At 64.4% G+C, this 57,671-nt stretch carries 48 protein-coding genes, 2 tRNA genes and 2 pseudogenes (1 of these 52 running past the window's edge); 38 read left to right on the top strand and 14 right to left on the bottom strand.

The window, feature by feature from the left end; all coding sequences use genetic code 11:
* Together E3T41_RS16625 and E3T41_RS16620 are read right to left on the bottom strand one after the other, a co-directional pair.
* On the bottom strand, window positions 1–558 hold the 5' portion of the coding sequence (locus E3T41_RS16625) for an acyl-CoA desaturase (RefSeq protein ID WP_134479425.1). Its footprint begins 543 nt before the window's first position; the window shows 558 of its 1,101 coding nt (coding positions 1–558); it begins with the start codon at window positions 556–558; the stop codon falls past the left edge of the window.
* 155 nt (window positions 559–713) lie between these two features.
* Window positions 714–2,348: a dolichyl-phosphate-mannose--protein mannosyltransferase gene (locus E3T41_RS16620; RefSeq protein WP_241991220.1), complete on the bottom strand. Its 1,635-nt coding sequence runs from the start codon at window positions 2,346–2,348 to the stop codon at window positions 714–716.
* On the opposite strand from E3T41_RS16620, the gene rsmI reads away from it, so the two are divergent.
* The 22 genes from rsmI to E3T41_RS16510 all read left to right on the top strand — a co-directional run bounded on the left by rsmI (window position 2,347) and on the right by E3T41_RS16510 (window position 29,460).
* A complete protein-coding gene (gene rsmI / locus E3T41_RS16615; protein ID WP_104131668.1) occupies window positions 2,347–3,219 on the top strand; it encodes a 16S rRNA (cytidine(1402)-2'-O)-methyltransferase in 873 nt (290 codons plus the stop codon). The genes E3T41_RS16620 and rsmI overlap by 2 nt on opposite strands.
* Window positions 3,220–3,268: 49 nt before the next feature.
* A complete protein-coding gene (locus tag E3T41_RS16610; protein ID WP_104131667.1) occupies window positions 3,269–4,276 on the top strand; it encodes an NADP-dependent oxidoreductase in 1,008 nt (335 codons plus the stop codon).
* Between the two features lie 39 nt (window positions 4,277–4,315).
* Window positions 4,316–5,887 carry a methionine--tRNA ligase gene (gene metG / locus E3T41_RS16605; protein ID WP_092451596.1) on the top strand — a complete coding sequence of 524 codons (1,572 nt, stop codon included), beginning with the start codon at window positions 4,316–4,318 and terminating at the stop codon, window positions 5,885–5,887.
* Window positions 5,880–6,884 carry a TatD family hydrolase gene (locus E3T41_RS16600; RefSeq protein ID WP_134479423.1) on the top strand — a complete coding sequence of 335 codons (1,005 nt, stop codon included), beginning with the start codon at window positions 5,880–5,882 and terminating at the stop codon, window positions 6,882–6,884. Before metG ends, E3T41_RS16600 begins: the two co-directional genes overlap by 8 nt.
* 101 nt (window positions 6,885–6,985) lie before the next feature.
* A complete protein-coding gene (gene rsmA / locus E3T41_RS16595) occupies window positions 6,986–7,783 on the top strand; it encodes a 16S rRNA (adenine(1518)-N(6)/adenine(1519)-N(6))-dimethyltransferase RsmA (RefSeq protein WP_233194940.1) in 798 nt (265 codons plus the stop codon).
* 52 nt (window positions 7,784–7,835) lie between these two features.
* Complete coding sequence (locus E3T41_RS16590; RefSeq protein WP_092451693.1) at window positions 7,836–8,768, top strand: 4-(cytidine 5'-diphospho)-2-C-methyl-D-erythritol kinase; 933 nt, start codon at window positions 7,836–7,838, stop codon at window positions 8,766–8,768.
* Between the two features lie 41 nt (window positions 8,769–8,809).
* Entirely contained in the window at window positions 8,810–10,603 is a 1,794-nt protein-coding gene (locus E3T41_RS16585; RefSeq protein ID WP_134479422.1) for an ABC-F family ATP-binding cassette domain-containing protein, read from the top strand.
* Between the two features lie 249 nt (window positions 10,604–10,852).
* Complete coding sequence (locus E3T41_RS16580; RefSeq protein WP_241991225.1) at window positions 10,853–11,749, top strand: MetQ/NlpA family ABC transporter substrate-binding protein; 897 nt, start codon at window positions 10,853–10,855, stop codon at window positions 11,747–11,749.
* 95 nt (window positions 11,750–11,844) lie between these two features.
* Window positions 11,845–12,873, top strand: coding sequence for a methionine ABC transporter ATP-binding protein (locus E3T41_RS16575; protein WP_092451603.1), 1,029 nt, complete (start codon window positions 11,845–11,847; stop codon window positions 12,871–12,873).
* Complete coding sequence (locus E3T41_RS16570; RefSeq protein ID WP_134479421.1) at window positions 12,873–13,532, top strand: methionine ABC transporter permease; 660 nt, start codon at window positions 12,873–12,875, stop codon at window positions 13,530–13,532. The genes E3T41_RS16575 and E3T41_RS16570 overlap by 1 nt, the downstream gene beginning before the upstream one ends.
* Before the next feature lie 159 nt (window positions 13,533–13,691).
* On the top strand, window positions 13,692–14,234 hold the full coding sequence (locus E3T41_RS16565; RefSeq protein WP_134479420.1) for a hypothetical protein: 543 nt from the start codon (window positions 13,692–13,694) through the stop codon (window positions 14,232–14,234).
* 28 nt (window positions 14,235–14,262) lie between these two features.
* Complete coding sequence (locus E3T41_RS16560; RefSeq protein ID WP_134479419.1) at window positions 14,263–16,068, top strand: PASTA domain-containing protein; 1,806 nt, start codon at window positions 14,263–14,265, stop codon at window positions 16,066–16,068.
* A gap of 170 nt (window positions 16,069–16,238) precedes the next feature.
* Window positions 16,239–17,285, top strand: coding sequence for a phosphate ABC transporter permease subunit PstC (pstC, locus tag E3T41_RS16555; RefSeq protein WP_134479418.1), 1,047 nt, complete (start codon window positions 16,239–16,241; stop codon window positions 17,283–17,285).
* A gap of 2 nt (window positions 17,286–17,287) precedes the next feature.
* On the top strand, window positions 17,288–18,580 hold the full coding sequence (gene pstA / locus E3T41_RS16550) for a phosphate ABC transporter permease PstA (RefSeq protein ID WP_092451613.1): 1,293 nt from the start codon (window positions 17,288–17,290) through the stop codon (window positions 18,578–18,580).
* The gene (gene pstS, locus E3T41_RS16545) at window positions 18,577–20,208 is read left to right on the top strand and encodes a phosphate ABC transporter substrate-binding protein PstS (protein WP_233194926.1); all 1,632 of its coding nucleotides are present in this window, start codon (window positions 18,577–18,579) and stop codon (window positions 20,206–20,208) included. The genes pstA and pstS overlap by 4 nt, the downstream gene beginning before the upstream one ends.
* Window positions 20,209–20,213: 5 nt before the next feature.
* On the top strand, window positions 20,214–22,823 hold the full coding sequence (locus E3T41_RS16540; RefSeq protein ID WP_134479417.1) for a hypothetical protein: 2,610 nt from the start codon (window positions 20,214–20,216) through the stop codon (window positions 22,821–22,823).
* A 108-nt stretch (window positions 22,824–22,931) separates the two neighbouring features.
* The gene (locus E3T41_RS16535; protein ID WP_092451617.1) at window positions 22,932–24,038 is read left to right on the top strand and encodes a hypothetical protein; all 1,107 of its coding nucleotides are present in this window, start codon (window positions 22,932–22,934) and stop codon (window positions 24,036–24,038) included.
* 37 nt (window positions 24,039–24,075) lie between these two features.
* Window positions 24,076–25,128, top strand: coding sequence for a hypothetical protein (locus tag E3T41_RS16530; RefSeq protein ID WP_134479416.1), 1,053 nt, complete (start codon window positions 24,076–24,078; stop codon window positions 25,126–25,128).
* Window positions 25,129–25,328: 200 nt separating this feature from the next.
* Window positions 25,329–26,288: a WxL protein peptidoglycan domain-containing protein gene (locus E3T41_RS16525; RefSeq protein ID WP_166787622.1), complete on the top strand. Its 960-nt coding sequence runs from the start codon at window positions 25,329–25,331 to the stop codon at window positions 26,286–26,288.
* A 1-nt stretch (window position 26,289) separates the two neighbouring features.
* Window positions 26,290–27,384: a hypothetical protein gene (locus E3T41_RS16520; protein ID WP_134479414.1), complete on the top strand. Its 1,095-nt coding sequence runs from the start codon at window positions 26,290–26,292 to the stop codon at window positions 27,382–27,384.
* 143 nt (window positions 27,385–27,527) lie between these two features.
* A complete protein-coding gene (locus E3T41_RS16515; protein ID WP_233194925.1) occupies window positions 27,528–28,397 on the top strand; it encodes a sortase in 870 nt (289 codons plus the stop codon).
* Between the two features lie 289 nt (window positions 28,398–28,686).
* Entirely contained in the window at window positions 28,687–29,460 is a 774-nt protein-coding gene (locus tag E3T41_RS16510; RefSeq protein ID WP_241991224.1) for a phosphate ABC transporter ATP-binding protein, read from the top strand.
* A 90-nt stretch (window positions 29,461–29,550) separates the two neighbouring features.
* Here E3T41_RS16510 and E3T41_RS16505 read toward each other — a convergent pair whose 3' ends face one another.
* The gene (locus E3T41_RS16505) at window positions 29,551–30,042 is read right to left on the bottom strand and encodes a MarR family winged helix-turn-helix transcriptional regulator (protein ID WP_092451627.1); all 492 of its coding nucleotides are present in this window, start codon (window positions 30,040–30,042) and stop codon (window positions 29,551–29,553) included.
* 122 nt (window positions 30,043–30,164) lie between these two features.
* Here E3T41_RS16505 and E3T41_RS16500 point away from each other — a divergent pair.
* From E3T41_RS16500 to E3T41_RS16490, 3 genes are all read left to right on the top strand, one after another.
* Window positions 30,165–30,236: transfer RNA gene (locus E3T41_RS16500), tRNA-Gln, on the top strand.
* 35 nt (window positions 30,237–30,271) lie between these two features.
* Window positions 30,272–31,711 carry a bifunctional UDP-N-acetylglucosamine diphosphorylase/glucosamine-1-phosphate N-acetyltransferase GlmU gene (glmU, locus tag E3T41_RS16495; protein WP_134441626.1) on the top strand — a complete coding sequence of 480 codons (1,440 nt, stop codon included), beginning with the start codon at window positions 30,272–30,274 and terminating at the stop codon, window positions 31,709–31,711.
* Window positions 31,712–32,689: a ribose-phosphate diphosphokinase gene (locus tag E3T41_RS16490; RefSeq protein ID WP_092340644.1), complete on the top strand. Its 978-nt coding sequence runs from the start codon at window positions 31,712–31,714 to the stop codon at window positions 32,687–32,689.
* A gap of 389 nt (window positions 32,690–33,078) precedes the next feature.
* Here the strand turns inward: E3T41_RS16490 and E3T41_RS16485 are convergent, their stop codons facing one another.
* Window positions 33,079–33,444, bottom strand: coding sequence for a hypothetical protein (locus E3T41_RS16485; RefSeq protein WP_092451631.1), 366 nt, complete (start codon window positions 33,442–33,444; stop codon window positions 33,079–33,081).
* A gap of 107 nt (window positions 33,445–33,551) precedes the next feature.
* Entirely contained in the window at window positions 33,552–35,009 is a 1,458-nt protein-coding gene (gene gndA / locus E3T41_RS16480; RefSeq protein ID WP_092451633.1) for an NADP-dependent phosphogluconate dehydrogenase, read from the bottom strand.
* 196 nt (window positions 35,010–35,205) lie between these two features.
* On the opposite strand from gndA, the gene E3T41_RS16475 reads away from it, so the two are divergent.
* Both E3T41_RS16475 and E3T41_RS16470 read left to right on the top strand, forming a co-directional pair.
* Window positions 35,206–35,769, top strand: coding sequence for a gluconokinase (locus E3T41_RS16475; RefSeq protein WP_233194827.1), 564 nt, complete (start codon window positions 35,206–35,208; stop codon window positions 35,767–35,769).
* A complete protein-coding gene (locus tag E3T41_RS16470) occupies window positions 35,769–37,169 on the top strand; it encodes a GntP family permease (RefSeq protein ID WP_174775308.1) in 1,401 nt (466 codons plus the stop codon). The genes E3T41_RS16475 and E3T41_RS16470 overlap by 1 nt, the downstream gene beginning before the upstream one ends.
* Window positions 37,170–37,174: 5 nt before the next feature.
* Here the strand turns inward: E3T41_RS16470 and E3T41_RS16465 are convergent, their stop codons facing one another.
* A complete protein-coding gene (locus E3T41_RS16465) occupies window positions 37,175–37,900 on the bottom strand; it encodes a FadR/GntR family transcriptional regulator (RefSeq protein WP_104131448.1) in 726 nt (241 codons plus the stop codon).
* Between the two features lie 273 nt (window positions 37,901–38,173).
* On the opposite strand from E3T41_RS16465, the gene E3T41_RS16460 reads away from it, so the two are divergent.
* The 3 genes from E3T41_RS16460 to mfd are packed head-to-tail and all read left to right on the top strand — an operon-like array spanning window position 38,174 to window position 43,063.
* Entirely contained in the window at window positions 38,174–38,788 is a 615-nt protein-coding gene (locus E3T41_RS16460; RefSeq protein WP_092451655.1) for a 50S ribosomal protein L25/general stress protein Ctc, read from the top strand.
* 56 nt (window positions 38,789–38,844) lie between these two features.
* The gene (gene pth, locus E3T41_RS16455; RefSeq protein WP_092451657.1) at window positions 38,845–39,429 is read left to right on the top strand and encodes an aminoacyl-tRNA hydrolase; all 585 of its coding nucleotides are present in this window, start codon (window positions 38,845–38,847) and stop codon (window positions 39,427–39,429) included.
* A 13-nt stretch (window positions 39,430–39,442) separates the two neighbouring features.
* Complete coding sequence (gene mfd / locus E3T41_RS16450; protein ID WP_134479413.1) at window positions 39,443–43,063, top strand: transcription-repair coupling factor; 3,621 nt, start codon at window positions 39,443–39,445, stop codon at window positions 43,061–43,063.
* 61 nt (window positions 43,064–43,124) lie between these two features.
* On the opposite strand, the gene nhaA is transcribed toward mfd, so the two are convergent.
* The gene (gene nhaA, locus E3T41_RS16445; protein ID WP_134479412.1) at window positions 43,125–44,495 is read right to left on the bottom strand and encodes a Na+/H+ antiporter NhaA; all 1,371 of its coding nucleotides are present in this window, start codon (window positions 44,493–44,495) and stop codon (window positions 43,125–43,127) included.
* A 150-nt stretch (window positions 44,496–44,645) separates the two neighbouring features.
* Between nhaA and E3T41_RS16440 the strand changes: the two genes are divergently transcribed.
* A complete protein-coding gene (locus tag E3T41_RS16440; RefSeq protein ID WP_370257931.1) occupies window positions 44,646–45,473 on the top strand; it encodes a MazG family protein in 828 nt (275 codons plus the stop codon).
* 19 nt (window positions 45,474–45,492) lie between these two features.
* Here E3T41_RS16440 and E3T41_RS16435 read toward each other — a convergent pair whose 3' ends face one another.
* Both E3T41_RS16435 and E3T41_RS16430 read right to left on the bottom strand, forming a co-directional pair.
* Window positions 45,493–46,602 (bottom strand): ABC transporter permease, encoded by a 1,110-nt coding sequence (locus E3T41_RS16435; RefSeq protein ID WP_241991219.1) that lies wholly within the window; start codon window positions 46,600–46,602, stop codon window positions 45,493–45,495.
* Window positions 46,599–47,579 carry an ABC transporter ATP-binding protein gene (locus E3T41_RS16430; RefSeq protein ID WP_174775307.1) on the bottom strand — a complete coding sequence of 327 codons (981 nt, stop codon included), beginning with the start codon at window positions 47,577–47,579 and terminating at the stop codon, window positions 46,599–46,601. The genes E3T41_RS16435 and E3T41_RS16430 overlap by 4 nt, the downstream gene beginning before the upstream one ends.
* A gap of 93 nt (window positions 47,580–47,672) precedes the next feature.
* Between E3T41_RS16430 and hisS the strand changes: the two genes are divergently transcribed.
* The 7 genes from hisS (at window position 47,673) to E3T41_RS16395 (ending at window position 54,686) form a co-directional block, all read left to right on the top strand.
* Entirely contained in the window at window positions 47,673–48,941 is a 1,269-nt protein-coding gene (gene hisS / locus E3T41_RS16425; RefSeq protein ID WP_134479411.1) for a histidine--tRNA ligase, read from the top strand.
* A gap of 178 nt (window positions 48,942–49,119) precedes the next feature.
* The gene (gene eno, locus E3T41_RS16420; protein ID WP_092451665.1) at window positions 49,120–50,400 is read left to right on the top strand and encodes a phosphopyruvate hydratase; all 1,281 of its coding nucleotides are present in this window, start codon (window positions 49,120–49,122) and stop codon (window positions 50,398–50,400) included.
* Window positions 50,401–50,663: 263 nt separating this feature from the next.
* Complete coding sequence (locus tag E3T41_RS16415; protein ID WP_092451667.1) at window positions 50,664–51,149, top strand: septum formation initiator family protein; 486 nt, start codon at window positions 50,664–50,666, stop codon at window positions 51,147–51,149.
* A complete protein-coding gene (locus E3T41_RS16410) occupies window positions 51,146–51,691 on the top strand; it encodes a DUF501 domain-containing protein (RefSeq protein ID WP_092451669.1) in 546 nt (181 codons plus the stop codon). The genes E3T41_RS16415 and E3T41_RS16410 overlap by 4 nt, the downstream gene beginning before the upstream one ends.
* Window positions 51,688–53,019: a S8 family serine peptidase gene (locus E3T41_RS16405; protein WP_233194821.1), complete on the top strand. Its 1,332-nt coding sequence runs from the start codon at window positions 51,688–51,690 to the stop codon at window positions 53,017–53,019. Before E3T41_RS16410 ends, E3T41_RS16405 begins: the two co-directional genes overlap by 4 nt.
* 22 nt (window positions 53,020–53,041) lie before the next feature.
* On the top strand, window positions 53,042–54,535 hold the full coding sequence (locus E3T41_RS16400) for an NAD(P)/FAD-dependent oxidoreductase (RefSeq protein WP_092451671.1): 1,494 nt from the start codon (window positions 53,042–53,044) through the stop codon (window positions 54,533–54,535).
* 74 nt (window positions 54,536–54,609) lie between these two features.
* Window positions 54,610–54,686: transfer RNA gene (locus E3T41_RS16395), tRNA-Leu, on the top strand.
* 46 nt (window positions 54,687–54,732) lie between these two features.
* Here E3T41_RS16395 and E3T41_RS18065 read toward each other — a convergent pair.
* From E3T41_RS18065 to E3T41_RS18060, 5 genes and pseudogenes are all read right to left on the bottom strand, one after another.
* Window positions 54,733–55,086, bottom strand: coding sequence for a tyrosine-type recombinase/integrase (locus E3T41_RS18065; protein ID WP_134479410.1), 354 nt, complete (start codon window positions 55,084–55,086; stop codon window positions 54,733–54,735).
* Between the two features lie 175 nt (window positions 55,087–55,261).
* Window positions 55,262–55,540: a hypothetical protein gene (locus E3T41_RS16385; RefSeq protein WP_134479409.1), complete on the bottom strand. Its 279-nt coding sequence runs from the start codon at window positions 55,538–55,540 to the stop codon at window positions 55,262–55,264.
* Window positions 55,541–55,755: 215 nt separating this feature from the next.
* Window positions 55,756–56,190 (bottom strand): hypothetical protein, encoded by a 435-nt coding sequence (locus E3T41_RS16380; protein WP_134479408.1) that lies wholly within the window; start codon window positions 56,188–56,190, stop codon window positions 55,756–55,758.
* A gap of 119 nt (window positions 56,191–56,309) precedes the next feature.
* Window positions 56,310–56,601, bottom strand: a pseudogene (locus E3T41_RS18685) (IS3 family transposase); the annotation flags it as partial.
* 612 nt (window positions 56,602–57,213) lie between these two features.
* A pseudogene (locus E3T41_RS18060) lies at window positions 57,214–57,671 on the bottom strand (FUSC family protein); the annotation flags it as partial.

The following is a 57,671-nucleotide window of genomic DNA, read 5'->3' as shown; positions in this document are numbered from 1 at the left end:
GATGCCTTCGAACATCAATAGCGGAAAGAAGAAGTAGCCCTGCTTGCGGGTGACGAGTGCGCCGAGGCGGCTGACCTTCTTGGCGTCTTCCTCGCGGAACACGATGAAGTCGGGCTCGATGTCGGGGTCCTTGCCGATGACGTTCGGGTTGGCGTGGTGCCGGCTGTGCTTGGTCATCCACCAGGCGTAGCTGATGCCGACGAACAGGTTGGCCAGGATGCGACCGGCTCGGTCGTTGGCTTTGCCGGAGGTGAACACGGCACGGTGTGAAGCTTCGTGCGCCAAGAAAGCGAACTGGGTGAAGATGAGGCCGAGGGCTGCGGCGATGATCAGCTGATACCAGGTGTCACCGAGCAGAACGAAACCGGCAATAGCGCCGCCCGTAGCGACGACGAGGATGGAGAACACCATCCAGTAGAAACCGGTGCGACGGCCGAGCAGGCCCAGATTGCGCACGGTGTGCAGGAGTGCGGAGTATTCGGTTGTGGGGTTCTTGGTGTCTCCACCCGGGCGGGTCCTGATGATGCGGACCGAGGGTGCGGCTAGTGCTTCCGACATGAGGCCTTAGTGGATCGGGACTTCTCAGTCGGGACGTGAGCGATTACTCGTCGTGCAGATAGTCGTCAGTCTACGGTCGTCCGACCGCGATTCGTGCCTCATTCACACAGCATTCCCAGTCATTATATGCCAAAAATGGAATGTATTCGACCGTTCTATCGCCAACTTGGCATCCATATATGCAGTTGCCAAAACGAGAATGATGTCTGCATTCCGGTCCATACCGGTAAGAAAAACGCCGTGAGCAGCAGGGCGACGCCGAGTCCGACGATGACCGCCCGAAGAGCCCCAGGCTGCGGTTGGGGGTCGTATTCCGGTACCTGCGAATGTGCTGAATGCTTGCGTTTGGGCTGCGCCTGGTCGGGAATTTGCTTCAGTACCAGGCCAATGACGAAGGTGAGTCCGAGCAGCAGGTACGGTTCGAAGGCGATCGTATAAAACTGAAAAACCGTGCGGTTGAGATACATCAACCACGGTAGGTAGCCGGCGACCATGCCCATCAATATGAAACCGACCCGCCATTCCCGATACCGAGCCAGCCGGTAGACGAGGTAGAACAGCGCTGCCGTCGCCGCCCACCAGATGAGGGGGTTACCGACCGATGTGATGGCCTCAGAGCAGCTCTGCAGCTGGCAGCCGGGTTCACCCGAGCTGGAACCGCGGTAGTACATGCTGGTCGGTCGGGTCATGAACAGCCAGATCAACGGGTTTGCCTGGTACGGATGCGGTGTCGCGAGCCCCACGTGATAGGTGTACGCAGCCGCCTGGTAGTGCCAGAAGCTCTGCAGGGTATGCGGAACCCAGGCGAGCGGACCGGTCCAGGCGGCCCCTGCCCCGTCGGCCCCGGTCGAATCGGCCCATTGGCGGTAGTACCCACCGCGCGTGACAAACCACCCGGTCCAGGAAACCAGGAACGTCATGACGGCAATCGGAACCAGCAGCAGAAACGTGACCGGGGCCTGTTTGAGGATGGCGGCGCTGAGCCAGAATGACACGCCATTACGGCGCCGGGCCAGCGCATCCACGACGACGAGGTAGATGCCGAACGCGGCGAGAAAATAGACGCCGGACCATTTCACCGAGCTGGCCAGACCGAAGGCGAGGCCGGCGGCGAGCAGCCAGGGCCGCCACCACAGCGCCGGACCCCAGCCCTGCTCGCGGAGCCCGGCCAGTCGGCTGGCCAGTCGAGTCGCGTGCCACTCGCGGTCCAGCAAGATTGCCCCGAAACCGAGCAAGGCGAAGAACATCACGAAGTTGTCGAGCAGCGCCACGCGGCTCATGACGATGGCGTGACCGTCGATCGCGAGCAGAAAACCGGTGATCAGGGCGAGCAAGCGGGACTGAAACAGCTTCTGCGCCACGAGCATGATGAGCACGACCGCGAGCACCCCCACCACGACCGTCGCCAGCCGCCAGCCCCACGGGTTGCCGGGGCCGAGCAAATTCATGCCGAGCCCGATGAGCCATTTTCCGAGCGGTGGATGCACGACAAAGGACGGGTCGGTTGTGAATATGTCGGTGTGGCCCGCCTCGAACTGAACGTTGGCGTCTGCCGGCCAGGTGGACTCGTAGCCGTTATTGAACAGGCTCCAGGCGTCCTTGACATAGAACGTCTCGTCGAAGACGAGCGCGTGCGGCACACCGAGGTTCCACAGCCGTAGCACCGCGGCCAGGAGGACCACTGCGAGGGGAGCGCCCCAGCGAACCCATCGACTAGTAGCGAGCACGTGACCATCGTACAGAGGGACCGAAGAACGGATGCTCGGCTGGTGCTGCGAGAATTGCAGCATGATCATTCTTGCTGCCACCCCGATCGGAAACCTCGGCGACGCCTCCCGGCGCCTGATCGAGACCCTGAGCACCATCACCATCGTGGCGGCCGAAGACACCCGCGTCACCGTTCACCTGCTCAAGGCCCTCGGCATCGAGAATCGGCCCAGACTCATTGCCCTGCACGATCACAACGAACGCGGCAAGGCCGCCGAACTGGTCGAACTGGCTCGCGACACGGACATTCTCGTACTCAGCGACGCCGGCATGCCCACCGTCTCTGATCCCGGCTTTCATTTAGTGGATGCCGCGGTCGCCGCCGGCGTGCAGGTCACCGCCCTGCCCGGCCCGTCCGCCGTGCTGACCGCCCTCGCCGTGTCCGGGCTGCCGACCGACCGGTTCACGTTCGAGGGGTTCCTGCCGCGCAAACACGGCGAGCGGGTCAAACTGCTGCGCGATCTCAGCGCTGAACGCCGCACTATGGTCTTCTTCGAATCGCCCAATCGCCTGGCGGACTCGCTGCTCGACCTCGCCGCAACGCTCGGCCCTGACCGCCGCGTCGTGGTCTGTCGCGAGCTGACCAAATTTTTTGAGGAGGTCAAGCGCGGCACGGCAAGCGAACTGGCCGATTGGGCGGCAGCGGGGGTGCGTGGCGAGATCTGTGTCGTCGTTGCCGGTGCGGAAGTGCGGGTGCTGGACCTGGCCATGGGCGTGGCCGAGGTGCTGGATTTGGTGGCTGGCGGCATCCGCTTGAAAGAAGCTGCGGCCGACGTGTCCGCGGCCAGCGGACTTGGCAAGCGTGAACTGTACGAGCACGCGCTGCAGGCCAAGGCCGGCCCGGGAAAACCTGCCGTAAAAAAACCGGAATACCCGAGTCCTCTTCAGCGTTAGGTTCGATAAGTGTGAGTCGCACGGTCGCGACCAACCTCGGGAGGTTCTCGTGTGGCGCTCGGTGCAATTCTCCCGCTATGGGGGGCCGGAAGTTCTCGATCTGGTCGAGATGACCGCGCCGGTTCCTGGTGTCGGTGAGGTGGTCGTTGAGGTCATGGCGGCAGGCCTGAACCCTGGCGAATCCAGTATTCGGGAAGGGCGACTCGACAACGAGTGGCCTGCGCACTTCCCGGCAGGACAGGGCAGCGACTTCGCCGGCTTTATCGCGGGCGCCGGAGCGGGCGTCACCGGGTGGAAAATCGGCGACGCGGTGCTCGGTCACACGGTGCGCGGTTCCCAGGCGAATTTTGTCACAGTCCCGGTAGGGAACATCATTCACAAGCCCGAGCGGTTGCCGTGGGAGATCGCCGGCAGCCTTTACGTTGCTGCAGCGACCGCGTGGCAGGCGGTCTCCGGCGCGAGCCCCGGCCCGGGTCGCACGGTGCTCGTGCACGCCGCACACGGTGGTGTCGGCGTGATCGCGGCACAGTTGGCCAAACGACGCGGAGCCCGAGTTATCGGCACCGCCAGCCCGAACAGTTTTGACTACCTGCGCCAAATCGGCGTGATACCGGTGGAATACGGTCCAGGATTCGACGAGCGGTTGCGGCGGATTGCGCCCGATGGTGTTGATACCGAGCTGAATCGCCTGGGCGACAACGGACTGATGAATGTTGACTCGACCGACACCGTCGTGCTTGAGAAGATTGCGCGCCTGATCGCCGACCATCAGATCGTGATTCCGGTTGCCGCCATTTACCCATTCGAACGGGTGCGGGACGCCTATCGGGAGCTGGAAGCTGGGCATGCCCACGGCAAGATCGTGCTGTGCATGATGCCAGTCGAGTATGCGCACCAGAAGGTACGTGGCATCGACGTGCGCGAGAGCGAGGTAACGAAGGATGTCCCGAACCGCCCGCCGGTTCCGCCCATCCACGAGGCGCTCCCGCCGGTCTTCGGCCACCGACACCACCTGGCAGCCGCCGGCCCAGCGGCGGAGAGCTCCCACAGCGAGTAACAAAACGTCAGGTCCGCACGCTGCGCATAAGATGAACGCATGTCCGCAGGCTCTTTTTACATCACCACGCCCATTTTCTACGTGAATGATGTGCCGCACATCGGGCACGCCTACACCGAGGTCGCCGCCGATGTGCTCGCGCGCTGGCACCGGCAGTCGGGCGATGACGCCTGGCTGCTCACCGGCACCGACGAACACGGCCAGAAGATTCTGCGCACCGCCACCGCCAACGGCGTCACGCCGAAGGAATGGGCCGACCGGCTGGTCGAGACCGCGTGGAAGCCGCTGCTGGAGACCGTCAATATTGCCAACGACGACTTCATCCGCACCACCGACGAACGCCACGAGGTGAACGCGCAGAAGTTTCTGCAGCACCTGCACGACGAGGGCCACATCTACACCGGCGAGTATGAGGGCTACTACTGCGTCGGCTGCGAGGAATACAAGCAGACCACCGACCTCGTCGACGGCACCGGCGAATACGCCGGCCAACCGGTCTGCGCGATCCACTCCAAGCCGGTCGAACTGCTGCACGAGAAGAACTACTTCTTCAAGATGAGCGCCTTCGCCGACCGTCTGCTCGCGCTCTACGAAGAAAACCCTGACTTCGTGCAGCCGGAAGCGGCCCGCAACGAGGTCATGTCCTTCGTCAAGCGCGGCCTGAGTGACCTGTCGATCTCCCGCTCGAGCTTCGACTGGGGCATCAAAGTGCCGTGGGACGAATCGCACGTCGTCTACGTCTGGTTCGACGCGCTGCTCAACTACATCACCGCGGCCGGCTACGGCCAGAACGACGAGGAATTCGCGAGCCGCTGGCCCGCGACCCACATCGTCGGCAAGGATATTCTGCGTTTTCACGCCGTCATCTGGCCGGCCATGCTCATGGCCGCCGGTATCGAGGTACCCAAGCAGGTCTTCGGCCACGGCTGGCTGCTGGTCGGCGGCGAGAAGATGAGCAAGTCCAAGCTCACCGGTATCGCCCCGAGCCAGATCACCGACACTTTCGGCTCCGATGCCTTTCGTTACTACTTCATGCGTGCCATCAGCTTCGGCCAAGACGGTTCGTTCAGCTGGGAAGACCTCTCGGCCCGCTACCAGTCCGAACTCGCCAACGGCTTCGGCAACCTCGCCTCCCGCGTGATCGCCATGGTCGTGCGCTACTGCGTCGGCGTTGTGCCGGCCGCCGGCGAGCTCACAGCCGATGACCTCGCGATTGCTGCCACCGAACAGCGGGTGACGGATGCCGCGGCGCAAGCCATCGAGACCCTCGCCATCCACGACGCCCTCACCAGCGTGTGGGAACTCGTCGACGAACTCAACGGCTACATCACCCTGCAGGAACCGTGGGCCCTGGCCAAGAACCCGGAAACCCGGGCGCGCCTGGAGACCGTGCTGCACACGGCCGTGCGCGGCCTCGGCACCCTCACCGTGCTGCTCTCTCCGGTCATTCCCATTGCCACCGCCAAGCTGTGGACCGCCCTCGGCGGCGACGGCGCCCTCACCGACCAGCGCGTCGACCGGGCCTGGGAGTGGACCGGCGGCGCCCAGGTCAGCCCGCTCGAACCGCTGTTCCCGCGCATCGAATCGATCGTGGAGCCAGCCGATGCCTAATGACGCGGTGGCTAATGACGGGCCTGGTCCTGACGGCATCGACGGCTACGGCAGTGCCATTCGCCGCCGCGACAATACCGCGGGCCGCGACCTGAGCTACCCACCGCTACCGGAGCCACTCACGGTTCCCGTCTACGACAACCACACCCATCTCGAAATCGCCGATGGGGAGCATCCGCTCAGCTATCGGGAACAGCTCGACCGCGCCTCGAGCGTTGGCGTGCGTGGTGTGATCCAGGTCGGCGGAGACGTCGAAACCTCACGTTGGTCGGCTGCTGCTGCCCGGATCGAGCCGCGCATGCTGGCCGCCGTCGCGATCCATCCCAACGAGGCACCCGATCTCGAGGAAGCCGGAACTCTCGACGACGCCCTCGCCGTGATCAACGAACTCGCCGGCCAGCCGCGCGTGGTCGCGGTCGGGGAGACCGGCCTCGACTTCTTTCGTACGGGTCACGACGGTCGCGCCGCCCAGTTCCGCTCCTTCGAAGCGCATATCCGCATCGCCAAGGAGCACAACCTTGCACTTCAAATTCACGACCGCGACGCCCACGAGGCCGTGATCGAAACTCTGCTTCGGGTTGGCGCCCCCGAACGTACGGTCTTTCACTGCTTCTCCGGCGACGCCGACATGGCTCGGCTGTGCGCCGAGCACGGCTGGTATATGTCCTTCGCCGGCAATGTCACGTTCAAGAACGCCGGCAACCTGCGGGAAGCCCTGTTCGCCGCCCCGCGCAACCTGCTGCTGGTCGAAACGGATGCCCCCTTTCTTACGCCGCTGCCCTACCGTGGCCGGCCCAATGCGCCGTACCTGCTGCCCAACACGCTGCGCGGCATGGCCGCCCACCTCGAAACGGATGTCTCCCTGCTCTCCGCGCAAATCACCGCCAACACCGAGCTGGTCTACGGACGCTGGGACGCCGAGCCCGTCACCGCTGCCTTCGCCGCCCCAAACGACGAGCAAAATCCCGATCAGGCCCCACTCGGCGGCCTCGCATGACCGGCCGCCACTCCCCGGAGCCTGTCCCCGCTGACCCCGCCATCGCGGCCAAGCCCACCAAGACGCTCCTCGGCCCCGCCGAGATTCGCGACCTCGCCGAGATGCTCGGAGTCAACCCCACCAAGAAGCTCGGCCAGAACTTCGTCATCGACGGCAACACCGTGCGGCGCATCGTCAAGGTCGCCCGGGTCGCGCCGGGTGACACCGTTGTCGAGGTCGGCCCGGGCCTCGGCTCACTCACCCTCGGCATGCTCGAAATCGGCGCGGCCGTTGTCGCCGTGGAGATCGACGACCGCCTCGCCGAGCAGCTTCCGCTGACGGTCGATCTCATGCAGCCCGGTGCTGCGCTCACGGTCATCCGCGCCGACGCCCTCAAGATCACCGAACTGCCCGGCGACCCGACCCGGCTCGTCGCCAACCTGCCCTACAACGTGTCCGTTCCGGTGCTGCTCTACCTGCTCGAGCACTTCGATTCGATTCGCGCTGGTGTGGTCATGGTGCAGGCCGAGGTCGGCGAGCGTCTCGCGGCTCCTCCCGGCAACAAGGTCTACGGCAGCCCAAGCGTCAAAGCCGCCTGGTACGGCGATTTTCGCACCGCCGGCAAGGTCAGCCGCCAGGTGTTCTGGCCGGTTCCCAACGTCGATTCGATCCTGATCGCCTTCGATCGTCGCGCCACCCCGCTGGAATCCGAGGAACTGCGGCTGAAGACCTTCGCGCTCGTCGACGCCGCTTTTCAACAGCGCCGCAAGATGCTGCGCCAGTCACTGTCGGTCGTTCTCGGGGACTCGTCGGCGGCATCCGCTCTCATGTCGGAGGCCGGAATCGACCCGACCACCCGCGGCGAACAGCTGACCGTGCACGACTTTCTCGCCATCGCCCGGGTCTGGATACCGGCTTAGCACGAGCGTGCTGTCCGTGCGGGTAGACAGGCTGGGCTAAGTTAAAAGCATGATGACGACCGCCGGCAGCCCCGTTGTGCACGCGCGGGCTCCCGGCAAAATCAACGTCTTTCTCAAGGTCGGTGCCGTCATGGAAGACGGCTACCACGACCTCGCGACGGCCTATCAGGCCGTTTCCCTGTTCGAAGAAGTGCGCGCCACGCCCGCTACCGACTTCTCGGTCGAATTCTGCGGCAGCATCGACGCCTCCGGCCTCGCGACCGGCGGCACCAACCTCGCCATCAAGGCCGCTCGGGCCCTGGCCCGCAAGGCGGGCTATCGCGGCGGCGTGCACCTCGAGATCGAAAAGAACGTACCCATTGCCGGTGGAATGGGCGGCGGCTCCGCGGACGCCGCAGCCACCCTTCTAGCCTGCGACGCGCTCTGGGGCACCAACGCCACCAAGGACGAGCTGCTCGGGATCGCCGCCAAGCTCGGCGCCGACGTGCCGTTCTCCTTCACCGGCGGCACCGCGATCGGCACCGGCCGCGGCGACCAGCTCAGCCCGGCGCTGGCCAAGGGCAAATTTCAGTGGGTGCTCGCCCTCGCCGACTTCGGTATGTCGACACCCGGTGTTTATCAGGAACTCGATCGGCACCGCGACCGCCACGCCCAGGATATTTTTCCGGCCCAGCACCAGCCCTCCGTCGACGCAAACGTGCTGCAGGCGTTGCGGGCCGGCGACCCGCACATGCTCGCCGACGTGCTGCACAACGACCTACAGGCCCCCGCTCTGCACCTCGCGCCCGGCCTCGCCAAGGTGCTGCAGCTCGGTGAAGAAAACGGAGCCCTCGCCGGTATCCTCTCCGGCTCCGGCCCGACCGTGGCCTTTCTGGTAGCGGATGCCGACAGCGCGCTCGAATTGCAGGTCGCGCTCTCCGCCTCCCGCCTGCGCGTCGTGCGCGCCACCGGCCCGGTGCACGGCGCCCGCCTGATCAACGACTAGTCCGGAATCGTACGCCCCGGCGTGCCGTAAACTTGGAGGCTATGGCACATCTTCTCGGGGCTGAGTCCCTGCACCTCGAATTTCCCACCCGCGTCATCTTTGACAGCGTCACCGCCGGCCTCAACGAAGGCGACCGCATCGGCGTCGTCGGCAAGAACGGCGACGGCAAGTCCACCCTGATGCGTCTGCTCGCCGGCCGCATGGAACCCGACGAAGGCCGGGTCACCCGTCGCCGCGGCGTCACGATCGGCATGCTCGACCAGTCCGACGACCTCGCCAGCGGCCAGACCGTCGGCCACACCATCGTCGGCGGGATCGAAGAACACGTCTGGGCTGGCGACGCCAAGGTGCGCGACGTCATCGGCGGTCTCGTGCGCGACATCCCCTGGGACGCCCTCGTCGACGACCTCTCCGGTGGCCAGCGCCGCCGCGTTGCCCTCGCCGCCGTGCTCATCGGCGATTACGACTGCATCTTCCTCGATGAGCCCACCAACCACCTCGACGTGGAAGGCATTTCCTGGCTCGCCGGTCACCTCAAGACCCGCTGGGCAGCCCAGTCGGGCGGACTCGTGGTCGTCACCCACGACCGGTGGTTCCTCGACGAGGTCTGCAATATCACCTGGGAGGTGCACGACCGCCTGATTGAGCCGTTCGAGGGTGGCTACGCCGCCTACATTCTGCAGCGCGTCGAGCGCGACCGCATGAGTTCCGTCGTTGAATCCAAGCGCCAGAACCTCATGAAGAAAGAACTGGCCTGGCTGCGCCGCGGCGCCCCGGCCCGCACCGCCAAGCCCAAGTTCCGCATCGATGCCGCCAACGTGCTGATCGAGAATGAGCCGCCGCCCCGCGACACCGTCACGATGCAGTCGATGGCGATGCAGCGCCTCGGCAAGGACGTCGTCGACCTCATCGACATCGGCGTGAAGTTCGGCGACAAGACCGTGCTGAACGACATCACCTGGCGCATCGCGCCGGGGGAGCGCACCGGCATCATGGGCGTCAACGGCGCAGGCAAGTCCACCCTGCTGAACCTCGTCGCCGGCACCCTGCAGCCGACGACGGGAACGGTCAAGCGCGGCAAGACCATCAAGGTGGCCGTGCTCACCCAGCAGCTGTTCGAACTCGACGAGATTCGCAACGACCGGGTCAGCGACGTCATCGGCCGCCAGAAAACCAGCTACATGGCCGGCGGCAAAGAGATCACGCCTGGCCAGATGCTCGAACGCATGGGCTTCTTGAGCGCACAGCTCACCACCCAGGTCAAGGACCTCTCCGGTGGCCAGAAGCGCCGTCTGCAACTGCTGCTCATCGTGCTGAGCGAGCCGAACGTGCTCATCCTCGACGAGCCCACCAACGACCTCGACACCGACATGCTCGCCGCCATGGAAGACCTGCTCGACTCCTTTCCCGGCACCCTGCTCGTCGTGTCGCACGACCGGTACCTCATCGAGCGCGTCACCGACAACCAGTACGCGGTCATAGACGGCGGCTTTCGTCACCTGCCCGGCGGCGTCGACCAGTACCTCGAGGTACGCCGCAGGGCGGTCGCCGGCCCGGCAGCCGGTTCTCCAACGGATGCCGCTGGCAAGACCAAAAAGATCCCCAGCCTGGGCGGCGCTGAACTGCGCAACGCCCAGAAGGAGCTCGGCTCCATCGACCGCAAGGTGGTCAAGTTGCAGGAGCGTATTGCGCAGAAGCACGAGAAGCTCGCCGCCCACGACCAGTCCGATTTTGCCGGTCTCGGCGAACTCGGCGTGAAGCTGACCGAACTCGAAGAGACCATCGCCACGCTGGAAACCCGCTGGGTCGAACTTACTGAGCTGATCGAGGGCTAGTTTCGCAGAAGCTGTGACGCAGTGTGTCGGTGCAGGCCACGCGTCGCAGCTTCGGCACGTATCGTTAAGGGGTGCCTGCGCAGCCGCGGTACACAGCTCCTCGTGGGCGCAGCCTTCTGGTTTGACCGGTCGTTGTTGTGTGCCCGCGAGCTGTCAGTGCGTCTCGTTGAACCGTGACGAAATGCACTGTGCTGCGCCCTGCCATACGAAACCGAACCCACAGCGCCTGAAGGAATTACCGTGAAGAAAATCGTGAACAAGAAGAGCCTGCTCGCTGGTCTCGCCCTCGTACCGCTCATCGCCCTGCTGGCCGGCTGTGCCGGAGCCTCCGAAGGACCGGCCACCGGTACCGACGGTGATGCCATCAAAATCGGCGTCGTCGGAGCGAGCGACCCGTACTGGGAGATCTACACCGAGGCCGCAGCGGCCGAGGGCATTGAGATCGAGATCGTCGACTTCGCGCAGTACCCGCAGGTGAACCCGGCCCTCGCCGCCGGAGAGGTCGACCTCAACCAGTTCCAGCACATCGTCTACCTCGCCGAATACAACGAGGCGAGCGGCGACAACCTGGCTCCGATCGGCGCCACGGCCATCTACCCGCTGGGCCTGTACTCCACCGAGTACAGCAACGTCGATGACATCGTGAAGGGCGACACCATCGCCGTGCCCGACGACGACAGCAATCAGGCACGCGCGCTCGTCATTCTGCAGTCCAACGGTCTCATCGTTCTGAAAGACGGCGGATCCATCTTCTCGAGCCTGTCCGACATCGACGAGGAGGCCTCCAAGGTCAAGGTCACGGCCCTCGACGCCTCGCTCACCGTCGCGTCGCTGCCCGACGTCGCCGCCGCGGTCATCAACAACGACTTCGCCGAGAAGGGCGGACTCAAGTTCGAGGACGCCATCGCCACCGATGACGCGACCGACCCGCAGGCGCTGCCCTACGTCAATATCTTCGTCTCGCGGGACGAAGACAAGGACAACGCGACCTTCCAGCAGCTCGTCGAGATCTACCAGAACACCCAGGACGTGCAGGACGGCGTGCTGGCCGTCTCGGGCGACACCGCCGAAATGGTGACCACCCCCGCCTCCGACCTGGCCAAGTCGCTCGCGACGGTTCAGGCCGATATCAAGGCCGCCAAGTAAGCATCCGCTTCATCAGCGCAGTCCGGGGGAGCAGGCGCCCTGGACTGCGCTGTTGTGTCGGGTATCACGGAGCATGAAATGAGCGAGGCAAACGGATGGCTGTAGTCAGTCTGCGCAATGTGGGCAAGATCTACCCGCCCACGTCCAAAGACGGCGCGAGCGTCACGGCGATCGCCGATGTCAGCCTCGACGTTGAAGCCGGCGATATTTACGGCATTATCGGCTATTCCGGTGCTGGCAAGAGCACCCTGGTGCGTCTGGTCAATGCTCTCGAGCGTTCGACTTCCGGTGAAATCTGGGTCAACGGGCAGAACATCGCCGCGCTGCGAGAGCGCGAGCTGCGCCAGGTGCGCCTCGGCATCGGCATGATCTTTCAGCAGTTCAACCTGCTCGGCTCCCGCACGGTGGCCCGCAATGTGGCCTACCCGCTCGAAGTCGCCGGATATCCCAAGGAGAAGCGCGCCGCACGCGTGGCCGAGCTGCTCGACTTCGTCGGCCTCAGCGACAAGGCCGGGTCCTTTCCCGACCAGCTCTCCGGTGGCCAGAAGCAGCGGGTCGGTATTGCCCGTGCCCTCGCCACCCAGCCGAGCATCCTGCTCGCCGACGAGGCCACGAGCGCCCTCGATCCGGAAACCACCCACGAAGTCCTCGCCCTGCTGAAGCGAGTGAATGCGGAATTCGGGGTCACCATCATCGTGATCACCCACGAAATGGATGTCATCCAGACCATCGCGACCAAGGTCGCCGTGATGGACCAGGGCCGGGTCATTGAACGCGGACCCGTCTTTGATGTGTTCTCGAACCCGCAAGCCGCGGCATCCGCTCGGTTCGTCTCAACCGTGGTCAAGGGGGTGCCATCTCCGGCCGAACTCGCCGTGCTGCGCGAACGTCACGCCGGCCGCATCGTCACGCTGGCCTTTCGCGACAGCGCGGTCGACCAGGGCGCCGTCTTCGGTGAACTGGCCAGGGCCGGCATCGCCTTCGAGGTCGTCTACGGCGGCATTAACGAGATTCAGGGACGCCCGTTCGGGCACCTCACTCTCGCCCTCACCGGCGCTGACCCGGTCGTCGACCAGGTACTTGCCCATATTCGAACGCTCACGACCGTCACGGAGGTGCGCTGATGGATGCCCTGATCAATCTGCTGCCCGAACTCTGGACGGCCACCTACGAGACGCTCTACATCGTCGCGCTCACTCTCTTCTTCGGTGGCCTCGGTGGGCTGCTGGTGGGCCTCGGGCTCTACCTCACCCGGGCCGGCAGTATCCTCGAGAACAAACCGTTGTTCTTCGTGCTCAACCTGCTGGTGAACTTCATTCGCCCGATTCCGTTCATCATCTTTCTCGCGGCGGCGCAACCACTGGCCCGGGCCGTCACCGGCAGCGGCATCGGCAATAACGCGATCATCTTCACGATCGCTCTCGCGGCGTCCTTCGCCATGGCGCGCATCGTCGAGCAGAACCTGCTCACCGTGACGCCCGGCGTGATCGACGCGGCGCGCAGCGTCGGTGCCGGGCCGATTCGCATCATCTTCACGGTGCTGCTGCCCGAAGCGCTCGGGCCGCTGATTCTCGGCTATACCTTCATCTTCGTGGCGCTCGTGGACATGTCGGCGGTCGCCGGCTACGTCGGCGGCGGCGGCCTGGGCAACTTCGCCCTGCAGTACGGCTACCGCCAGTTCAACCCGATCGTGACCTGGGCGGCCGTGCTGCTGATCATCGTGCTGGTGCAGTTCGTGCAGTTCTTCGGCAACTACCTCGCCCGCAAGGCGCTTCGCCGCTAGTTGAGGCTGCGCGTGCGGACTAATCGCCGATTAGACTCTCGTCGTTCACCTCCTCGTAACCTGCCAGCCAACTGATCGTCACCTTAGCGACGGAAAGTTCTCGTCTAGCCGGGTTTACTCCAGCCGTCGCACCACCGAGACGGACAAGGTGTGCGCTCATTGTTTACGGGAGCCAGCATGCCAGGCAGAAGTCACGTCGTGTTTTCGGCATTTAGCACACTGGCCGATCCGCGACTGCAGGGCTGGGCAACTCTTCGTGGTCAAATTAACGCCGGTTCGCCGTCGATGACGCCCATCTCTCGCCCGGTAGCTGCCCGGACGTTGCCTGATGTGGCCGCCGTTCAGGCTGGGCTGTGGCGCCTTCTCGCCCCCAACAATCGAGAACTCGGTCGCAGCGCGTCGGTTTATAGTTCGCTGGGGAGTGCCCGGGCACACGTTCTGCGGCTTCAGGGCCTCGTGGCGGAAATGCGCGCAGCGTCGGTAATCGGCCCCGCGTCGGGAACTTACGGTTTCTGCATATTTCTGGACGAAACGGTCGTGATGACCAACGGTCGCTGGTTTGCTGCTGCCGCGGCGAGCCTCGAAGCTGCTGCGGCTACCATCGAGGCGTTGGGCGGTGCGATGGTCATAGCCGATGCTCCAGTGCCACAGAATAGCGGCGCACACGAGCAGCCAGAAGCGACGAAAATTTTGTCGTGGTGACCCAACGACGTTCGGGTAGGTAGCGTCGATGATGGATGCCTCCGCTGACGGTCTTATCGCTGGCCGGTACCGCCTCGGGAATCTGCTCGGCACGGGAGGGACAGCGTCGGTCTTCTCAGCCGTCGAGGTCGCCTCGGGGCTGCCCGTGGCTTTGAAGATTCTGCATCCGCACCTGTCTGGTTCGGTTGAGTCCCGGGCGGCGTTCTTCGCCGAGGCCCGTTCGGCCTCCGAGGTGCACCATCCGAACGTCGTCGACGTTCTCGGTATCGGGGGAGAGGACGCCGTCGTACGGCACCGTGATGCCGGAGACCAGGACGGCACGGGGGAACCCGTCGACGTACCCCCGGCCTGGATTGCCCTGGCGCTTGCTCCCGGATTGAGTCTGGCCGAGATGGTGGAGAGAGACGGCCCGCTATCTGTCAGTAGTGCACTCGCCATGGCCAAGGGAGTGCTGCAGGCCCTTGTCGCGGTACATTCCGCGGGGCTCATCCACCGCGACGTGTCGCCGGCCAATATCATGGTGGCGCCGGAACCAGACGGTTCCCTATGGCCCGAACGAGTTGTGTTGCTCGACTTCGGCCTGGCCGATGCTGCGGGGCGTAGTACCGCCACCGTAAGCGCAGAAATGGCTGCGCCGAGTGCCGTTCAGGGTGCCCCGCCGGGGGTTCTCGGCACGATGAACTATCTGTCACCAGAACAGGCTCGGGGACTGGCGGTCGACGAACGCGGCGACATCTATCAGATGGGCGGGGTGCTCTACTTCGCTCTGACCGGCCGGCCGCCGTTTGCGCGAGAGACGGTTGCCGCAGTCTTGCGCGCACACGCGCAGTCGCCGCCCCCGGTCCCTTCCGTGGTGAGGTCGGGCGTATCCCGCGCGCTCGATGGCATCGTGGTCAAGGCGTTGCTCAAGGATCGCGGAAATCGGTTTGCGAGTGCCGGTGACATGCTCTCGTCGATCGAATCGCTCGCAGCGACGAGCGTTTCCACTGCGGAGGCGAGAACCAGAATTCTCACCGGGACAGCGCTGGGCGCTGCCGATCAGATCACGTCTGTGCTTGCACGGCAGCTGACCGCGACGACGGCGACCGCTCGGGGCAACGAGCCGGGCGTGCGGGCGCTTTCGCGCCGGAGACGGCCTCATCCCGGATTCGCTGGCTGGCTCGCACTTCTGCTCGTCACTTCCTCCGTGGCCGGGGGCTGGGTGCTGGCTGCCCAAGGACAGGGCCAGCCGGCGAATGACTCCGCGAGCCAGATTCCGGTTGCTTCTCCCAGCGTGTCACCGCCAGTGGCGGCCCCGGTGGAGCAGTCTGTGGTGCCAGTTGCTGCCTCGATCGTCGTTCCAGAGCTGGTGTCCCTCAGCCTTGCGGCGGCGAAAGCTGTACTCGAAGCTGCGGGGCTGAGAGTGGGAACACTCACCATAGAGAATTCAGCGAATCCGGGTGACAGCGTGCTGGCGCTCGCGCCGGTCGCGGGCACCCGCATCGTTTCCGGCGGGATCGTCGACCTGGCGATCGCCTCGGGGTTCAACCCGATTCCCTCCCTTCGGAATCGCTCACCTGATGGCGCCACAACCGTGCTGCAGGCCGCCGGATTCAGCACGCAGATCGATTTTCGGACCAGCGCAACTGCACTTGCTGGCACGGTTCTGACGAGCGAACCCGACGAAGGGGTCGTGCACAGGCTGGGCGAGATCGTCACGATAGTGGTGTCAACCGGCCAGGCACCGACACCCATTGGCACCCCCGCGGTCACGCCAACGCCAACGCCAACGCCAACGCCAACGCCTATCCCGACGCACACTACTCCTCCGGCACCGACAACGTTCACGGGCTGAGTCTCCAACTCCCAGTGGCACTGCACATCCCGTAACCAGTGGATAACCAGTGGATAACCGGTGGATAACCTAATTGGCACCTGCTGTTCACCTTCCAAAATCAAAATCGACCTCAGGCCACGAAGCTCCCACTGTTTCAGCCACTTTCCGAGACTGACTGAGGACGCATCGTGACTACGACTAACCCCACTGAGCCGCTCGGCCAACCGGCCACGTCGGTGGGCTGGACACCCGATTTCGACGATGCTCCGCGCCGGTCCCTGCTTCCGCGGCCATCGCTGTCAGACTCCGTGTTCAAGTCGGTCGCTGTCACAGCCGGTGCGACGACAGTGGGCATCATGCTTGCCGTCGGGTTGTTCCTCTCGTTCCGGGCGAGCAGTGCGCTGCAGGTATCCGGGTTCTCCTTTCTGGTCGAACAGCAGTGGTCACCGGAAACTCAGGTCTTCGGAATCGCATCGATCCTCTTTGGCACCATCACCATCGCCCTGATTGCGATGTGCGTTGCCGTGCCGCTCGCCCTCGGCACAGCACTACTCATCTCCGAGATAGCCCAGGGCCAGCTGCGCAAGACCCTGATCACCCTGGTCGACCTGATGGCGGCCGTGCCCAGCGTCGTCTTCGGACTCTGGGGCGTCTTCTTCCTGCAGGCCAACGTCATCCCGGTGGCTTCTTGGATCTCGACCTACTTCGGTTGGATTCCCTTCTTTCAAGTGACGGATGCCTCCGGTCAGGTGTTGACCGAAGCCAGCGCCTTCACGTCATCGGCCTTCATCGCCGGAATCGTCGTGGGCCTGATGGTCGTGCCGACCCAGACATCCGTTATGCGTGAGGCCTTCTCGCAGGCCCCGAACGGCGAGCGTGAGGCTGCATTCGCCCTCGGGTCGACCCGCTGGGGCATGATCCGCTCCGTTGTTTTGCCGTTTGGCCGCGGTGGAATCATCGGCGGAACGATGCTCGGCCTTGGCCGAGCACTCGGGGAGACCATTGCCGTCTACATGATCATTTCGCCCATCTTCACGATCAACTGGCAGGTGCTCAAGACCGGCAGCAACTCGGTGTCTGCGCTCATCGCGCTGCGCTACGGCGAGTCGAGCGAGTTTGGTCTCTCGGCGCTCATGGCGGCGGGCCTCGTGCTCTTTTTGATTACCCTGATGGTCAACTTCACCGCCTCGTCTATCGTGGCCCGTTCGCGTTCCGGCGCCGATAGTGAGGCCTGAGCATGCTCATCGACACTCTCACTCCTGGCACGGCGCCGACCAAGACGACCACCGTCATTCCCTCCTCGGAGGGGATTGAGATCGGGCCGCGGCGTCGGGTTCGATCCGTGCGCCTCGACGATCGCTTCGACCTCATTGGCGCTGGTGTAGCCGGCATCGCTGTGGGAACGCTGCTCTTCGGCTGGTTCACGCCCCTGTCTGGTGGTGTGGGGTGGACCATCGTGTCCTTCCTCTCCTTCATCACGTTCTACGCCGTGTTGGTGGGGATGAAGGCGGATCGCCAGGAAATCAAGGACCGGGTAGTTTCGGTGCTCCTGGCCAGCGCCGGCGTGATCTTATTCGGCGCCCTGGTCTTCGTCGTCGCTTACACCCTGGTGCGTGGGCAGGACGCGTTGCCGCACCTCAACTTCTTCATCGAGAACATGGAATTGGCTGGCCCGCTCGATCCGCTGTCCGCGGGTGGAATCCTGCACGCTGTTCTCGGCACTCTGATTCAGATCAGCATCGCGCTGGCGATCACCATTCCGCTGGGCATTCTCACCGCATTGTTTTTAAACGAGATTGGTGGCCGCTTCGCGAAGTTCGTTCGAACAATTGCCGACGCCATGACGGCGTTGCCCTCGATTGTGGCGGGCCTGTTCGTGTATTCGGCGATCATCGTGTTGATCACGCACCAGCGTTCTGGATTTGCAGCAGCCATGGCCATCACCGTCATGATGCTGCCCATCGTCATTCGCGCCTCCGACATTGTGCTGCGGCTGGTCGCCGGGAACCTGCGTGAAGCGGCGTACGCTTTGGGCGCTACCCGTTGGCGTACGGTCTGGCATGTCGTGCTGCCCACGGCCCGACCGGGGCTGGCGACGGCCGTCATTCTCGGCACAGCGCGCGGCATCGGCGAGACATCGCCGGTGCTGCTGACCTCCGGAGTCACCGCGGTGACAAATCTCAACCCGTTCTCCGGCCCCATGATCTCGTTGCCGCTGCAGGTCTTCGACTTCGTCAAGTCGCCAGAACCGAACATGATTGCCCGCGGTTTCGGTACCGCGGCCGTTCTAATCCTGCTCGTGCTGGCCCTATTCGCGGTGGCCCGGCTGATCGGTGGTCGTGGACCGGGAGAACTCTCCCACGGTCAGCAGCGTCGAGTGCTGGAGGCATCCGCTCGAGACGTGCGGCGCATCACGATTGCGGCGGACCGTCGTCAGCCTGTGGCCGCGGTTCCGGAACCTGACCCAGCTCCAGGCCTTCCCTCCACGCCAGAACGTCCCGCACCATCGAAAGAGGAGTCGTCATCGTGACGCGGAAAAATTACTGGGCGCGCGCAGCCCAAACGCTGACTGCGGCCTTCGTCGTGGCGTTGAGCGTGGCGACCGTGGTTCCGGCCCAGGCAGTCACGTACGATCCGATCACCGGTACCGGGTCGACGTGGTCGCAGAACGCCCTCGACCAGTGGCGTAAAAACGTTGCCGCCAATTATGGAATGACCGTGAACTATTCGGGAGTCGGTTCCTCGGCCGGTCGTCGCGATTTTGCCGCCGGCAGCGTGGACTACGCCGTCAGTGAGATCCCTTTTCAGTCCAAACCCGAAGACGGTTCGGCCCCGGAGGTGCCCACCCGCGGTTTTGCGTACATGCCCATTGTGGCCGGTGGCTCCTCCTTCATGTACAACCTGAAGATCGGTGGGGTGCGGGTGTCGAACCTGCGACTGAGTGGTGAAACGATCACCAAGATATTTACCGGGGTGATCACCAAATGGAACGATCCGATCATCGCCACCGACAATCCGGGCCTAACCATGCCGGACAAAGGCATCGTGCCGGTCGTGCGCTCTGACGGCTCCGGCTCGACGGCGCAGTTCACCCTGTGGATGTCGAAGCAGCACCCGGCACTGTGGAACTCGTACTGCGCATCCGTTGGCAAGGCGACCCCGTGCGGACTCACTTCGCAGTATCCACTCACCGGCAATATGAAGGGCCAGAGCGGTTCCTCCGGCGTCGCCGGCTACGTCAGCCAAGACTACGGCGAAGGTGCCATCACCTACGTCGAATACTCCTATGCCTTGGAATCGGGTTATCCGGTGGCCAAGGTGCTGAACGCCTCCGGATATTATGTCGAACCCACCGCGCCGAGCGTAGCCGTCGCCCTGATGCAGGCGCAGATCAACACCACCCCCGGCCCCGACTACCTCACCCAGATTCTGGATGGCGTATATAACAGCACGGACCCGCGCACCTATCCACTGTCGAGCTACTCCTACATGATTGTGCCGACCGAAGTGGTCGCCGGAGGAGTCTTCACCGCGAAGAAGGGCGCCACGCTCGGTGCCTTCGCGAGTTACATGCTGTGCGAGGGCCAGCAGCAGGCCGAAGCCCTCGGCTATTCGCCATTACCTATGAACCTGGTCCTGGCCGGATTTGACCAGATCGGCCGCATTCCTGGCGCAGCGCCCGCACCCGATCCCAACGCCTGCAACAACCCGACTTTCAAGCCGGGCGACTCCCCGTCGAATAACCAGCTCGCACTGACAGCTCCGCAGCCCGCGGAATGCGACAAGGTCGGTGCGAACCAGTGCACCACTGGCACGGGCGGATCCTTGGCCGAGACGCCCATTTCCGGTGCGGGCACCGGCGGGACCGCGTCCAATGCCGTGGCCGGCTCAGCGGATCCGGCAACCGCTGCGGCCGCCGGCGCCGCCGGCGCCACCGCTGGCGTGACGGCAAGCTACGACGAAAACGGCGCTTTGATTAGCGGAACCGGTATCTCAGGGTCTGCGGTTGCTTCACCGTTCACCCTGGCATCCTCCGCGTGGGGATCCGGCCAATCGACCATGCTCTTCGCCGCAGTCCTCCTTCTGGCAGCGGCACTGCTTCCGCCCCTAATCTGGCCTCGGCTAAAGCGCACGCCGGCCAAGGTCGTTGCCAAATGAGTGCAATGATGTCTCGCCAGCGGCGCCTGTTCCTGGGTAGGTCGACGGCGACTCGCGCTGGCGCTACCGGAGTGGTTGTCGGATTGATCGTCGGCATGGGGATGTCGTTGGTGTCAACGCTGCTGCCGACGCCGGCCGAGGCCTCAACCTCGAGTGTGGTGACCGTTGCCGCCCGGGGATACGACCTCGACTACGGCAATGCCCCCTTTCCCGACCTCGCGGTGACGGTGTCGAAAACCAGCGAACTGGTCTCCCAGGGAATTCTGGTGAGTTGGACCGGAGGCAAAAAATCCGTGCGACCGCAGGGAAGCGTTGGCGGCGAAAACTTCATGCAGATCGCCCAGTGCTGGGGCGAGGACCCACTGAACCCGGGACATCCCGACCGTACGACGTGCCAGTACGGCGCGTTCCCCAACGTCGGCCGCGACTCCAACGTCCTCGACAACGTCACTGACCCCAACGACGAGGCGTTCAATCTTAAGAGCATCGCGCCGGAGGACGAGCAATACACGGCCAAGGGCACCGGCGCATTGGTGCCAACGTACACGTCCATTCCGTTCCGGGCTGTGAGCGGTGAAACGGTCGCGTCCGTGGCGCCGAATGCCGAAGGCGTGCTGAAACACGATACGTCCATTGACGTGAATACGAACGAGTTCTTTACCCAGTTCACCTCCAACGAAATCAAATGGGCCGGCGCCGATGACACTGGAGCTGGTTCCGTAAAGTTCGAGGTTCAAACGTCGATGCAGTCGCCGGGTTTGGGCTGTGGCCAGCCGATCATCGTGAGCGGTCGACCCATTGTTGGGCAGTCCTGCTGGCTCGTGATCATCCCCCGCGGCACCGGCGACTCCGGCGTAAAGAGCATCACCAGGCCGGGTCTGTTTTGGGATGCCTGGCAGCATCATGTCGCCGTCAAGCTAGATTTCAAACCGGTCGGCATCCGCTGTGAAATCGGTGGGGCCGAAGCCGCACTTTCGGGCAGTGAACTGATCGGGGGTGCGATCGCATCATGGCAGCCCAGCCTCTGCGCGGGTACCACGAACTCGGCCTTCGTCTTGAGCACGGGCAATGAAGCGGATGCTGCGTTCAAGGCAAGCAAGACCGTGCCCAGTCCGCTGGCGCTCACGTCCCGGCCCCTAGGCGCAGACTTCTTGAACGGAGCCGCTGACCCTCTGCAGTACGCTCCCGTCGGAATCTCTGGACTGTCCGTTTCGTTTGCCGTCGACCGCCGCGTCACACCGATCGACGGCATCAAACAAGAATATAAAGACCGGGAAACGCAAGCTTTTTCGAGCCTCAAGCTCACTCCGCGCCTCGTGGCGAAGCTCTTAACGTCGTCCTACATTTCGTCCCTGCCGCCGGGGGCTGACCTGACCCACGTGAATTACCACAGTTTTGCTGATCAGGGTAAAAATCCAGCCAACCTCACGCGCGATCGTGACTTTCTCGCGATCAACGACGAGGAATGGGCTTCTCAGGACCTGAACAGTACGTCTTTGGCTGACCTTCTGATTCCCTCAGGCCGGTCAGACCTAGCCGTGGCTCTGTGGCGTTATGTTCTGAGCGATCCGGACGCCGTTGCTTTCCTGTCCGGAACACCGGATCCCTGGGGCATGATCGTGAACCCGTGGTATTCCACGAGTGCAACGGTCAATCCGAGCACGGTTGGCCTGAGTCTGCCGCGGGACAATTTTCCCAAGGCGGACCCCGTTGAGAAAGCCGGAACGACCGGGTCCAATGGGGAGGGTCCGGTGAATCTCGTAACCTGGCGCCCCTACACCTCGGACTTCGAAAATGGCGCCTATCTGACCCTCCGTGGTGACGGCCAGCTGCTCGGCGGTTGGGACACCAGCTACACGCCGCCGAAATATGCCAAGACCGCACGCAGCCTAGTTGGTGAGCAGGGTGTTCTCGGGTTGACGACAACGGCTTCCGCCGCTCGGTATCAAAACGTTACGGCGTCGCTGTTGAATCCGGCCGGCGAGTACGTCACACCAACGGAGTCGTCTCTGACCGCCGCCGCCGCGGCAATGACACCTTCTGTGGTCCAGCCGAAGGTTGTGGAATTTGATCCGGATTCATCGGCTGCGATCGCGGCATCCAATGCTTACCCCCTGGCCATGCCAATCTATGCAGCGCTGAACCCATTGCAGACCGATGCCGTTCTTCGTGCCAAGTACGCCAATATGATCCGCTACGCTGTGGGTGCCGGACAGATATCCGGCCCGGAGATTGGGCAACTGCCCGAGGGGTATGCCCCGCTGCCGGCAAGCTGGGTATCCCAGGCTCAGACTGCGGCCACCGCCATTGAGAAGGGCATCAGCCCGATCCCTGCGGCTGTCGCGAACGTCGCCCCAACATCGGCGGCGGTGGCGGTGGCGGCCAGCGCACCCCGGCCGGGTTCGGTCCAATCACCCGTCATGGCGCCTGAGACCGCGCCGGTCGTGACGACACCGGCAGTTACCGGCAATGCCGCCGGACCTTTGCTCGGGCTGGCCACCCCCAAGGACCCTCCGGCAGGTCCGGCGGGACTGGCTATACCGGCCGGACTATTATCCGGCCTCGCGGCTGCTGGTGCTGTCCCCATGATTTCGCGCTTCCGAAGAAGACTTTGAGGCGTTGAGGCTTGACCGTTCGACCTCCAGCATTCCGGTCGGATCGGTTTAGGAGAAAAACGGACTCGATCGAGTCCGTTCCAAGGTAAGAGACCGAAAGGCATAACAGTGATTTCGAAGAGGACTATTGCACTTTGCGCAACAGTCGGCGTTGTCGTTTCCGGCATCGTCATCTCCGCTCCGGCACACGCCGAGCCCGTTTCCAACAGCTACTCGATTGTCGGTTCCGACACCCTCGAAGACGTCGTCAACGCACTCGCCAACGGGACTGCCATCACAGGCTCGAGCGTTCGTTCCACGGTCAACAACACCACCATTGGTTCGTTTGACGCCACTGGTTCTCCTTACATCACCACAAAATCTTCCGGAGTAAGGTTCGGCCGACCCAACGGTTCCGGCGATGGCGTGAAGGCACTCAGCCGCTCGATTGACGGTGCCGCGTATACGTCCGCCACGGTCGGGAGCCCTGCGAGCGTGGTCATCACCGGTCAGGTGGATATTGCCCGCTCATCCAGTGGTGGCACGGCCAACGCCGCGGGAGAACTGCTGTACGTTCCGTTCGGCCGCGATGCCATCGCCTACGCCTACAAGGGTTCGGCAACCGGCATCGAAACTTTGACGGCATCACAAATGAAGAGCCTCTACGAGTGCTCTGCTGGCTTCCAGATCGGTGGCGTAACCGTCACGCCGATCATCCCGCAGGCTGGCTCGGGCACCCGCAAGGACTTCCTGAACAAGATCGGCTCCACCGAAACCCTGATGAAGACGATCAGCGAAGCTGGCTGTGTCGTCGAAGACCAGGAGCACGACGCGACGAACCTCACGGCCGAGTCGGTCATGCCCATGGCTGTTTCCCGTTGGATCGCCATGAACACCGGCGCCAGCTACGACAAGCGCGGTACCGGCACCCTCGGCTCTCTCGTCGCCGGAGTCGTTCCGGTGACCGGAACCGGATCGTCCATGGTTCCGAACGCTCCCTACTACGCCGACACCACCTGGGGTCGCGACACCTATCTGGTCGTGGAGAATGCTCGGGTTGACCCGGCAAGCGCCAAGTTCGACGCCGGCCTCGCCACGCTGATGGACTCCGCCGTATCGAGTGCTCTGACCAATTCCTCGCCCGTGGTGTCGCGTTCGGGAGCAGTGAAGAAGAAGTATGGCTTCCTAGCGCCCACCGCAGGTGTCGTCGCATTCCGCGTTGCCAAGACCGCTTAATCCATTCCCCTAAGCACTGGAAGGTTAAGAAATGTACATGAATAAGAAAATGCGTATTGCAGCAGTCGGTTTCGTCTCCCTGGCCCTCGTGGCCGGTGCGACCGCGGTTGCCTCGGCCGCGGTCCAGCCGAATGGTTCTGACGCAGCGCTGTACAGCTATGACGCGAACATTGCCCTCGTTACCGATCCGTCGACGGTTTTCACCTGGACCGCCGACAACTTTGGCTCGGGTAACAAGGTCTCCTACGATGCGCCGACAACCTGTCCGACAACGGCCGATGATGCCTACATCTTCGTGGCAACGGCCGGAAACGAACGGACGAAGGCTGCGTGGAGCGCCTATGGCGATAGCGCATTTGCACCGGGAACCAAAGACGTGATCGCCGCAACCCTGACCCCCGGTGTTGCGCTGACCTCAGGTAACTACGGCACGGTCAAGTCCAACGGTGGAACGTACAGCCTCGGTATCGCGTGCACGAACAACAACGGCAACACCATCGTCGGAGCGTTTTACCGTACGGCATCCATCACCGCCGGCACCGGCTCCTACACGATGACCGCGGTGACGGAAGACACGACGACGCCGCCGCCCCCCGCCAACACCGACACTACCGGCAGCGTCGCGATGTCGCCCCAGACTGTCGGCGCCAACGACGGAGTGCTCAGCTTGATCGTTCCCGTCGGTGCCGCGGCTGTATTCGCCGCCCCAACCCTGGTCAACAACAAGTCGACCACGACCGGTACTTTAGGCAACGTGACCGTCGCCGACGGTCGTAGCGTCAGCCGTAAGGGTTGGGACCTGAATTCCAGCGTCACCGACTTTGTCAACGCCAGTGACGCTACCAACACGATCAGCAAGGCTCAGCTCGGTCTGATACCGAAGATCGTCTCCTCCGAAGCGACCGGCGTGACCGCTGGTACCGCCCAGGTCGCCGGTTTGGCAACGTACTCGTCGCTCTTCGCGTCGGGCGCAGCGGCAAACACGGTGGGCAACACTGTGCTCAACGCCGACCTCACGTTTGTGGCGCCAGCCAACAAAGCTGCGGGCACCTACGTCTCGACCCTCACCCTCACGGTCGTCTCGAAGTAACGACTCCTCGGTAAAAGCAAGATCCCGATAGCAGGGGGAGAGGTGGTGGGGCGCCTCTTCCTTTGCTTTCACTTGTCGACATTTGTGCAGAAAAGAGAAAGTCCAGCGTGATGATCCATCGCCTTATACGCCCTCTCGGTCTGTTGGCCGGAGCGCTCCTCATCATCGGATTGACCGTGGGAACGGGAGCGGTGCAAGCCATGAGCTCATCGGCAGCCGAGTCCGACGGTATTGCGGGTGCCCCCTCAGCCGACGGTGGGGTCGACCAATCCCGCTCGCGCTACAGCTACCAGATGGATCCGGGACAGGCGGTCTCCGATGAGTACCTGGTGCAGAACACCGGAACGACGGCCCAGTCTGTCACCGTCTACGCTACCGACGCCTTCAACGGGGATGACGGCGCCTTCTCGCTCTTAAACGGAGGCGTATCCCCGGTGGACGTCGGACGCTGGGTGACCTTTGCCAACGGCGCGGACCAGATCACAGCGACCTTGGAGCCCGGCGCGTCCCAGGTGATTCCCTTCACCGTGACGACGCCCGCTGATGCCCGTCCCGGGGACCATGCCGGCGGCATAATTGTCTCCGCGCTGTCCCCATCCGGACAAATTTCGCTGGACCGACGGGTTGCCATTCGTCTCTACGTTCGCGTCAAGGGCGCACTTCAAGCGGGCCTGACCATTAGTAGCATTGCGTCGTCCTATCAGGCCGAATTGAATCCGTTTTCTGGCAAGACCCAGCTCACCGTGACGCTCAATAACACCGGCAATGTGGCGCTCGGTGCTACGACCGTGTCGCGAGTGCGCGGCATCTTCGGCATTCCGCTATCAGGAATCAGCCGGGAAGAAATTCCCGAGATGCTGCCCGGCAGCACGCGCACCCTGACCATGACCGTGCCAGGTGTTGGTTCGTGGATTTACCTCAATCCGCAGGTCAATCTTGCCGCAACGATCGACAAAGAAGCCATCAACCCCGGGGTGCTGCCCACCGCGAGTCGGGACACCGCCTTGATTGTCGTTCCGTGGGGCGCTCTCATCATCCTGTTGCTCACTGGCCTGATTTATTTCCTAGTGCGGTTCACTCGCCTCAGGGGCGCGCAACGTGCCGCCGCCTGGATCGAATACACCGAGGCCGAGGCGCGACGCCAGGCTCGGGGGGAGTGACGTGACTGTGTCCAACCAACGCCGATCCCCAAGAATTCGACTCGTCGGTGTCCTTGCCCTTCTCGTTTTCTTGGGCTCAAGCACCGGAATATCGGGCGCCCAAGCCGCGAACGATGACAGCGGTATCGGCATTAGTGTTCCCGTCGTTGATTCGGCGACGGCGACAGAGCCGCAGTCCACTATCGCCCTGCCGTTTGGGTCGTCAGCGACGAACGCGCCGGTGGTCATCACCCTCACAGGCCTCAAGCCTTTCTCGTTTATAGAAATTTTCGTCAACTCCACACCGGTCTTGCTCGCGAGCGGTCACGCTGATGCTGCCGGATCATTCACCGTTTCGGTGGCTCTGCCCGCCGGGCTGGAAACCGGTAATCACACCGTGTCGGTGACCGGAACGAGAGCAGACGGGACGGCAGCGGACTGGATCATTTCACAATTCCTGATCACTGCCGGTGGACTCCTGGCACAGCCGGAGACGCGCGCGGCACCCTCAGCGGCGTCCATAATCCCGTCAGTGAGGAGCATCACCAGCCCGTTAGTTGGCGTGACTGAAGTCGTGGCGAACACTCCGGCTGCCGCGGCCGATGCACTGGGTGAAGTCCCATTTGATTTGGGCGGCGTCTTCTACTTGAGCGGCTTGGTTGGCAGCGCAGCGTCGGTCGTTGGTCCCGAAGGTGGGGACATCACCCTCGCGTTCACGGCGAAGAATGTCACCTCGTGGCCGCTCAGCGCTGACTTGCGATTCTGGCTGGAGAACTCCGTTGGAATGGACGTTGCCCATCCCACCGACAGTCGCGTGATTGATCTGGAGCCGGGGCAAACGAAGACCGTCAGCATCACTCTGTCTGACGTTGGCCAGTGGGGCGTTCTCAACGCCCATATGACCTTCACTCCGCCAGATACCGTAAACGGAGCCGTGCTAACTCCGGTCACCCGCGACACCCTGGTGATCCTGCCCCCCTACTTCGTGATGCTTGTTGTGGGCATCCTTGGCGTACTTGTCTTCGCTGCACGCTTTTTATTGGCGTGGCAGCGGTCTCGTCGCCAGAATGCGCCGGCAATCGGTGCGTCTGAAGTCTCGGTCGAGGCCACAACATGATGAGTGCCAGGCGCAGCCTGCCGTCGACCCGACGCCTACTGCGGTCGATCCGCCCAGCACAGCCGCGCCAGCGGATTATGCCTCCACGTGGCTGGAAGCCGGGTCAGACCCTTCCAACCAAACCGCCACTGTGGGCGGCGCCGGTGGCGAGCCCGCGGATCGTGCTGACCGCGCGAGAACGGCTCGTTCGGAGTTCCCTGGCCATGGTCGCCGCGCTTCTCTTCGGCTTTTTGGCGCAGGTGACCGTTGTTGGACAACTCCAACACCTCGTCGCTCAACAACAGCTCACCGACACATTTCGCCTCCAGCTGGCCGAGGGAACGGCCCCGGTCAGTGAGGGCACGGTCGAGAAGGTGCTGCTCGCCGATGGTGCCCCGGTTGCACTCATCGACATCCCGGCCCTTGACGTTCACGAAATCATCGTAGAGGGAACGGACTCGGGTACGACCCAAAACGGGCCGGGTCACCGCCGCGACACTGTGCTCCCCGGCCAAGCGGGAGTGAGCGTGGTGATGGGGCGTGCCGCAGCCTACGGTGCACCGTTCGCGCGCATTCAGGAGCTGCGACCCGGACAGAAATTCACCGTGCTGACCGGTCAGGGCAAGTCGACTTTCTCGGTCATCGGGGTTCGGTATGCCGGCGATCCGGCTCCGGCATCGCCCCGAGCTGACCAGGGTCGTCTCATCCTGGAGACGGCTCGCGGTTTGGCCTTTGTGCCCAATGGCATTGCCAGGGTGGATGCCGAATTAGTCAGTACAACGCACCCAGCCGGTCAGCGCCAAACCACCTTTGCCACTCTCCGTCCGGCCGAGCGGGAACTTGCCAGTGACCTGTCTACGGTATGGGCGCTGGCCTTTGCCCTGCAATTCTTTCTGCTGGTCGAATTTGCCGTGGTCTGGTCCATTCCTCGCGTTGGCGCACAGAAGACCTGGATCGTTTTCATCCCGGTGGGAGTGCTGAGCGGTCTGGTCGTCGCCGACCAGGTCGTCCGGCTGCTGCCCAACCTGCTCTAACTCGCTCTGCCACCAGTATTTTTTCCTTCAACTATTCATATCGTCCCGAGTCACGGGGCACTAAAGAAAAGATGTGGTCATGACTCCACTGTTCCGCGACGATGACCGAACCCTTACATTGCCCATGCAGGGGGCGTCGCGCTCGAGCCTGGTCGGGCGGCTGCACGCGCCCGTGAATCAACTACGTGCGCGCGCTCCCTGGAGCCGACGTTCGGTCGACTCCTCAGAATCGGCACGGGGCGTCGCAGCAGCGGGAGTATCCGCTCCCGAACAGACAAACATCCCAGCGCTGGCCACCCTGGAAGGCCGCAACGTCTCAGCGTGGTTCGGTGAACGCCAAGTGCTCGACCGAGTGTCACTCACCATGCCGGCCGGTGTCATTACCTCGTTGATCGGCCCATCAGGCTGCGGAAAATCCACGTTTCTGCGCATCCTGAATCGCATGCACGAGCTCGTGCCATCGGCCAGCCTCGCCGGAGAGGTGCTCCTCGACGGTGAGGACATCTACAACGCAGAACGCAAGCTCGTTGATGCCAGGAAGAGCATCGGTATGGTCTTTCAGAAACCAAACCCGTTCCCGTCGATGTCCATCTACGACAACGTGATTGCGGGCCTGACTCTCACCGGTACCAGGGCATCGAGTGCCGAAAAGGACTACCTCGTTGAAAGTTGCCTCACCAAGGCCGGGTTATGGAAGGAGGTGCGAGACCGACTCCGCTCGCCGGGAAGCGGGTTGTCCGGCGGACAGCAGCAACGCTTGTGCATTGCCCGATCACTGGCGGTTACCCCGCGCATCCTGCTGATGGACGAACCGTGTTCCGCGCTCGACCCGACGTCGACCCGGGTGATCGAAGAGACCATGCTGGAGCTCGCTCAGGAGGTCACGATCGTGATTGTGACGCACAATATGCAGCAGGCGCAGCGGGTATCGCAGAATTGCGCCTTCTTTCTGGCTGCCCAGGGCACGCCCGGTGGCATCGTGGAGCACGGTTCCACCGACGCCATGTTCGGTGACCCGATCGACAGCCGCACCGCCGACTACGTCAACGGTCGGTTTGGATAACCAGCCGGTTTCTGGCTGCGGCAAGCGGATGCCGGCGGGCGGGCATCCGCTTGCCGCGCGTGCAGCAAACGGCCGCGCTGGCGCCGGCGCTTAGTCGAAGTCGAGGCTCAACTTGCGCAGCAGGCCGGCCAGGCGCTCCTGGTCGCTCACCGAGAGGGTCGCGAGCAGAGCAGCCTCGGCTTCGACCAGCCGGGTGATCGCGGCATCCACTCGGCTGAGGCCGGCGGGCGTCATGCCCACCAGGATTCCGCGACCGTCGTTCGGTGCGGAGCGGCGCTTCACGAGCCCGCGTTCGACGAGCCCGTCGATGCGGTTCGTCATGGTGCCGCTTGAGACCAGGGTCTGCTGCAGCAGGGCCTTCGGGCTGAGCTCAAAGGGACTGCCGGCCCGGCGCAGGGCCGACAATACGTCGAATTCCCAGGACGCGAGCTCCGAACGGGAGAATGCGGTACGGCGGGCACGGTCGAGATGCTTGGACAGCCGGGCGACGCGGCTGAGCACCTGCAGCGGCGCGAAGTCGAGATCGGGCCGTTCACGCAGCCACGAATCAACGATTCGATCGACTTCATCATGGCCAGGCATTGCTCCATTATCCCGCTTACCGGGTGCTTTCTTCGCCCAGAGGCCTCTTGCAGGTGCCAGCGGTGCATGCTGGCCGCCGGAATCTGGCAGACTTGACAGGTTGCTGGCCCCGGTCAGCATGGTCCGCCATAGTGTAACGGCAGCACGGCAACCTTTGGAGTTGTTCGGTCCAGGTTCGAATCCTGGTGGCGGAGCCCTCACTTTCTTCACCAAATGCGTTAGGAATCCTGTGACAGACGCCCGCCTCGCCATCATCGTGTTGGCCGCCGGCCAGGGCACCCGCATGAAGTCCAGCCTGCCAAAGCTGCTGCATCCGCTGGCCGGGGTGCCCATCGTCAGTCACGTTCTCGCGACCGCGCGCGCACTGGACGCCGCCCACGTCATCACCGTCGTGCGGCACGAGCGCGACCTGCTCGCCGCTGTCGTCGCGCAGGACCTGCCGGAGAGCACCATCATCGACCAGGACGAGATTCCCGGCACCGGTCGTGCCGTCGAGCAGGCCGTCGCCGCGCTTCCTGCGGGCTGGGACGGTGACGTGCTCGTCATTAACGGTGACGTGCCGCTGCTGAACGCCTCCACGCTCGCCTCCTTCATCGCCTCGCACCGTACCGGTGCCGCCGCCGGCACCGTACTCTCCGCCTACCCCGACGATGCGACCGGCTACGGCCGCATCATCCGCTCGGTCGAGGGTGTTTTCGACCGCATCGTCGAGCAAAAAGATGCGACGGATGCCGAATTGGCCGTCACCGAGATCAACGCCGGTGTCTACCTGTTTGGCCTGGCCGAGCTGCGCAAACAGCTCGCGCAGCTCACCACCGCGAACGCGCAGGGTGAGAAGTACCTCACCGATGTGATCGAACTGCTGCGCCGGGCCGGCTCCGAGGTGAGCGCCGTTCCCGTCGCCGATGCATGGATCGTCGCCGGCATCAACGACCGCGCCCAGCTCGGCGACACCGCGCAGAAGCTCAACGCCCTGATCGTGCGCGGCTGGCAGCTGGCCGGCGTGACCGTGCAAGACCCGGCCACGACCTGGATCGACCTTAAGGCCGTGCTCGCAGCCGACGTCACTCTGCTGCCGGGCACCCAGATTGAGGGAGCCACCGTCGTGGCCACCGGCGCCATCGTGGGCCCGGACACGACCTTGCGCGACTGCGAAATCGGCGAAGGCGCGCGCGTCAACCGTACAGACGCGACCCTCGCGGTGATCGAGGCCGGGGCATCCGTCGGCCCGTTCTCATATCTGCGCCCGAACACAGTGCTCGGTGCCGATGGCAAGATCGGTGCCTTCGTCGAGACCAAAAACGCCCAGATCGGCGCGGGCAGCAAGGTTCCGCACCTGAGCTACGTTGGCGATGCCACGGTCGGGGTCGAATCCAATATCGGCGCCGGAACAATATTCGCCAACTATGACGGAGTGGCCAAACACCACTCGGCGATCGGGTCGCACGTGCGCACCGGGTCGCACAACGTGTTCGTCGCCCCGATTACAATTGGAGACGGGGCGTATACGGGGGCTGGCACGGTCGTTCGCAAAAACGTTCCGGCCGGCGCTTTGGCCATTAACGTGGCCCCGCAACGCAATATGGACGGCTGGGTCGAGACCAACCGGGCCGGCACAGCTGCGGCGACAGCAGCCGCAGCGAGCAGCACCACAGAGACTGGAGAATAAGTGTCGGAAATCAAGACCAGCGGCGACAAACGACTAGTACTGGTTTCGGGGCGAGCACACCCGCAGCTCGCTCTCGATATCGCCACGGAGCTTGGTTCTGAGCTGCTCCACACCGACGCACGTACTTTCGCCAACGGCGAACTGTACGCCCGGTTCGACGAGAGCGTGCGCGGCTCGGATGCCTTCGTCATCCAGTCGCACACCGCGCCGATCAACGAATGGCTGATGGAACAGCTCATCATGGTCGACGCCCTCAAGCGTGCCTCGGCCAAGCGCATCACGGTGGTCGCGCCGTTCTACCCCTATGCCCGCCAGGACAAAAAGGGCCGCGGTCGCGAGCCGATCTCGGCCCGCCTCGTCGCCGACCTGTTCAAGGTCGCCGGCGCCGACCGCATCATGTCGATCGACCTGCACGCGGCCCAGATTCAGGGCTTCTTCGACGGCCCCGTTGACCACCTGTTCGCGATGCCGGTGCTGCTCGAGCACTTCCGCGAGAAGCTCGACCCGGCCACCCTCACCGTAGTCTCGCCCGACATGGGTCGCGTGCGCGTCGCTGACATCTGGAGCGACCGCCTCGGTGTGCCGCTGGCCATCATCCACAAGCGTCGCGACCCGCTCGTGCCGAACCGCGTCTCCGTGCACGAGATCGTCGGCCAGGTCAGCGGCCGCGTCTGCCTGCTCGTTGACGACATGATCGACACCGGACGCACCATCGCCCTGGCCGCCGAAGCCCTCCGTGAGGCCGGCGCCATCGGCGTTGTCGTCGCCGCGACCCACGCCGTGTTCAGCGACCCGGCCGTCGACATGCTGCAGAACCCGGCCATCAGCGCCGTCGTCGTGACCGACACGCTGCCGATCCCGCCGGAGAAGCGCTTCCCCACCCTGACCGTGCTGCCGATCGCTCCGCTGCTCGCGCGCGCGATCCATGAGGTCTTCGACGAGGGTTCGGTCACCTCGATGTTCGACGGTGCCGCGTAGGTTTCACGCGCCTGACGGGCTGATCTCGGGAGGCGGTGGCTGCGGCCATTGCCTCCCGTTCTATTAACGGCGTTAAGTGCGCCAACAACGGATGCTGCCTGCTGCGTTTCGCAGAGATTCGCGCGTTTTCCGTGCCCCGCCTCGAGCATTGGGCAGTACATGGGGCCGAAGGTGGCATCTCGTGGCGGCTGCCTCGACGAGCCGTGAGTTTTGATCGCCGAGCCGTGAGTTCGCGGCCGTTTTGCGTCATTTTCGGGTCAGAACTCACGGCTCGGCAACCAAGTTCCGACGGATGCTGCAGCAGGCATCCGTTTCACCCAGCGCGGGAGTTCCGCCGCTGCGCGGGAGGCCGAACTCCCGCGCACTGGCGCAAGTCCTGCGCAGCGCAGCTAGGTGCGGGTGGCGGGGGCCAGCTGGCGCGGCGCGGCGGGGATGATGCCGAGCGGCGTGACGAAAGTGTCGCGCTCGTTCTGGTCGATCGCATAACACTGCCAGCCGAATCCGCCGGGTCCGGTCAGGTCGAAGCGGGCATCGAAGTCGACGGCGAAGGGATAGTACTGGGCCACCGCGGCCACGCAGGCGTTGGCCGCGGTGTCGGAGGCGACCCGCATGGTCGTGAGCACGCCCGGCACCACCAGGGCAATGAGCCCGAGCACGACAGCGACCCGCAAAATTGCGGTGAAGTGCTTGCCGCGCAGCGGACGGTAGTTGTCGTTCGGCTCGTAACCGGAGAGCTCGGGGTGGTTGTCAGTCATGGGGAGTCCAAGTATTCCAGACGTGGGTGTGAAGCGACCCGGGTAGACAAAACGGCCGGCAGCATCCGTTATATAAGTGGATACTGCCGGCCGGCAGAACTGCGGGCCTAGTGAGTCGACGCTTCCGTGGCGATCTCGCTGCGGTCGCCCGACCACAGCGTGTGGAAGGTGCCGGGCATGTCTACGCGGTGGTAGGTGTGCGCGCCGAAGAAGTCGCGCTGTCCCTGCACGAGCGCGGCCGGAAGGCGTTCGCTCGCGAGCGAGTCGAAGTAGCTCAGGCTCGAACCGAAACCGGGAACCGGGATGCCCGACAGTGCGGCGGTCGAGACGACGCGGCGCCACGCGGCTTCACCGGAGGCAATGGCCTCGGCGAAGTACGGGTCGACGAGCAGGCTCGGGATCGACGGGTCGTTGTTGTAGGCATCCACGATGCGGTTGAGGAACTGGGCACGAATGATGCAACCGCCGCGCCAGATGGTGGCGATGGCGCCTTTGTCGATGTTCCAGCCGTACTTCTTGGCTCCGGCGATGATCGCGTCGAAACCCTGCGCGTAGGCAACAATCTTCGAGGCGTAGAGCGCCTGGCGTACGTCTTCCTGGAAGGTGTGACCGACCACGGCGATCTCGGGGCGAGCCGTGAGGGTGGCGCGCACGGGGCCGCGCTGTTCCGGGTGGCTGGACACGGCGCGAGCGAAGACGGCTTCGGCGATTCCGCCGACGGGAACGCCGAGGTCGAGCGAGTTCTGCACGGTCCAGACGCCGGTTCCCTTCGAGCCGGCCTCGTCGAGAACGACGTCGATGAACGGGGCTCCGGTCTTGGCGTCAACCTGACGCAGAATCTCGGCGGTGATTTCGATGAGGTAGCTGTTGAGCTCCCCGTCGTTCCAATCGGTGAAGACGTCGGCGATGGCTTCGGGGGAGTGCCCGCCGACCTTGCGGAGCAGGTCGTAAGCCTCGGCGATGAGCTGCATGTCGGCATATTCGATACCGTTGTGGATCATCTTGACGAAGTGACCGGCACCGTCGGTGCCGATGTGGGTGACGCAGGGCACACCGTCGACGACGGCGGCAATGGATTCGAGGATCGGGCCGAGGGTTTTGTACGCCTCGACCGAACCGCCGGGCATAATGCTCGGGCCGTTGAGAGCGCCCTCTTCGCCACCGGAGATGCCGGCGCCGACGAAGTTGATGCCCTTGGCGCTCTGCTCCTTCTCGCGACGGATGGTGTCGGTGAATTCGGCGTTGCCGCCGTCGACGATGATGTCGCCGGGTTCGAACAGCTCGGAGAGCTGGGTAATGACGGCGTCGGTTCCCTTACCGGCCTGCACCATGATGATTGCGGTGCGCGGCTTGGTGAGCGAGGCGACGAAGTCGGCGATGTTCTCGGAGGCGACGAAGTTCGCTTCCGGGTGTTCGGTCGTGAGTAGGCGGGTTCGCTCAGGGGAGCGGTTGTACACGGCGACCGTGTTTCCCTCGCGGCCGGCGAGGTTACGGGCGAGGTTCGAGCCCATCACCGCCAGTCCGACGACACCAATATTTGCCTGCGCTGCACGGGACTCTGACACGTTTTCTCCTTTGGGACTGTATTCAACAGACCATCTTCAACTTTAGTGCACGGGCCTGAGGGCCATGTCTGGCCCGGAAGCTGAATTTGATCGGGAACAGTGTGGTGTTAGCGTTGATGATTGAAATCAGATTTATTGCGATGAAACCGCGAATTAATCCGATGTAATGAAGCAACGGCCGAGCATGCGGAGCACAATGTCAAAGACGAACAGCGCAGATACCAGCCAGACCGCCCCCGGGCTGCCCATCGTCGTCATGGGTGTGCAGGGGTGCGGCAAGTCCACCGTCGGCCGCGGTATCGCCGATGCCCTCGGCATCCGCTTTGCAGACGGCGACGACCTGCACAGCGCTGCAGCCCGCGCGAAAATGGCGGCGGGGCATCCGCTGATCGACGAGGACCGCTTGCCGTGGCTGACCCACATCGCCCAGACCATGGCGGCGGCCCTCGAGGGCGGTGAAGCGCTCACCGTGGCGTGTTCGGCGCTCAAGCGCAGCTACCGCGACCTGATGCGTGACCTCGTACCGTCCCTGGTCTTCGTCGAGCTCTACGGCGATCAGGCCCTGATCGCCGAACGGCTGACGCACCGCAATCACGAATATATGCCGGCCACGTTGCTCGATTCGCAGTTCGCCGCCCTCGAACCGCTCGCGGCCGACGAGGCCGGAATGCGGATCGAACTCACCAGAACTCCCGACGACATCGTCGGACTCGTACAGAACATGATTACAAAAATGAACCAGGAAGAACTCGCTCACTGATGACCGAACTTGACATGAACTGGGTATTGTCCACCCCCGCGCTGCTCGGTGTTGCTGCCGGCTCCATTGCGCTGCTCCTCGTACTGATTATGAAGTTCAAGGTGCACGCCTTCCTCTCCCTGATTATCGTGAGCCTCCTGACAGCCGTCGCCACCGGAATTCCGACCGATCGGCTGGTGTCGACCCTGCTCAATGGATTCGGCGGAACCCTCGCCGGCGTCGCCCTGCTCGTCGGTCTCGGTGCGATGCTCGGCCGCATGCTCGAAACCAGCGGCGGCGCGCAGGTGCTGACGGATGCCCTGATCAAGAGATTCGGCGAGAAACGCGCGCCGTTGGCCCTCGGTGTCGCGTCCCTGATGCTGGGCTTCCCGATCTTCTTCGATGCCGGCCTGGTCGTCATGCTACCAATCATCTTCGCGGTCGCCCGTCGCTTGGGCGGATCGTTCCTCGCCTACGGCTTTCCCTCGGCCGTGGCGTTCTCGGTCATGCACATTTTCGTTCCGCCGCACCCGGGGCCCGTCGCGGCGACCGGCCTGCTCGGCGCGGATGTCGGCCTGGTGCTGATCTTCGGCCTGGTCGTGGCGCTCCCCACCTGGTTCGTCGTTGGGCGCTTGTTCGGCGGGTACGTTGGCCGCCAGTACAACATTCCCGTGCCGTCTATTCTCAGCAGCAAGACCGACAACTTCAAGGAATTCGAGTCGGCCCCCAAGGTCGGCACCGTTCTGTCCCTGTTGTTGCTGCCGATCGGCCTGATCTTTCTCAATACCGGATTGAACATGGCAGCGACAGCCGGTCTGGTGTCGCTCGATGACGCCTGGGTGCAGGTACTGCGCGCCTTCGGCGAGACCCCGGTCGCCCTGCTCATCACCGTTCTCCTCGGCATGATCTTGCTCGGCTGGAAGAAGCGCAAGTCGTCGGGTCTGATCGAGGCCGTCGTGGACAGCGCGCTCGGCCCGGTTGCCGCCGTCATTTTGATCACGGGTGCTGGTGGAATGTTCGGTGGGGTGTTGCAGGCCAGTGGTATCGGCACTGCCATCGCCGAATCGCTCGACAGCATTGGGCTGCCGGTGATCGTCGCCGGTTTCGTTATCGCCGCCGTGGTACGGATCGCGCAGGGATCGGCCACCGTTGCACTGACCACCTCCGCCGCCCTGCTGCAGCCGGTCGTCATGAGCAATTCGACTTATAACCCGGTCGAGCTGGCCGCGATCGTGCTGGCACTGGCCGCCGGGTCGGTTTTCGCCGGCCACGTGAACGACTCAGGATTCTGGCTGATCAGCCGGTTCTTCGAGATGGACACCAAGACTACTCTGAAGACCTGGACCGTCGGTCAGGCCCTGGTTGGTGTGGTCGGATTCACCATCGCCCTGGCGATCTACCTCGTCGCCAGCCTGTTCTGACCCAACTATTCCGCGGCTGGGAAGAACAGCCGAGGGGTATCGGCCCAGGAGTCTTCCACCTCAGCGATGGTGCGCCGCATAATGAGCTCCATCGACTCCCGGGCCTGCACGGGGTGCCCGCCCTGCACGGCATCGGCCACGTCCACGTGCCACTGCAGCGCGGTCTCGTGCGGCTTCTCGGGCATCAGGCCGAGGCCGGTGCGCCCCGACAGTACAGCGGCGATCACCTCGTCGAGCTTGGCAAACATTTCATTGCCGGAGCCGTGCAGGACCAGCCGGTGAAAATGGATGTCCAGGGTCAGAAATCGCTCCAGGTCGCCGGCGCGCCCCACCGTGCGCATCTGCGCGGCCACGGTCATCAACTCGCCCGACATCGCCTGCGGGCAGTGTGCGGCCGCCAGCTCGGCCGCCATCGGCTCAACGGATGCTCGCAGCTCGGTCAGCGAGCGCAACTGTGCGCCACGCTCCGGCCCGGCCAATCGCCACCGAATAAGCGTCGGATCGAAAGCATTCCACCCCGATTGCGGACGCACGCGGATGCCGACCCGTTTGATCGATTCGACCAATCCCATCGCGGCGAGCACGCGCACGGCCTCGCGCACAACCGATCGGCTGACGCCCTGGTCGAGGGCGATGTGATCGGCGAGCATGACCGTCCCGGCCGGCATCCGGCCGTCCACGATGGGGGTGCCAACCGCATCGACGACGCGGTTGTGCAGGCTGGAGGGCATGCTCCGACCCTAACGGCTGGGGCGGCACGGCTACAGCGGGCGACACGCCCGGACTGCGGGAGCGGCGCAAACTGTGTAAGATTGAGAATCGAACTTCGGCGAGGGATATCGTCACCCGGGCAACCGGGCTGACGGCATCCGTGATCGACGCGGCGGACGAGACCTTGGGCTTTTCCTCACGCTGACATGCGTTCGAGTTGAATCAGTACCCCCATCTTCGGGCCTCGGCCCGAAGACCACGATCTGGGTCTTATACCCGCTAGGAGTAACACCATGGCTAAAAAAGAAGTAAATGCCGTCGTCGCTGAACTGCGCGAAAACTTTGGCAAGGGTGCGGCCCGCAAGCTGCGCGTGCTCGGCCTGATCCCGGCCGTCATCTACGGCCACGGCACCGAGCCGGTGCACGTGTCGCTGCCCTCGCACCGCATCGGTCTGCTGCTGCGTCGCAAGAACATGATTCTTGAGCTCGATCTCGCTGGCGAGAAGCAGCTTGTGCTGGTCAAGGACGTGCAGAAGGACCCGGTCAAGGCCATCATTGAGCACATTGACCTCATCGTCGTCCGCAAGGGTGAAAAGGTCCAGGTTGAGGTCCCCGTACACACCACCGGCGAATCGTTCCCCGGCACCATGGCCGACTTCGACACCAAATCGCTCCTGCTTGAGGTTGAAGCCACCGACATCCCCGAGAACCTCCAGTTGTCGATCGAGGGCCTCGAAGACGGCGCGCAGCTGCACGCCAAGGACGTCACGCTGCCCGCTGGCGCCGTGCTCGTGTCCGACCCCGAGACCCTGGTCATCTACGTCCACACGCCGCGTGGCGAGGACGAGTCCGAGGAGACCGAGGTCATCACTGCTGGCACCCCGGCCGCCACGCCGCCCGCCGCGTAACAATTATCTTCACTCGGTTCTCGCGGGGTTTTCCAACACTTAGGCGGAGGATTCCCCTGGATACGAACCTGTGGCTCGTAGTCGGGCTCGGTAACCCCGGGCCCGACTACGCTGGCAACCGCCACAACGTCGGGCAGATGGTCACAGGGCAACTCGCCAATCGTCTGCCCGCGAATTTCAAGCGTCACAAAACCGCCGCCCTGGTCGCCGAGGGGCGACTGGCTCCCGGCGCACCCAAGCTGGTGCTGGCCAAGCCAACCACGTTTATGAACGTCTCCGGCAGCCCGGTCGCCGCGCTGCTGAGCTTCTACTCGCTGCCCATTTCCCGCCTCATCGTCGTGCACGATGACCTGGACCTGCCCTTCGACACCCTCAAGATCAAGGTTGGCGGCGGTCACGGCGGCCACAACGGCCTGCGCGACATTATTGCGGCCACCGGAAGCAACGAGTTCATTCGCATCCGCATGGGCATCGGCCGGCCGCCGGGCCGTCAGAACGCGGCCGACTTCGTGTTGCACGACTTCGCAGCCGCCGAGCGCAGCATTCTGCCCGTTTTAATAGCGGATGCCGCCGACGCGATCGAATTGATCGCCACCGACGGCGTCGTGGCGGCCCAACAGAAGTTCCACTCGCCCGCGTAGGTAGACTCGTTCAGTGATCCTTCAGGGCTTAATCGCAGCGCTCGCGCGCGCCTCCACGTTCGACAACGCCCTCGCCTATGCCAGCCGGGATGCTGATTTCAGTCTGACCGAGGGCATACGTGCCCCGCTGCTCGCCGCGCTGCTCGACCTGCGCCGCGATGATGCTCAGGCGCTGTTCGTCATCACCGCGACCGGCCGCGAGTCCGAGGCGCTGCGCGAGAACCTCGGCTGCTTCGCCACGAGCGCGGAGATCATCGACTTTCCAGCCTGGGAAACCCTCCCGCACGAACGCCTGAGCCCGAGCGCCGAGATCGTCGGCAAGCGCCTGCACGCCCTGCGGCGGATGCGCGAGTGGCAGGAGCAGGACGCGCGCGAGCGGCATCCGCTTATCGTCGTCGCCTCGGTGCGAGCCGCCCTGCAGCCGGTCGCCGACAACCTCACCGACTACGAACCGATCGAACTGACGGTCGGAGCCCGCGGGCACGACCTCTCGGCGATCGTGCTGCAGCTGGTCAATGTGGCCTACGCCCGCGTCGACATGGTCACCCGGCGCGGCGAGTTCGCCGTGCGCGGCGGTATTCTCGACGTCTTTCCGCCGGTCGCCTCGCACCCCTACCGGGTGGAATTCTTCGGCGACGAGGTCGAGCAGATTCGCCTGTTCAGCGTCGCCGACCAACGGTCCTTGCCCGAACCGGTCGCATCCGTCAGCCTGCCGCCGAGCCGGGAACTCCTACTCAGCCCTGCCGTGCGGCAGCGCGCCCAGGAAATGCAGCACGAATTTCCGAGCCTGTCCGGTCTGCTCGCCAAGATCGCCGAGGGCATCCCGGTCGAGGGCATGGAAAGCCTCGCCCCCGCCCTGGTCGACCGGCTGGTGCCGGTCACGCACTACCTGCCGAGCAACGCTGCCGTCGCCGTGATCTCGCCGGAGCGCGTCGCAAGCCGCGCGATCAGCCTCGCCGAGACCAACCGGGAGTTTCTCGGTGCCGCCTGGAGCGCTGCCACGGCCGGTGCCGACGCGCCGATCGACCTCGAATCCGGCGACTTTCTCACTCTCGGCCGCCTGCGCGACAGCGTCAAATATTCGGCTCCCGGTGCACCGGCGTCCGGCCACCACTGGTGGACCCTGAGCACGTTCCAGGCGGCGCCGACCGACGAGGCGGTTCTGCCCGAACACCTCGAAATGGACGAACTGCTCACCATCCGCATCGAAGCGGATGCCGTCCCCACCTTCGCCGGCAGCGTCGACGGGGCCGTGGGTCATGTCGCCTCCCGGCTGCACGACGGCTGGGTCGTCGGTATCGTCGCCCAGGGGGCGGGGCTGGTCGAGCGGGCCGCGCAGGTTCTGGCCGAGCGCGAACTTCCGGTGCGCGTCGTAGACGTGTGGCCGCTGGAACCGGAGGCCGGTATCGCTTACCTGTTGAAGGCATCCGTCGATCACGGTTTTGAGCTCCCGACCAGCAAACTCACCCTGATCAGCGAGAGCGAATTTTACGGGCGCACCGTCGGCTACTCGGCCAGGCAGATCAAGAAGCTCGCGAGCCGCCGCAAGAATGTCGTCGACCCGTTGCAGCTGGTCGCCGGTGACCACGTCGTGCACCAGACGCACGGCATCGGTCGTTTTCTCGAACTGACCCAGCGCGAGGTGTCGAGCGGCGGGCGCAACCCGGTCAAGACCACCCGCGAATATCTGGTGCTGGAATATGCGGCGTCCAAGCGCGGCCACGCCGGCGACCGGCTGTATGTTCCGACCGACCAGCTCGACCTGGTCACCCGGTATGTCGGCGGGGAGGCGCCGACCCTGAGCAAGATGGGCGGCAGCGACTGGTCGAGCGCAAAGACCAAGGCACGCAAGGCGGTGCGCGACATTGCCGTCGAGCTGGTCAAGCTGTATTCGGCGCGGATGGCGAGCAAGGGTCACGCCTTCGGTCCGGACACCCCCTGGCAGCGCGAGCTCGAAGAAGCCTTCCCATTCGTGGAGACCCCCGACCAGCTGACGACGATCGACGAGGTCAAAGCCGACATGGAACGGCCGATTCCGATGGACCGGCTGCTCAGTGGCGACGTCGGTTTCGGCAAAACCGAGGTGGCCATTCGTGCCGCATTCAAGGCCGTGCAGGACGGCAAGCAGGTGGCCATGCTGGTTCCGACCACGCTGCTGGTCAGCCAGCACATGGAAACGTTCAAGGAGCGCTTCGCCGGGTTCCCAATTCACCTGCGCGCCCTGTCCCGATTCCAGACCGACAAGGAGTCGCGCGAGACGATCGCCGGAATGCTCGACGGCACCGTCGACGTCGTCATCGGCACGCACCGGCTACTGTCGCCGTCGATCATCTTCAAAGATCTCGGCCTGGTCATTATCGACGAGGAACAGCGCTTTGGTGTCGAGCACAAGGACGCCCTGAAGAAGCTCAAGACCAACGTGGATATTCTCGCGATGAGTGCGACCCCCATTCCGCGGTCGCTGGAGATGGCGGTCACCGGAATTCGCGAAATGTCGACCCTGGCCACCCCGCCCGAAGACCGGCACCCCATCCTGACCTTTGTCGGACCCTACTCGCAACGGCAGGTGGCTGCGGCCATCCGTCGGGAACTGCTGCGCGAGGGTCAGATCTTCTTCGTGCACAACCGCGTCACGAGCATCAACCGCATCGCCTCGGAGCTCGCCGAACTGGTGCCGGAGGCGCGCATCGCGATCGCGCACGGGCAGCTGCCCGAGGCTCAGCTCGAGCAGGTGGTCGGCGACTTCTGGGAGCGCAAGTTCGACATTCTGGTCTGCACCACGATCATCGAAACCGGCCTCGACATTAACAATGCGAACACGATCATCATCGACCGGGCCGACAAGTTCGGCTTGAGCCAGCTGCACCAGCTGCGCGGCCGGGTCGGTCGTGGGCGTGAGCGGGCCTACGCCTACTTCCTCTACGACGAGAACAAGCCGCTGTCGGAGACCGCGCACGATCGGCTCGCCACGATCGCGGCGAACAACGAACTCGGTGCCGGTATGCAGGTGGCCCTGAAGGACCTGGAGATTCGCGGTGCCGGAAACCTGCTCGGCGGCGAACAGGCCGGGCACATCGCGGGCGTCGGCTTCGACCTGTACCTGCGCATGATCGGCGAGGCCGTGTCGACGTTCCGCGGCGATGTCGCCGAGGGGCAGACCGAGCTGCGGCTCGAGCTGCCGGTGGACGCGCACATTCCGCACGACTTCGTCGACAGTGAGCGGCTGCGTCTCGAGGCGTACCAGAAGCTGTCCAGCGCGAGCTCGCCGACGGCGGCCGACGACCAGATCGACCTCGTGGTTGAGGAACTCACCGACCGTTACGGCGAACCGCCGGGGCCGGTTCAGAACTTGGTGGCCGTGTCGCGGCTGCGCTGGCAGGCGCAGCAGGCGAACCTCAGCGAGGTCGTCGCCATGGGGTCGAACCTGCGGGTTGCTCCGGCCGATCTGGCCGACTCCATTCAAATCCGGTTGCAGCGGATGTATCCCGGCTCACGTTACGTGTCGGCCACTGGGGCGCTCAGCGTGCCGATGCCACGGCCGAACGGTGAGCCGCTGGATGACAACGCCCTGATCGAGTGGACCAAGTCGCTGCTGACCGCGATCTTCCCGCCGGCCGTTCTGTCCGCCACTTAACCGTTAACGCAGACAGCACTGTCGTTGCAGGAACGACGGTGCTGTCTGAGTCAGCGGATGCTTAGCCCTTCGACGGCTGTTCCGTCTGGTACACATCCGGGATGCCGTCGCTGTCGCTGTCGATGGCTTCCTTATCGGCAATGCGACCGTAGTGACGGTTGCGGGAGCGCAGGATCGCGGTGGCCAGCAGGGCGGCGAGCAGCGAACCGACCAGGATGGCGACCTTGGCGTGATCGTCGTGCGGGCTGCCCTGGCCGAAGGCGAGCTCGCTGATCAGCAGGGACACGGTGAAGCCGACGCCGGCCAGCAGGGACACGCCGATGACGTCGATCCAGGCCAGGTCGGGGTCGAGGGTTGCCTTGGTGGTTTTGGTCACGATGAAGGTGGCCAGCAACACCCCGATCGGCTTGCCGACCACGAGAGCGACGACGATGCCGACAGCTACCGGGTCGGTGATGGCCTGGTACAGACCCTCGGCGCCGCCGAGGGTGACGCCGGCGGAGAAGAACGCGAACACCGGAATCGCGAAACCGCTCGAGAGCGGGCGAATGCGGTGCTCGAGCACCTCGGCCAGACCGGGCCCGGCGTCGGGGCCGCCGCTGCGCTTGCTGCGCAAGACCGGCACCGCGAAGCCGAGGAGCACACCGGCGACGGTGGCGTGCACACCGGAGCCGTGCACGAGCGCCCAAGCGATGAAACCGAGCGGCAGCAAAATGACCCAGGCTGCCCACGCCTTGTTCTTGAAGAAGTAGGAGAACCGGTGGGTGATTACCCAGAACAGGGCGAGGGGCACGATGGCGAGCAGCAGCAGCGGAACATTCATGTCCGTCGTGTAGAAGAAAGCGATGATGGCGATGGCGAGCAGGTCGTCAACGACAGCGAGGGTCAGCAGAAAGATGCGCAGCGCGGCCGGCAGCTTCGACCCGATCACGGCGAGCACGGCGAGGGCGAAGGCGATGTCGGTCGCGGTGGGAATCGCCCAGCCGCGCAGCGTCTCAGCCCCGGTTTCGAGGTTGATCAGCACATAGATGAGCGCGGGAATGATCACTCCGCCGACGGCGGCCGCCACCGGCACGATGGCCCGGCTCACGCTCCGCAGGTCCCCAGCGACAAATTCGCGTTTGAGTTCGAGTCCGGCGAGGAAGAAGAAGATGGCGAGAAACCCGTCGGCCGCCCAGGCGCCGAGGCTCAGCTCGAGGTGCCAGGGGGCGTAGCCGATTTTGTAGTCGCGAAAGGCGTAGTAGGCGTCGGAGAAGCCGGAGTTGGCCATGATCAGCGCGGCCACGGTCGCGGCGAGCAGAATGGCGCCTCCGACGGTTTCCTTGCGCAGAATGCGCGAGATCCGCACGAATTCGTTGTGGCTGCCGCGGCGAAGCACGGTGGCGGTCGACGGGGTGGCCTTCGAAGCTGGCAGGTTGGATGGTTCGGTCATTTAAAATCCCCTGGTCTTTTGGGCGCGAACATACATGTGCCGACCAGACTTCCCGGCTCACCATGGACCAGAATACACGACGTACCTGAGCGATCATCGGTAGCCCGCCTACGATGGAGGGACGATGGAACCGATCCAGGAGTGCCGACCATGACCAACCCCGTGTTTTCCTCCGGCTCCGTGTCCGGCGCTGTGTCCGGTGCCAACGCTACCCGATCGACTCCGCCGGCCGACGAAAATGACCGGGATGCGGCATCCGCTCGGCAGACAACGATGCAATCCAGCCCTCTCGACACCCTGATCGTCACCGTCGCGCGGCTGCGCGGGCCCGGCGGCTGCGCGTGGGACGCCGACCAGACCCACGCCTCGCTGGTGCGCCACCTGGTCGAAGAGACGCACGAACTGATCGAGGCGATCGAGGACGGCAGCCGCGACGACCTGCTCGAGGAACTCGGCGATGTGCTCTACCAGGTGCTGTTCCACGCCGACCTGGCCGCGCACACGCCGGAGGAGAACTTCGACATTCAGGATGTCGCTGCCCGCCTGACCGAGAAAATGGTCGGGCGACACCCGCACGTGTTCGGCGATGTCACCCTCGACACCGCGGCGGAGGTTTCGGCTGCCTGGGACGGTTTTAAAGCCGCGGAGAAGCCGGGCCGCACCAGCGTGCTCGACGGAATTCCGGGTGGTATGCCGGCCCTCGCCCTCGCCGACAAGGTGCTGGGTCGGGCCGAAAAGATCGGCCTGATCGAAGCGGATGCCGGCTTCCCGCTTCCGATCGAATCCGAAGCCGATCTGGGCCCGCTGCTGCTGGCGATCGTGGCATCCGCTCGGGCGCAGGGCCTTGACGCCGAGCGCGCGCTGCGCGCCGCAGTGCGCGACCTGCAGGGCGAAATTCGCGGAGCCGAGGGAGTCCAGGCGCCCGGCGCTCCGCTGGACGAATCCTTCGACGCCGGAATAATCGCCCTCCCCTCCTAACGCGGATCAGTACGGAGGGTTAGGCGATGCGGCTGCCGGCGGGGAGATGGGTCGCGGGGGTGCGCGTGCGGCGCCATGCCCAGAGCAGGGCGCCCGCGCCGAGCAGCAGGTGTATGGCGAGGCCGATGAACCAGCTCGGCACCGCGCCGTCGTAGGTCTGCTGTGCGGTCGGCCCCCGGTCGAAGGCCTCACCGGAAAAGGCGCCACTGTCGCTGAAGCTGCTCTGGGCGGCCTCGTCGCAGCCGTTGAACTCCGTGTACAACTCCGGCGGCGACTGGGCGCTGCGCACGCCGACGGCGATCTGGCCGAACAGGTCGGTCGGGTAGCCGGCGTCGTTGAAGCTGCCGGGGGCGGCATCCGCGACCACCACGTAGGGGTTCGCGGCGAGAATCCACCAGAAGTAGTCGAAGCGCGGCACGTTTTGGGTCGTCGTCTCGGCCGTGGAACAGACGATGTCCGACTGCTCGCCGGTGGCCTCGTCGAACGTCGACGAAACCACGTAGTAGTTCACATTCGTCGCCTGCTGTTGGGTGGCGGTGCCGAGCAGCGCGAACGCGATGAGGGTGCCGAGGCTGAGTGCCGCGACGACCAGATAGGTCAGCACGATCGAAAACAGCGGCCGGGTCAGAATGCCGGAGAGTCCGACTCCGACGGCGGCAATGACGCCGAGCTCGGCCGCGAGCACGAGCACCGACACGGCGATGGTGCCGAACGAGACTTCGCCGAGCACGACCGCGAAGATGAGAAACGGCAGCGCCGCCGCGAGAAAGGCGAGGGCCGTGATCCAGGCGGCAAGAAACTTGCCGAGCACGAGTTGCCTGGTGCTGATCAGCGTGACCTGCGTCGTGGCGAGGGTGCCGGCATCCCGATCGCCGTTGAGGGCATTGCCCGACAGCGCCGGAGAGACCAGCGTGCCGAGCAGCAGCACGAAGAAGATGATGGTGGAGAACACGCCGCCGCCGCCGGACAGCCAGGCCGAGGTCGCCAGCCAGAGCAGAAACGTGACCACGCCGACGAGCAGCATGAAGACGCCGAGCAATACGTACCACGAGGCTCCACGCACGCGCTGACGCAGTTCGAGGGTGACGATGAGCCAGAGCCCGGAGAAGAACACCCGTGAGTGGGTCATTTCGTCGACTCCCCACCGGTCGACCGGGTGAGGTCCTGAAAGGTGTGTTCGAGGTTGCCGACGGCCGGTCCGAAATCGCAGACCGGAACCCCGCTCAGCACCAGATTGTGCAGCAGAGCGGCCGCCGAGGCCTCGTTCTCCACCTGCACCAAAGTGCCGAGCTGGTCGACGCCGCGCACAGTGACGAGCGCGCCGACCACTCCGGGAGTGGCGAGGGCACGTTCCAGCGCCACCTCATCCAGGGAACGGATGCGCCAGGATCTGGCACTCGCGCCCGCCGCGGCCACCTGCTCCGGGCTCGCCGTGCGTCCGGCGGCGAGGTACACCGCGGCATCCGCAATCTCGTCGAGTTCGGCGAGGACGTGACTCGACACCAAAATGGCGGTGCCGTCGCCGGCCAGGCGACGCAGCAGCTGGCGCAACGACGCGCGCGCGGCCGGGTCGAGACCGGACGCCGGTTCGTCGAGCAGCAGCACGCCCGGGGAGTGCACGAGCGCCCGCGCCAGGCTCAGGCGTTGTTTCTGACCGCGGGACAGTACCCGCGAGGGTCGATCGGCAAAATCACCGAGGTCGGTCAGCGCGATCAGTTCGTCGGCGCGCACGGCGGCTTGCTCGCGGGTCATTCGGTACATGCGCCCGGTGGTCTGCAGGGCGGCACGGGCGGAGAGGCTCGGCCAGGAACCCAGGGCGTCCGGCATCCAGCCCGTGACGGCGCGCACCCGTTCGGGTTCGGTGACCGGGTCGTGCCCGTTGATGCGGATGCTGCCCGTCGACGGTGTGAGCAACGTGGCGAGCATGAGCAGCAGGGTCGTCTTGCCCGCGCCGTTCGGTCCGATCAACGCCGTCACCGACCCGGCCGGCACAACGAGCGACGCATCCACCACCGCCAGCACACTGCCAAATGACCGACTGACCCCGGTCACCGCGACGCCGCTCGACGTCACGTCCGTCTCGCCGGAAAAAGTCGCGACCGACATTCACACCCCCACTTGTTCCCCCGAGTCTAGGGCGCGGCCAATTTCAGGAGCGGACGGTGAATCGCATCCACGGCATGCTGAGAGAATTACCCCATGGCTATTGCAGTGACCCCGCCGCGCGGCATGCGCGATTTTCTCCCCGCCGACAAGGCCCTCCGCGAACGCTCGCTCGGCATTATTCGCGAGAGTTTTCGTGCGCACGGCTTCGACGAGATCGAAACCCCGGTCATGGAAGACTCCGCCCGCCTGCACTCCGGGCTCGGCGGCGACAACGAGAAACTCGCCTTCGCGGTGCTCAAGCGCGGGCTCAGCCCAGCGGATGTTGCGGTGGCGGCCGAGCAGGATGACCTTCTGTCGCTGGCCGACCTGGGCCTGCGGTTCGACCTGACGGTGCCGCTCGCCCGGTTTTACGCCACTCACCGTGCGAGCTTGCCGACCGTGTTCCGGTCGATTCAGATCGCACCGGTCTGGCGCGCCGAACGGCCGCAGAAGGGCCGCTACCGCCAGTTCATGCAGTGCGACATCGACATCATCGGTGAGGCCGGCGCGCTCGCCGAGATCGAACTGATCACCGCCACGGCCGCGACGCTCGATCTGCTCGGCCTCGAGGGCTGCTCCATTCGCATCAACGACCGCCGCATCCTCAGCGCCCTGCTCGCCCACTGGGGCGTCGCCGCCGAGCTGACCGAGCGGGCGCTGATCGTGATCGACAAGCTCGACAAGATCGGCGTCGACGGTGTCGCGGCCGAACTCGGTGCCCTCGGCATCGATGCGCCGGGCCTCGCCGCGCTGCTCACCGAGCTTGGCACCGGCGGCTGGGCCCTGGGCGACGGCTTGTTCGACGGCGCTGCGCCGGCTTGGCTCGACCCGAAAGCCTTCGCCGACCTCGCCGCCCTGCGCGCCGCCCTCCCCGGCGTCGACCTGGTCTTCGACCCCACCCTGGTGCGCGGCATGGGCTATTACACCGGCACCATCTTCGAGATCTCGCACCCCTCCCTCGGCTATTCCCTCGGCGGCGGCGGCCGCTATGACGGCATGATCGGCCGGTTCCTCGGCACCGACGTGCCCGCCTGCGGATTCTCGATCGGCTTTGAACGCATCGTCGACCTGCTTGAAGCGGATACCGCATCCGCTGATCTGGCGGTCGTGCTCGTGCACGACAAAGAGGCCGATCCGGCCCGACTGGTCGCTCTCAAGCGCGACCTGGTCGCCGACGGCCTGCGTGTCCGCCTCGAACGCCGCACCAAGAACCTCAAGGCGCTGCTCGACCGGGCCGGCGAGGCCGGCTACGGGAGGTTCGCGTTCGTGACCGCCGAGACTCAGACGGCCGGCGACCTCGACTTCAAACCGCTCGGCGCCTGACCAGGCCACCCGCGCCCGACCAGGCAGCTCTGCGGTTCGGCGAACGGCCGACGGGTTTGGTTAGACTGAATTCGCCTGGGCTGCGTTCATTAAAAGCGTCCGGCACACCCCTACCTTTATTCCGACCAGTACCCCGGCGCCCGACCAGGCGTCAATCCCGACAAAACAGGAGACAGTTGTGGCCCTAATTGAGGCAGTAGACGCACGCGAAATTCTCGACTCGCGAGGCAACCCGACCATCGAAGTCGAGGTTTTGCTCGGCGATGGAACGGTCAGCCGTGCCGCGGTGCCGTCCGGAGCGTCCACCGGCGTGTTCGAGGCTTATGAGCTGCGCGACGGCGACAAAGCCCGTTACCAGGGCAAGGGCGTGCTCAAGGCCGTCGAAGCCGTCATCGACGACCTCGGCCCCGCGGTCGAAGACATCGACGCGACCGACCAGCGCATCGTCGACCTCGTTCTGATCGAAGCCGACGGTACCGACAACAAGGAGCGCCTCGGCGCCAACGCCATCCTCGGCGTCAGCCTCGCCGTGGCCAAGGCCGCCGCGAGCTCGGCCGGACTGCCGCTGTTCCGCTACCTCGGCGGCCCGAACGCGCACACCCTCCCGGTTCCGCTCATGAACATCATCAACGGCGGATCGCACGCCGACAACGATGTGGACATCCAGGAATTCATGATCGTTCCGCTCGGTGCTGAGTCGTTCAGCGAGGCCCTGCGCTGGGGCGTCGAGACCTACCACTCGCTCAAGGCCCTGCTGCAGTCCAAGGGCCTCTCCACCGGCCTCGGCGACGAGGGCGGCTTCGCCCCCAACCTGCCCAGCAACCGGGCAGCGCTCGACCTCATCGTCGAAGCGATCGAAAACGCCGGTTACGTTCCCGGCAAGGACATCGCCCTCGCCCTCGACGTCGCTGCGAGCGAATTCTTCAAGGACGGCAGCTACAACTTCGAGGGCAAGAAGCTTTCGGCCGAAGAGATGAGCGCCTACTACGCTGAGCTCGTCACCGACTACCCGCTCGTTTCGCTCGAAGACCCGCTCGAAGAAGACGACTGGGACGGCTACGTACACCTCACGGCCGCGCTCGGCGACAAGGTGCAGATCGTCGGAGACGACCTGTTCGTGACCAACCCGGTGCGCCTGGCCAAGGGCCTTTCCCTCGCGGCTGCGAACTCTATTCTGGTCAAGGTCAACCAGATCGGCACCCTGACCGAGACAATGGATGCCGTCTCCCTCGCCCAGCGCGCCGGTTACACCGCGATCATCTCGCACCGCTCCGGCGAGACCGAAGACACCTTCATCGCCGACCTCGCCGTCGCAACGGATGCCGGCCAGATCAAGACCGGCGCCCCCGCCCGCAGCGAACGCGTCGCGAAGTACAACCAGCTGCTGCGCATCGAAGAGGAACTCGGCGAGGCCGCGGTCTACGCCGGTCGCACCGCGTTTCCCCGCTTCACCGCGTAGTAGGCACTCAGCAGCAATAGCACCATCGGGCCCTCGACCACCGATATTTCGGTTGGTCGGGGGCCCACAGCTTTCCCTTGGTACCATTTTTTACTGACAGACATGACCGACCAGCGAAAGGAGTTGTGATGGCGCCGAAGCGACCTCAGCAGACGCCGTCCCAGCCCCAGCCGGCGCAGACCAAGTCGGGCAAGCGCCCGCAGGCTCAGCGGCAAACAGCCCACCGTCAACCAGTACAGCGTGAACCAGCCCAGCGGCCACCCATGGTCTCGGAGACGGAAACGCCCGCCGGCGGCTGGCTGCGCGGCATCCGCTTTTCGGGATTCTCGTTGGTGATGATGGTGATTCTGGTGCTCGCCGTGGTGATTCTCGCGCCGAGCCTGCGTACCTACGCCGAGCAGCGGCAGCAGATCAGCCAGTTGAGCAGGGCCGTCGCCGATCAACAGGACGAGGTCGACCGTCTCACCAGCCAGCGTGAACGCTGGAACGACCGCACCTACGTCACAACGCAGGCGCGCGAGCGGTTGTTCTACGTACTGCCCGGCGACATCAGCTTTCTCGTCATTAACGATTTACCGGTCGTCGCCCCGCTTGAAGCGGATGCCGCGCCGGTGAGTACCAATATCCAAAGCACCAAGATTGATTGGCTGGGTTCCTTGTTCGCCTCCACCATGACCGCCGGCCTCGCCCCGCAAGCCGGAGCACCCGCGACATTAACACCCGCGACACCGGAAACGGTGGCGCCGTGACCCGGCCGCCGTTCGACCCGTTCACCGCGGCCGACATCGACCTCGTCTCGGCCCAGCTCGGACGACCGGCCCGCAACGTCGTCGGCATCGCCGCCCGCTGCGTCTGCGGCGCGCCGACCGTCGTGGCGACCGCACCGCGGCTCGCCGACGGAACCCCGTTCCCCACGCTGTATTACCTCTGCCACCCCGCGGCCACCGCAGCGATCTCCGCCCTCGAAGCCACCCAGGTCATGAACGAGTACAACGACCTGCTCGCCGACGGTGCGGACGTGCGCGCGGCCTACCAAGCGGCGCACGAGAGCTTTCTGTTCGACCGCGACCAGCTCGGAAGCGTGCCAGAAATCGCTGGCATCTCCTCCGGCGGCATGCCGAACCGGGTGAAATGCCTGCACGCCCTGGCCGCCCACTCGCTGGCGGCCGGACCCGGCGTCAATCCGGTCGGCGACCTCGCGCTGGAACGCGCCACCTGGTCGCCCACGGTCTGCGAGTGTCTGGACTACTCCGCGGCGCCGATCGACGAATCCGGGGCGGCCCTGGCGTGACCGCGACTACGCACCGGGTCAGCGCTCGTCGGGTCAGCGCGGGCGTCGGGCTCGCGTTGGCCACGGCGCTGTTCGGCGGTACCGTGGTCGGTTCCGTCGTGCTCGACGCGCCCGCCGCGCACGCCGATCAGATTCGCGACCTGCAGTATTGGCTCGCCGATTATGGCTTCACCGAAGCGTGGAACACCACGCGCGGGGCCGGTGTCACGGTCGCGGTCATCGACTCTGGAGTCAACGGCAACGTGGCAGAGCTGACCGGCGCGGTCATCGGGGGAACGGATGTCTCCGGGCTCGGCTCCGCAAACGGTCAAACCCCGGTCGCCGGCGACGATGATGAGGGCGAGCATGGCACCCTGGTCGCCTCGCTTCTGGCCGGACGCGGCACTGGCGACGGTACCGGACTGATCGGCGTGGCGCCTGAGGCATCCATTTTGGCGGTGTCGGTCGGATTTGGCAGCAGTCGTTCTGCAGTGAGCAACGACGATCAGATCGCGCAGGGCATCCGTTGGGCCGTCGACAATGGGGCGGACGTCATCAATATGTCCCTCACCCGCAATACGTTGTACTGGCCGGAGAGCTGGGATGACGCATTTCTCTATGCCTTCGAAAATGATGTCGTCGTTGTGGCCGCCGCCGGCAACCGGGGGAGCGGAACCACCGAAGTCGGGGCTCCCGCGACGATTCCCGGCGTGCTGACGGTCGCCGGCGTTGACCGCGAAAAATCGGCGAGCTTCGATGCCTCCTCGCAAGGCATCACCATTGCCGTCGCTGCGCCGAGCGAGAAGCTCGTCGGGGTGACGCCCGATTCGACCTATGTACAGTGGGACGGCACGAGTGCCGCGACGCCGATCGTGTCCGGGCTCGTTGCTTTGGTGCGGGCGGCCTATCCGACGCTCGACGCTGCGGGAGTCATGAACCGGGTCATCGCGACCGCGAACGCCAACGGGCGGAGCGTGCCGAGCCCCATCTATGGCAACGGCCTGATCGATGCCGCTGCCGCCGTCACCCGCTATGTCGCTCCGGCGACAGAGGCCACTCCGAGCGAGTTGCTCACGGAGTGGATCACGCTGCACCGGCGGGCTCAGATTGACGTGGTTCCGACCGAGACTCCCGTTGCGGAGGCTCCGGCTGCGGTCGATGAAGACCCGGCGCTGCCGGTGCAAAATGTGCTCACGGCGTGGCTCCCGAACCAGCTGACACTGACCTATATTAGTCTGCCGCTCGCTGTACTCGTAGGGTTTGGTATCCTAGTAACGCTGGTGGGCATTGGGGCCACTCGGTACATCAAGCGAATTCGGCGCAACCCCAAAGATTTCGCACAATCATAATCCTGTAGGAGGCCTTCTCATCGTGCCCAAAATTCTCATTGTTGGTGGCGGCTACGCCGGTTTTTACACGGCGTGGAAGCTCGAGAAGTGGCTACGATCCGGTGAAGCCGAGGTCACCATGGTCGACCCGCTGCCCTACATGACGTACCAGCCCTTCCTGCCGGAGGTCGCTGCCGGATCCATCGAACCGCGTCACGCGGTCGTGTCGCACCGTCGCCACCTCAAGAAGACCAACGTCATCTCCGCCAAGGTCACGCACGTGAACCACGCCGAGAAGACCGCCACGATCACCCCGCCGACCGGCGAGCCGTACGAGTTCAAGTACGACATCATCGTGGTCACCGCCGGTGCGGTGTCGCGCACGTTCCCGATTCCGGGCGTCGCCGACCAGGCCATCGGACTCAAGACCATCGAAGAAGCCGTCGCCATTCGCGACCGCGTTTTGACCAACTTCGACAAGGCGGCAGCCCTTCCGGCCGGCCCCGAGCGTGAGCGCCTGCTCACGTTCGTTGTGGTCGGTGGCGGCTTCGCCGGCATCGAGGTGTTTGCCGAGCTGCGCTCGTTCGCGACCTCGCTGCTCACCCTGTACCCCGAGATCAGCTTCGAGGACACCAACTTTCACCTCATCGAAGCCATGGGCCGCATCATGCCCGAGGTCTCGCTCAAGACAAGCCTCTGGGTCATCGACAACCTCGCCGGTCGCGGCGCTCAGATTCACCTCGACACCCAGCTGACCAGCGCGGTGGACGGAAAGATCGAGCTCTCCACCGGAGAGACCTTCGAAACCGACCTCATCGTCTGGACTGCAGGCGTCATGGCGAACCCGACGATCGTGCGCCACACCGACCTTCCCATCGAAGAGCGCGGTCGCCTGCAGGTTCGTGCCGACCTGCGCGTCGGAACCGAAGACGACATCATCGCCGATGCCTGGGGCGCCGGCGATGTGAGCTGTGTCCCCGACCTGAGTGGTGGCGGCGTCGGCGGCAACTGCGTGCCGAACGCCCAGCACGCTGTGCGCCAGGGCAAGCTGCTCGCCAAGAACATCGTTGCCGTGCTGCGCGACGAAGCACCGGTGCAGTACTTCCACAAGAACATGGGCGCCGTTGCCGGCCTTGGCGTTGGAGTCGGTGTCTTCCAGAGCGGCAACCTGGCCATCACGGGCATGCCGGCCTGGTTCGCCCACCGTGGCTACCACGGCCTGGCCATGCCGAGCTGGGAGCGCAAGCTGCGCGTCGTCTGGGGCTGGGTCAACAACGTTTTCCTCGGCCGCGACGTGGTGTCGTTGAGCGCCACCGAGAACCCGCGTGCCGTGTTCGAAGAGTTCGTTTCGCGCCCCAAGCCGCCGGCACCTGCTGCTGCGCCAGCTGCAGCCCCCGCGGCCAAGGCTCCGGCGGCCCCGCGTGCGCCCCGTGCGCCGCGCAAGCCCACGGTCAAGGCTGCTGCAGCCGAGGCTGCTTCGGCCACCACGGCACCCGCTGCGCAGAAGGCGGCCGCCGAGGCATCCGCTTCAAAGTAGCTGTTTCGATAGGTGCTGCCGGGCGATCGCATCGCTCGGCAGCACCTATGCTGGAACCGCCCGTTACCGGGCACGCCCCCATAGCCCAATTGGCAGAGGCAGACGACTTAAAATCGTCACAGTCTGGGTTCAAGTCCCAGTGGGGGCACCACGAATATATCTACGCTCATCTGGGTTTTAACTTGGTGTCGGGTGCCTCAGATGCCCCGTTTGCCCACACTTGAAATCATTCGGGCTTGATTGAGGGCCACTGCGACGCTGTCCAGATCGTCGTCGAAGAGGTCCGCGTACACGTCGAGGGTTATCGCGGCCGAGGCGGGGCCGAGCATCCGCTGCAGTGCTTTGACGTTCGCGCCGGCGGACACGGCCAGGCTCGCGGCGGTGAGCCGGAGGTCATGGGGCGTGACGCGAGGGAAGTTCGGATCGACCTCCCGGGCACGTTTGAGGGCGTAGACCAGCCAGCCGTCCCGAGTCGACGGCGTGCGCTGGTGCGACAGCCCGTTGCCGAACAGGATCTGGTCGGGTGTCTTGTCGGCGCAGAGCAGTGCCAACTGACCATCACGCTGGACCCGATGCCCACCCAACGCGACACCGCCGCCGTCAGCGAGCTCTGCTCGAGTCTCACAGAAACTCAGACCCGCTATCCGGGCACCGACCTAATCCTGCGATACGTCATCAAAGAACGGCCCTGAGTTACGACAGAATAAATCGACCTAAGATGTTCTGTTAGGATCCCTGAAGTCGTGGCAGCGGTACTAGAAGATCGTGACCAACCACGGCTACCGCCTCGTGCACGAAAACGTCGACCGGGTCGCGTACTGCTGCACTTCCGACGCCCATCGCGCCATCACCCGCGAAGCGGACAGACGGCTCGTCCGCACCGAACACCCACGGTTGGTCTCGTACCCCTGCCTCGACGCCCGCGGCATCTGGATCGGCCTCAACCTTGACCCTGGCGACCACGCCGTCCAGCGCGTTGCAGCGACGCAGCTCGACGGTCCCCAAGCCCCGGGCAAGGAATTAGCAGCGATATTTCTGCCCCGGTTAGCCTCCCTCCACCGGGCATTTTCTCGGGCGGGGGTTACGGGAATGAAGGTCCTAGCCTTCATATGGCCCTCCGTGGAACACAACCGCGGGTTATGCCGTCCTGGTCGAGGTCCCGCTTGCGGGCAGCCAATGCAGCGTTGAGCCCTCAGAACCTGGGGCACGGGACGAACACCTTAGGGAAGCGTTATCTCCCGAAGTTGCTGGGCTACTGCCTTCCAGCCGCCCAGTTGCTGCTGAGTGATAGGACGTTCCGGGCTCGTAGCCCAGTCCGCGACGTCCCTTCCGCCGATTGATTCCGCCAGGTACCTTATGACGCCCTTTTTGGACTCGGTGGACATCGCAGCACCCGTCTGCTCAGCGCCTGGAACGTCGGCGATTTCCGTGAGGTAAGCCTGGGCGAACCAGTCAGCGGCTTCAGCACGTAAGTACGGGCTCGTCAGTGAGTTGTACCAGCGAGAGATGAATTCTCCGTAGGGTGCTGAATTCGTCATGAAACCGTCGCCGCTGAGGAGGAGTTCCCGGACTCTTTTAGGGGTTAGCCCTCTCGCTGCAAGGAGGGCGCCGTCGATATCTCCTCGGTCTACGAGTTTACCAAGTTCGTTGCTCATCACACCCATCCGTTAATGATGCGGCCACCCGAAGACGTCGGCACGGCGACGCCCCTTGGTCTACCCACGTGAGTTGCTGCGGGCGTTTCGGACAGCGGAATTAGTAGATTCATCTGCTTTGCCAATGTTGGCTGTTGATAACCATAAGGGACGTCACTAAGTCGACGGTAATCCCCGGCGCGGAGTGCCGGCGTCGGCTGCTGTGGAAGCCTTTTCCATACCGGATGACATCGCTGCGGGCTTGTGATTTCGTCGCGTATACGGTGCGGTAAACGCGTTCGATCGTGAGCATCGAGAAGAATTCTCGGCCAAACTGTTGTCCCAACACGCCGGGCGGCCCATCGAGGAGCGCAACCGGAGCCTGGTCATCAGCGCCCGGAAGTCGGTCGACACGAAAACGCTGCCGTGGTCCTTACCGCGCGCGAGTCCGTAGGACGTTGCCTTATGAAACATTGAGCGAGCTGCCCCTGACTCTGACTCTGAGCCTGGTCCCCAATCTGCGTTGATCAAGGTTCGGCGAATTCCAGCAGTCGTCGCAACGAAAGGATGAATTCGTCGAACGTGGAATGGGACGCGAGGAGACACCATTGACCGCGATCGAGGCCACCTCTTCGGTCCCAATACCTTTCCCAAATGCGAACCCACGCGGAGCTATTGCGGATGACCGTAGCTGTGTGTTGTCCGCCGCAATTCTTGGCGTAGGGTTTCGACCGCCTCGTCCTCCCGCTCGACCTTGTCGGTCACACGCGTCAGCGGCTGCGGCCCGACAGGCTGCAGATAGCCCCTGCGATGACTGCGATGACCAGGAGGACGGCGCCTACCCAGAGCAGGAACTGCAAGACCTGAACGAAACCACCGACCAGCAGCAAGATAATGGCGACGATGACGAAAATATTCGTTTAATGCTCCCTTAGCGTGGTGAGAAACAGCGACGCTACCGGGGTCTGCGGTAACAAATGCTTCGCCGAAGTTAGCCAAGGAACGACGCGAAAGTCAAAATGCCCTAGCGTCAGGTCATCGCAACTAGTCATCAGTCGCCGGACCTTCGAGGCGGGAGAGTAGGGCTGCGAGCGCTCGGGCGATATCCATCGCGATGGATATCGCGGCGCCCATCGACGTCGCCGGAGTGGAGTCCTCTATGTTGTCAAGCTCGGCCATGAGGGACGCAAGCGCATCCGCGGCAGCGGAGTGCGCCGTCAGATCCGTATTTCCTGAATCCCAATCACGCAGCGCCGCAGCCATCGCGTCAAGCGCCAGGCTCACCGACGGGCGCAAGTCCTCTCTCAGTTGCACCTTGATCGGGGTGCCCCACACTGCCCCGGCCAGTACCTCCGTGAGATCCCTCACATGAAAGGCGATGGTTTCGAGCGCGGCAAGGTCCTCGTAGTCGGCGCTCAGGTCTCGGTGGCGGTGGATTCGAGCCCGCGGATTGACTTTGCGGCTTTCGTCGGCCTGCTGCAGCGCAGTTCGCAGCCCGCTGG

It is taken from the genome of Cryobacterium sp. Hh38 (genome assembly GCF_004403235.1).
GTDB classification, from domain to species: domain Bacteria; phylum Actinomycetota; class Actinomycetes; order Actinomycetales; family Microbacteriaceae; genus Cryobacterium; species Cryobacterium levicorallinum.
Note: the sequence above shows the minus strand (reverse complement) of the source record. Positions and strands in the feature narration are given on the sequence as shown.

What these genes read in the sequence shown, in the direction of transcription:
- rsmI (WP_104131668.1), top strand. Translation starts at nt 2,347, where the DNA reads ATGATCATTCTTGCTGCCACCCCGATCGGAAACCTCGGCGACGCCTCC.
- E3T41_RS16620 (WP_241991220.1), bottom strand. Translation starts at nt 2,348, where the DNA reads ATGCTGCAATTCTCGCAGCACCAGCCGAGCATCCGTTCTTCGGTCCCT.
- metG (WP_092451596.1), top strand. Translation starts at nt 4,316, where the DNA reads ATGTCCGCAGGCTCTTTTTACATCACCACGCCCATTTTCTACGTGAAT.
- E3T41_RS16600 (WP_134479423.1), top strand. Translation starts at nt 5,880, where the DNA reads ATGCCTAATGACGCGGTGGCTAATGACGGGCCTGGTCCTGACGGCATC.
- rsmA (WP_233194940.1), top strand. Translation starts at nt 6,986, where the DNA reads ATGCTCGGAGTCAACCCCACCAAGAAGCTCGGCCAGAACTTCGTCATC.
- E3T41_RS16590 (WP_092451693.1), top strand. Translation starts at nt 7,836, where the DNA reads ATGACGACCGCCGGCAGCCCCGTTGTGCACGCGCGGGCTCCCGGCAAA.
- E3T41_RS16585 (WP_134479422.1), top strand. Translation starts at nt 8,810, where the DNA reads ATGGCACATCTTCTCGGGGCTGAGTCCCTGCACCTCGAATTTCCCACC.
- E3T41_RS16575 (WP_092451603.1), top strand. Translation starts at nt 11,845, where the DNA reads ATGGCTGTAGTCAGTCTGCGCAATGTGGGCAAGATCTACCCGCCCACG.
- E3T41_RS16570 (WP_134479421.1), top strand. Translation starts at nt 12,873, where the DNA reads ATGGATGCCCTGATCAATCTGCTGCCCGAACTCTGGACGGCCACCTAC.
- E3T41_RS16560 (WP_134479419.1), top strand. Translation starts at nt 14,263, where the DNA reads ATGATGGATGCCTCCGCTGACGGTCTTATCGCTGGCCGGTACCGCCTC.
- pstA (WP_092451613.1), top strand. Translation starts at nt 17,288, where the DNA reads ATGCTCATCGACACTCTCACTCCTGGCACGGCGCCGACCAAGACGACC.
- E3T41_RS16540 (WP_134479417.1), top strand. Translation starts at nt 20,214, where the DNA reads ATGATGTCTCGCCAGCGGCGCCTGTTCCTGGGTAGGTCGACGGCGACT.
- E3T41_RS16530 (WP_134479416.1), top strand. Translation starts at nt 24,076, where the DNA reads ATGAATAAGAAAATGCGTATTGCAGCAGTCGGTTTCGTCTCCCTGGCC.
- E3T41_RS16525 (WP_166787622.1), top strand. Translation starts at nt 25,329, where the DNA reads ATGAGCTCATCGGCAGCCGAGTCCGACGGTATTGCGGGTGCCCCCTCA.
- E3T41_RS16505 (WP_092451627.1), bottom strand. Translation starts at nt 30,042, where the DNA reads ATGCCTGGCCATGATGAAGTCGATCGAATCGTTGATTCGTGGCTGCGT.
- E3T41_RS16485 (WP_092451631.1), bottom strand. Translation starts at nt 33,444, where the DNA reads ATGACTGACAACCACCCCGAGCTCTCCGGTTACGAGCCGAACGACAAC.
- E3T41_RS16475 (WP_233194827.1), top strand. Translation starts at nt 35,206, where the DNA reads ATGTCAAAGACGAACAGCGCAGATACCAGCCAGACCGCCCCCGGGCTG.
- E3T41_RS16470 (WP_174775308.1), top strand. Translation starts at nt 35,769, where the DNA reads ATGACCGAACTTGACATGAACTGGGTATTGTCCACCCCCGCGCTGCTC.
- E3T41_RS16465 (WP_104131448.1), bottom strand. Translation starts at nt 37,900, where the DNA reads ATGCCCTCCAGCCTGCACAACCGCGTCGTCGATGCGGTTGGCACCCCC.
- E3T41_RS16460 (WP_092451655.1), top strand. Translation starts at nt 38,174, where the DNA reads ATGGCTAAAAAAGAAGTAAATGCCGTCGTCGCTGAACTGCGCGAAAAC.
- nhaA (WP_134479412.1), bottom strand. Translation starts at nt 44,495, where the DNA reads ATGACCGAACCATCCAACCTGCCAGCTTCGAAGGCCACCCCGTCGACC.
- E3T41_RS16440 (WP_370257931.1), top strand. Translation starts at nt 44,646, where the DNA reads ATGACCAACCCCGTGTTTTCCTCCGGCTCCGTGTCCGGCGCTGTGTCC.
- E3T41_RS16435 (WP_241991219.1), bottom strand. Translation starts at nt 46,602, where the DNA reads ATGACCCACTCACGGGTGTTCTTCTCCGGGCTCTGGCTCATCGTCACC.
- E3T41_RS16430 (WP_174775307.1), bottom strand. Translation starts at nt 47,579, where the DNA reads ATGTCGGTCGCGACTTTTTCCGGCGAGACGGACGTGACGTCGAGCGGC.
- hisS (WP_134479411.1), top strand. Translation starts at nt 47,673, where the DNA reads ATGGCTATTGCAGTGACCCCGCCGCGCGGCATGCGCGATTTTCTCCCC.
- E3T41_RS16415 (WP_092451667.1), top strand. Translation starts at nt 50,664, where the DNA reads ATGGTCTCGGAGACGGAAACGCCCGCCGGCGGCTGGCTGCGCGGCATC.
- E3T41_RS16380 (WP_134479408.1), bottom strand. Translation starts at nt 56,190, where the DNA reads ATGAGCAACGAACTTGGTAAACTCGTAGACCGAGGAGATATCGACGGC.